44 protein-coding genes and 2 pseudogenes are annotated in these 44,851 nt (G+C 44.1%); 29 read left to right on the top strand and 17 right to left on the bottom strand.

The annotated features are described in order from the left end of the window. Nucleotides 1-89: 89 nt before the first annotated feature. The 7 genes from B7360_RS21465 to B7360_RS21435 all read right to left on the bottom strand — a co-directional run bounded on the left by B7360_RS21465 (nt 90) and on the right by B7360_RS21435 (nt 6,905). Entirely contained in the window at nt 90-497 is a 408-nt protein-coding gene (locus B7360_RS21465; RefSeq protein ID WP_254048145.1) for a DUF2955 domain-containing protein, read from the bottom strand. Beyond that, nucleotides 487-1,551 (bottom strand): HlyD family secretion protein, encoded by a 1,065-nt coding sequence (locus B7360_RS21460; RefSeq protein WP_046875202.1) that lies wholly within the window; start codon nt 1,549-1,551, stop codon nt 487-489. Before B7360_RS21460 ends, B7360_RS21465 begins: the two co-directional genes overlap by 11 nt. Before the next feature lie 259 nt (nt 1,552-1,810). Then, nucleotides 1,811-2,962 (bottom strand): ABC transporter permease, encoded by a 1,152-nt coding sequence (locus tag B7360_RS21455; protein ID WP_085344570.1) that lies wholly within the window; start codon nt 2,960-2,962, stop codon nt 1,811-1,813. After that, a complete protein-coding gene (locus B7360_RS21450) occupies nt 2,959-4,125 on the bottom strand; it encodes an ABC transporter permease (RefSeq protein WP_031780620.1) in 1,167 nt (388 codons plus the stop codon). The genes B7360_RS21455 and B7360_RS21450 overlap by 4 nt, the downstream gene beginning before the upstream one ends. Before the next feature lie 22 nt (nt 4,126-4,147). Continuing rightward, nucleotides 4,148-5,128 (bottom strand): HlyD family secretion protein, encoded by a 981-nt coding sequence (locus B7360_RS21445; protein ID WP_085344569.1) that lies wholly within the window; start codon nt 5,126-5,128, stop codon nt 4,148-4,150. Nucleotides 5,129-5,131: 3 nt separating this feature from the next. Further along, nucleotides 5,132-6,547 carry a TolC family protein gene (locus B7360_RS21440; RefSeq protein WP_046874906.1) on the bottom strand — a complete coding sequence of 472 codons (1,416 nt, stop codon included), beginning with the start codon at nt 6,545-6,547 and terminating at the stop codon, nt 5,132-5,134. A 130-nt stretch (nt 6,548-6,677) separates the two neighbouring features. Next, the gene (locus B7360_RS21435) at nt 6,678-6,905 is read right to left on the bottom strand and encodes a hypothetical protein (RefSeq protein ID WP_005377125.1); all 228 of its coding nucleotides are present in this window, start codon (nt 6,903-6,905) and stop codon (nt 6,678-6,680) included. A 477-nt stretch (nt 6,906-7,382) separates the two neighbouring features. Between B7360_RS21435 and B7360_RS21430 the strand changes: the two genes are divergently transcribed. Beyond that, on the top strand, nt 7,383-9,002 hold the full coding sequence (locus tag B7360_RS21430) for a sensor histidine kinase (protein ID WP_005397361.1): 1,620 nt from the start codon (nt 7,383-7,385) through the stop codon (nt 9,000-9,002). Beyond that, nucleotides 8,999-9,685 (top strand): response regulator, encoded by a 687-nt coding sequence (locus B7360_RS21425; protein ID WP_005397363.1) that lies wholly within the window; start codon nt 8,999-9,001, stop codon nt 9,683-9,685. Before B7360_RS21430 ends, B7360_RS21425 begins: the two co-directional genes overlap by 4 nt. Nucleotides 9,686-9,765: 80 nt before the next feature. Here B7360_RS21425 and B7360_RS21420 read toward each other — a convergent pair whose 3' ends face one another. After that, nucleotides 9,766-11,901 (bottom strand): TonB-dependent siderophore receptor, encoded by a 2,136-nt coding sequence (locus B7360_RS21420; protein WP_085344568.1) that lies wholly within the window; start codon nt 11,899-11,901, stop codon nt 9,766-9,768. Nucleotides 11,902-12,018: 117 nt separating this feature from the next. Beyond that, entirely contained in the window at nt 12,019-12,951 is a 933-nt protein-coding gene (locus tag B7360_RS21415; protein WP_085344567.1) for an AraC family transcriptional regulator, read from the bottom strand. A gap of 539 nt (nt 12,952-13,490) precedes the next feature. Between B7360_RS21415 and zwf the strand changes: the two genes are divergently transcribed. Genes zwf through gnd form a run of 3 tightly spaced genes read left to right on the top strand, consistent with a single transcriptional unit; the run spans nt 13,491 to nt 17,192 of the window. Beyond that, nucleotides 13,491-14,993 carry a glucose-6-phosphate dehydrogenase gene (gene zwf, locus B7360_RS21410; protein WP_005397367.1) on the top strand — a complete coding sequence of 501 codons (1,503 nt, stop codon included), beginning with the start codon at nt 13,491-13,493 and terminating at the stop codon, nt 14,991-14,993. After that, the gene (gene pgl / locus B7360_RS21405) at nt 14,990-15,706 is read left to right on the top strand and encodes a 6-phosphogluconolactonase (RefSeq protein ID WP_085344566.1); all 717 of its coding nucleotides are present in this window, start codon (nt 14,990-14,992) and stop codon (nt 15,704-15,706) included. The genes zwf and pgl overlap by 4 nt, the downstream gene beginning before the upstream one ends. A gap of 37 nt (nt 15,707-15,743) precedes the next feature. Beyond that, nucleotides 15,744-17,192: a decarboxylating NADP(+)-dependent phosphogluconate dehydrogenase gene (gene gnd / locus B7360_RS21400; RefSeq protein ID WP_085344565.1), complete on the top strand. Its 1,449-nt coding sequence runs from the start codon at nt 15,744-15,746 to the stop codon at nt 17,190-17,192. A gap of 85 nt (nt 17,193-17,277) precedes the next feature. Here the strand turns inward: gnd and B7360_RS21395 are convergent, their stop codons facing one another. Beyond that, a complete protein-coding gene (locus B7360_RS21395; RefSeq protein ID WP_005397371.1) occupies nt 17,278-17,481 on the bottom strand; it encodes a hypothetical protein in 204 nt (67 codons plus the stop codon). Nucleotides 17,482-18,056: 575 nt separating this feature from the next. On the opposite strand from B7360_RS21395, the gene B7360_RS25060 reads away from it, so the two are divergent. Further along, on the top strand, nt 18,057-18,194 hold the full coding sequence (locus tag B7360_RS25060) for a hypothetical protein (protein WP_012841759.1): 138 nt from the start codon (nt 18,057-18,059) through the stop codon (nt 18,192-18,194). Nucleotides 18,195-18,254: 60 nt separating this feature from the next. Here the strand turns inward: B7360_RS25060 and B7360_RS21385 are convergent, their stop codons facing one another. After that, nucleotides 18,255-20,015 carry a sigma-54-dependent Fis family transcriptional regulator gene (locus B7360_RS21385; RefSeq protein ID WP_085344563.1) on the bottom strand — a complete coding sequence of 587 codons (1,761 nt, stop codon included), beginning with the start codon at nt 20,013-20,015 and terminating at the stop codon, nt 18,255-18,257. Nucleotides 20,016-20,254: 239 nt separating this feature from the next. Between B7360_RS21385 and B7360_RS21380 the strand changes: the two genes are divergently transcribed. Next, nucleotides 20,255-21,775, top strand: a complete 1,521-nt coding sequence (locus B7360_RS21380; protein ID WP_085344562.1) for an aldehyde dehydrogenase family protein — start codon at nt 20,255-20,257, stop codon at nt 21,773-21,775. Nucleotides 21,776-21,908: 133 nt separating this feature from the next. On the opposite strand, the gene exsE2 is transcribed toward B7360_RS21380, so the two are convergent. Continuing rightward, complete coding sequence (gene exsE2, locus B7360_RS21375) at nt 21,909-22,214, bottom strand: T3SS regulon translocated regulator ExsE2 (protein WP_085344561.1); 306 nt, start codon at nt 22,212-22,214, stop codon at nt 21,909-21,911. Between the two features lie 8 nt (nt 22,215-22,222). Further along, nucleotides 22,223-22,669 (bottom strand): type III secretion system regulatory chaperone ExsC, encoded by a 447-nt coding sequence (gene exsC / locus B7360_RS21370; protein ID WP_005397386.1) that lies wholly within the window; start codon nt 22,667-22,669, stop codon nt 22,223-22,225. 387 nt (nt 22,670-23,056) lie between these two features. Between exsC and B7360_RS21365 the strand changes: the two genes are divergently transcribed. From B7360_RS21365 to B7360_RS21270, 20 genes and pseudogenes are all read left to right on the top strand, one after another. Beyond that, a complete protein-coding gene (locus tag B7360_RS21365) occupies nt 23,057-23,464 on the top strand; it encodes a YscW family type III secretion system pilotin (RefSeq protein WP_085344560.1) in 408 nt (135 codons plus the stop codon). A gap of 615 nt (nt 23,465-24,079) precedes the next feature. After that, nucleotides 24,080-24,940: a helix-turn-helix transcriptional regulator gene (locus B7360_RS21360; RefSeq protein ID WP_006741517.1), complete on the top strand. Its 861-nt coding sequence runs from the start codon at nt 24,080-24,082 to the stop codon at nt 24,938-24,940. A 148-nt stretch (nt 24,941-25,088) separates the two neighbouring features. After that, nucleotides 25,089-26,069: a T3SS regulon anti-activator ExsD domain-containing protein gene (locus tag B7360_RS21355; protein WP_085344559.1), complete on the top strand. Its 981-nt coding sequence runs from the start codon at nt 25,089-25,091 to the stop codon at nt 26,067-26,069. A 12-nt stretch (nt 26,070-26,081) separates the two neighbouring features. Then, complete coding sequence (locus tag B7360_RS21350; protein WP_074191269.1) at nt 26,082-26,510, top strand: YscB family type III secretion system chaperone; 429 nt, start codon at nt 26,082-26,084, stop codon at nt 26,508-26,510. Continuing rightward, entirely contained in the window at nt 26,507-28,381 is a 1,875-nt protein-coding gene (gene sctC, locus B7360_RS21345) for a type III secretion system outer membrane ring subunit SctC (RefSeq protein WP_047009833.1), read from the top strand. Before B7360_RS21350 ends, sctC begins: the two co-directional genes overlap by 4 nt. 5 nt (nt 28,382-28,386) lie before the next feature. After that, entirely contained in the window at nt 28,387-29,688 is a 1,302-nt protein-coding gene (sctD, locus tag B7360_RS21340) for a type III secretion system inner membrane ring subunit SctD (protein ID WP_012841765.1), read from the top strand. Next, nucleotides 29,675-29,878 (top strand): EscE/YscE/SsaE family type III secretion system needle protein co-chaperone, encoded by a 204-nt coding sequence (locus tag B7360_RS21335; protein ID WP_012841766.1) that lies wholly within the window; start codon nt 29,675-29,677, stop codon nt 29,876-29,878. The genes sctD and B7360_RS21335 overlap by 14 nt, the downstream gene beginning before the upstream one ends. A 17-nt stretch (nt 29,879-29,895) precedes the next feature. Beyond that, nucleotides 29,896-30,144, top strand: a complete 249-nt coding sequence (gene sctF, locus B7360_RS21330; RefSeq protein WP_047009831.1) for a type III secretion system needle filament subunit SctF — start codon at nt 29,896-29,898, stop codon at nt 30,142-30,144. A 3-nt stretch (nt 30,145-30,147) separates the two neighbouring features. Further along, nucleotides 30,148-30,507 (top strand): YscG family type III secretion system chaperone, encoded by a 360-nt coding sequence (locus B7360_RS21325; protein WP_005395153.1) that lies wholly within the window; start codon nt 30,148-30,150, stop codon nt 30,505-30,507. After that, nucleotides 30,504-31,139: a YopR family T3SS polymerization control protein gene (locus B7360_RS21320; protein WP_085344558.1), complete on the top strand. Its 636-nt coding sequence runs from the start codon at nt 30,504-30,506 to the stop codon at nt 31,137-31,139. Before B7360_RS21325 ends, B7360_RS21320 begins: the two co-directional genes overlap by 4 nt. A gap of 8 nt (nt 31,140-31,147) precedes the next feature. Then, nucleotides 31,148-31,492, top strand: coding sequence for a type III secretion system inner rod subunit SctI (sctI, locus tag B7360_RS21315; protein ID WP_085344557.1), 345 nt, complete (start codon nt 31,148-31,150; stop codon nt 31,490-31,492). Further along, nucleotides 31,492-32,238, top strand: a complete 747-nt coding sequence (gene sctJ / locus B7360_RS21310; protein ID WP_086015689.1) for a type III secretion system inner membrane ring lipoprotein SctJ — start codon at nt 31,492-31,494, stop codon at nt 32,236-32,238. Before sctI ends, sctJ begins: the two co-directional genes overlap by 1 nt. Next, entirely contained in the window at nt 32,231-32,896 is a 666-nt protein-coding gene (gene vscK / locus B7360_RS21305) for a SctK family type III secretion system sorting platform protein VscK (protein WP_005395150.1), read from the top strand. Before sctJ ends, vscK begins: the two co-directional genes overlap by 8 nt. Continuing rightward, nucleotides 32,875-33,513, top strand: coding sequence for an HrpE/YscL family type III secretion apparatus protein (locus B7360_RS21300; RefSeq protein ID WP_005395149.1), 639 nt, complete (start codon nt 32,875-32,877; stop codon nt 33,511-33,513). Before vscK ends, B7360_RS21300 begins: the two co-directional genes overlap by 22 nt. Nucleotides 33,514-33,645: 132 nt before the next feature. Further along, nucleotides 33,646-34,131: a CesT family type III secretion system chaperone gene (locus B7360_RS21295; RefSeq protein ID WP_254048144.1), complete on the top strand. Its 486-nt coding sequence runs from the start codon at nt 33,646-33,648 to the stop codon at nt 34,129-34,131. 3 nt (nt 34,132-34,134) lie between these two features. After that, nucleotides 34,135-35,298, top strand: a complete 1,164-nt coding sequence (locus B7360_RS21290; protein WP_085344556.1) for a VopS family T3SS effector adenosine monophosphate-protein transferase — start codon at nt 34,135-34,137, stop codon at nt 35,296-35,298. A gap of 264 nt (nt 35,299-35,562) precedes the next feature. Continuing rightward, nucleotides 35,563-36,009, top strand: coding sequence for a type III secretion system chaperone (locus B7360_RS21285; protein WP_031780449.1), 447 nt, complete (start codon nt 35,563-35,565; stop codon nt 36,007-36,009). A 10-nt stretch (nt 36,010-36,019) separates the two neighbouring features. Beyond that, a complete protein-coding gene (vopR, locus tag B7360_RS21280; protein WP_085344555.1) occupies nt 36,020-36,994 on the top strand; it encodes a type III secretion system effector VopR in 975 nt (324 codons plus the stop codon). A gap of 230 nt (nt 36,995-37,224) precedes the next feature. Next, nucleotides 37,225-37,683: a CesT family type III secretion system chaperone gene (locus B7360_RS21275; RefSeq protein WP_005395137.1), complete on the top strand. Its 459-nt coding sequence runs from the start codon at nt 37,225-37,227 to the stop codon at nt 37,681-37,683. A 9-nt stretch (nt 37,684-37,692) separates the two neighbouring features. Continuing rightward, nucleotides 37,693-39,171: pseudogene (locus B7360_RS21270) on the top strand (CesT family type III secretion system chaperone). Between the two features lie 75 nt (nt 39,172-39,246). On the opposite strand, the gene B7360_RS21265 reads toward B7360_RS21270, so the two are convergent. From B7360_RS21265 to B7360_RS21255, 3 genes are all read right to left on the bottom strand, one after another. After that, nucleotides 39,247-39,450, bottom strand: a complete 204-nt coding sequence (locus B7360_RS21265) for a hypothetical protein (RefSeq protein WP_005395134.1) — start codon at nt 39,448-39,450, stop codon at nt 39,247-39,249. A gap of 596 nt (nt 39,451-40,046) precedes the next feature. Continuing rightward, complete coding sequence (locus B7360_RS21260) at nt 40,047-40,790, bottom strand: SDR family NAD(P)-dependent oxidoreductase (RefSeq protein ID WP_085344554.1); 744 nt, start codon at nt 40,788-40,790, stop codon at nt 40,047-40,049. A 63-nt stretch (nt 40,791-40,853) separates the two neighbouring features. After that, nucleotides 40,854-41,306, bottom strand: a complete 453-nt coding sequence (locus B7360_RS21255) for a MarR family winged helix-turn-helix transcriptional regulator (RefSeq protein ID WP_053807481.1) — start codon at nt 41,304-41,306, stop codon at nt 40,854-40,856. Nucleotides 41,307-41,753: 447 nt separating this feature from the next. On the opposite strand from B7360_RS21255, the gene B7360_RS21250 reads away from it, so the two are divergent. Together B7360_RS21250 and B7360_RS21245 are read left to right on the top strand one after the other, a co-directional pair. Then, nucleotides 41,754-42,767 carry an HlyD family secretion protein gene (locus B7360_RS21250; RefSeq protein WP_085344553.1) on the top strand — a complete coding sequence of 338 codons (1,014 nt, stop codon included), beginning with the start codon at nt 41,754-41,756 and terminating at the stop codon, nt 42,765-42,767. Nucleotides 42,768-42,772: 5 nt separating this feature from the next. Next, a complete protein-coding gene (locus tag B7360_RS21245; protein WP_085344552.1) occupies nt 42,773-44,305 on the top strand; it encodes an MFS transporter in 1,533 nt (510 codons plus the stop codon). A 51-nt stretch (nt 44,306-44,356) separates the two neighbouring features. On the opposite strand, the pseudogene B7360_RS21240 reads toward B7360_RS21245, so the two are convergent. Further along, nucleotides 44,357-44,761: pseudogene (locus B7360_RS21240) on the bottom strand (TetR/AcrR family transcriptional regulator C-terminal domain-containing protein); the annotation flags it as partial. Nucleotides 44,762-44,851: the final 90 nt, after the last annotated feature.

Below are 44,851 nucleotides of genomic sequence, written 5' to 3'. Positions count from 1 at the left end.
CCCATCAATATAATGGTGGATTAACACCAAATGAATCAGAACGACAGTTCTGGTTTCCTCATAAAACCGTGGCCAATTTTACTTGACCACTACAATAAGACCCATGGCAACCCCTCAAGCGACAACCCCATTTGTTGGCTTGTGACCACGATAATCAATACAACAATCAAAGTGAGTGTCGAAACGATGTCTTTGGGATCGCGATGACTTCGGTAATAACTCCAACAGAGAAGTGACCAAGTAAACAGTAAGAAGCCACTAGGAGAGCTCATGAGCGCTCCTGCTAAAGTTACGATGCCAAAGCTGAGAAGTGAGAGTATTACCAGCAATTTCACCATCATGTTGAACGGGGGCTTAGATGGCATCAGAGTTAGAAAAATCACAACGAATATTGGCGCGATAAAGGGAGTAGGCGCACCTGAATACTGTAAGTAAAACAGTAAAAGAATCGGAGTGAAAACCAATCTAATGATTGGATTTGCTGAACTATGAAACATAAGTCCAGATACTCAACACTCTCATCCAGAAAGAGGCCAGCCACTCTCCAAAGGTGCTTTGCTCAGTTAAAAAAGCGACCGTTGCTTTCGAACCATAACGTACGTTTTCGGGAATATCTCCGCCTTCAAAAACAATATTTACAGGATAGCGCTGTGCATTTAAGGAGTTATTGTCTGCAACCAAAAAGCCAGTTGTCGGATCGACGTCGTTACTGCCACCAGTACCCCAACCAATGCTTTCTACTCGCCCTTCAAACACTCTGCCAGGTAAAGCATCCAACACAATCTTTGTTTTTTGTCCCGCACGAACATGCTCGAGTGAGTTTTCGCGAACAAGCGCTGATACCCACACGCCTCTCGGATCAATGAAAGTGACAAGAGGTGAGCCAGTCGTCGCTTTTTGCCCAACAGTGAGTTGTAAGTTAGAAACGATCCCCTTTGATGGAGCAATCACTTTCGTTCGTTGTAAGTCGAGTTGCGCTTTTTCAAGATTTGCTATAGCTGCGAGAATCTGGGGATTATCTTGCCCTTCGGGGCCAAGATTATGCTTGGCTTGAGCTAAGGACGCTTCTGCTGCCTCTAATGTGGCTTGAGCTCGTGCTTTGGCTTCGATGGCGTTGTCTAGCTCAGATTTACTCAATACCCCTTTTGCGGCGAGCTCGGTTACGCGAGCTGCTTGTTCTCTTGCGTTGTCACGAGCTGCGAGTGATTCAATGACCTTAGCTTGTGCCACTTCAACAGCCGCTGTGTTGGCTCCAATGTTTTGGCCAGCAATGGCTAAGTTTGCTTCGGCTGAACGCAGATTAATTTGATAATCTCTTGGATCAATTTCGAAAAGCACATCACCAGCATTAACGACTTGATTATTACGAACATGGATTTCAGTTAGGTTCCCCGAAACCTCTGGAGTGATACGGACAAGATAAGAATGAATCCGAGCGGTGCCAGTGATTGGTGTTACTCGATCAGCCCACAAGCTATATAGCCAAACCACAAAAACGAGGCCAATAATAATAAAGCTTAACTTTCTGGAAGATGATTCCGCTTTAGACATCCAATTCTCTCTTGTTACAATACGTTAGGTAAGCAATGTTACAACATGTGACATAAACAATGCTTCCAAAAAATCAACTATTTGTCGATAAGGTCATGGGATCGTTCCGAAGGTGCCATTTAGAGAGGCTGAAGCATGCTAAACGAACTTTCCAATCACGTTGGCTAACGTCGCCAATAAAAAAGGGGCGATACTTCGCCCCTCAGATCGTCCATCAGGTTTTTGATTTGTGATTATATCTTTGAGCTGTAGAGAGAAATCAACTTAGACTTTCTGTTACAACTGGCTTGTTATTGCGCTTAGCAATCCAGTACGCAACGCTACCCCAAAGCACGGTCAATGCCCAAAGTGCCGTCCAATGTTGTGCGACTTGTTGCCAGGTTGCCCCCATTTGGTTTAGCGCTAAGAAAGCTTTGATCGCCCAAGTACTTGGGCTTAAATCAGCAATCCTTAGTAGGGGAGCAGGAATAGCTTCAACTGGCCAAATAAAGCCAGCCAAGAAAATGAGCGGCATAGAGCTCACGAGGACGACTAAGGTGACCAGTTCACGCCTAGGTAGTAAGTAACCTAGCCAGAAGCCTAGTCCGCAACAACCTAAAAAGAACGGGAACAACATGGTCAGTAGTTCGCCCGCGTTGGCGATATGGTTTACGCTTAAACGTTCGAAGCTAAAACCAAAATAATAGGCGCCGAGTAAATAATAAATTGCCACAAATACTAACGTTCTCACAAGCAGCAGCGCTCCCGTTGATACTTGAGACCAGTAGCCACGACCATGACGCTGTGTTCCCGTTTGTAATCCAACCGCCATGATCAACGTTTGTTGTAAAATCAGAACAAATACTGCTGGCACTACGTATTCGATGTAACCCATGGTTGGGTTGAACGTCGGTTTCATATTAAGCTTAATAGCAGAGTAATTATGGCTAGCCATACTCATGGGCACACCACCTATCACCATTTTACTGACTTTCACTTGGGCCTCTAATGTGCTTCCCGCTTGGGCCAATCCCTCTACCACGGTTCCGTACACGAGAAAATACGAGGCGTCCGCAGCGTAGGCTAGAGTCGGGCTTTTACCTAACATGAGGTCTTTGTAAAAGTGTTCTGGTATGACTAAAAAACCGGTGATCTCTCGTTGTAAAAATGCTTGTTTTGCATCGGCAATCGTATGAAGTCGAGTAACTACGTTGACTTGTGGAGTGGCATCAACCATACGTTCCAGCTTTAAACTCGTCTGACTACCATCTAAATTAACAATCGCGATTGGTTGTTCACGAGGCGTTTGTTGTGCATAAGGCAAAGGGTATAAAAACGAGTAAAATACGACACCACCAAACACGGTCAACGTAACGACTGGATTGGTTAGAACGGCCTTCAGTTCCGCTTTAATCAGTTGCCACAATGTCATACCGCCTCCTTCGCTTGGCGTGTTGATGAAGCTGTTCGATGTTTACCCATCAAGGCTGCGGTAATGAGCAAGGGCACAACGTAGCCAACCATAGGCCATAGCGAGCTTAAAGATTGTGCGGCCGATGCTCCATAGCTTGCTTGACTCACTTGCACTTCAATGTAATGGGTAATCGGCAATAATGAACGCCATGCATAAGCGAGCGTGTTCATGTCAGAAACTGGGAATGTAATTCCCATGAACGCGAAACTTGGAGCCGTAAACGCGCCAGCAAAACTCATCGCACGTGCAGGATCCATCGACAAGAAGAAGAACAACGCCCCCATAATGATACAGGCGATAACCGTCGCCAATTGTGCTAATAGCATAACCAAAAAACTGCCTTCCATTGGCCAATCAAGCACGGAATAAAACCAGTATAAGAACAATGCACCTTGCGCCATAAAGACCGGAATGTACTGACTTAATAGGGAAGTGAGCTTGGCGTATGGCTTTTCGCCCAAAAACGCAAAGCCATTCTTTCCACCATAAATGCGAAAGTGCGCGGTAAGAATCAAAATAGTGCTTACTACAATACATATTTGCCAAATGGCTGGCACGATAGCCGTTACCAAAAATTGTGCGTAGTTATTGTTACGGTTAAATAATGCGGTTATTTGTGTTGACACGGGTACAGCCTGTCCAGCCGCTGCTAAAGTTGTGGTGTTACCCTTAGCCAAGTTGCTCATTACTTCAACCTGAGCATCGAAATAGCCTTGTGCTTGCGCAACGGCAGAGTTGATCAATTTCGCTACCAAAATGTACTGACTGTTGTAAAAGACAGAGAGTTGAGGTTGGCGGTGCTGGAGAATATCTTGATCGAACTTAGATGGGATGACCGCGTAAGCGTAGATATCGCCTTCAATCATCGCATTTTTTGCTTCGCTTGCACTGGTGTAGTGATAATTAACAGCCAGACTCGACGACGCATCCAAAGATTGAATGAGCTTTCGAGAAAGTTGGGAATGTTGTAGATCAACCACACCGATTGGCAGATCCCGGGCAATGCCCGCAGAGAACACTCCCCAAATCATCATTGCGAGCAAAATCGGTATCCAAGTAAGGCACGAAAGCAACCACTTATCTCGTCGTAAGATATGCCGCTGTGAAATCTTAATCGTCATAGCATTAACCTAGTGGTTGTGATTAAAGTTCAACGACAACACTCATTCCCATACGCAGTTCAGGTTCGGGTTGAACTGGACGAGCTTCTACTTCAAAGGTACGAAGATCAAAACCTTGAGAAGCATCGGTTGCTCTCCACGTTGCAAAGTCACCCATAACGGCAACATGCGTTACTTTGAACTCAACATTTTTATTTAAGGCAGGCAAATAGGCATCAAAGGTTGCTCCTTTATTAAAGTGTTGAAGGTAATCTTCACGCACATTAAGTGTCGCCCAGGCATCTTCTGTATCTATCACGGTAACAACCGGGAAGCCCTGAGGTGCTAATTCACCACTTTGAAGTAGAACTTGAGAGACTTCGCCGTCAAACCAGCTGTAGATCTGAGTATCTTTCGCATACGCTTCTACTTCGGCTACGGCACCTGATGCCATGCGCGCTTTTTCCGCCGCAGCCACTTTGGTTTCACTTCTAGCGCCTTCTTTTGCCATTTCATACATTTGAAACGCAGCACTTTCTGTGTATTTCGCTGCTTGCCATTGAGTTAAAGCTTCATCGCGTTTTTGTTCTGCAACCACGCCATCGTTATAAAGGTTATTCACACGATTGTAGGTTTTTTCCATTAAATTCGCAGCGGCTTTGGCTTTCATCCACTGATCTTTTGCTGCTTGGATTTGTTGCTCACGTGCGCCTTTCTCAGCTTCTTGAGCTAAGGCGTCCGCCGCTTTTTCACCTGCTTTTGCTTGTTCTAACTTCGCTTCAATTTCAGGACTATGAAGGGTAAAAATAAGCTGACCTTTCTCTACATCGTCGCCTTTACGTACCATGACCTCATCAATACGCCCTGGAACTTTTGAGGAAATACTGTATTGCTGGGCTTCAATTAATCCCTGTAAGCGGATCGGTTCCGGTTGATAGGCTTGGTAAAATTGATACCCAACCCAAGAGGCAACACCCAAAGCACAAAGTGAGAGTAAAACGGGTTTTAGTGATTTAGCTGCCATGATTTATTTCACCTCTTTGGATGTTGAAGCAGGGATATAAGCGGTATTTTGATATTGTTCGAAGCTGTTCATTTCACTGCTCAATGCGAGTAGCTTGGTTAAAGATATTAAATAGCGGAAACGCGCCGCTGAACGTTGTGTTTCTATACTAGCGACATAAAGTTGTGCATCCACAACATCCAGAGAAGACGACAGACCCTGAGTAAATGCCTTCTCACGTAAACGCAGGTTTTCGTTAGCAAGTTCAATGCTAGATTCGAGCCCTTGTACTTCATCAATGGCTTGCTGAGCCTCCAAGTATGTCTTTTGTACTAGCAGCGATAAATCTTGTTTGGCTTGGGATTTTAATGAGTCGACCTGTGAGACGACACTTTGAGCTGCTTTGACTTTTTCGCTTCGCCCTGTTGATTCAATCAGTGGAATGCTGACACCGACACCAACTAACCAGTCAGGCTTCATTTGGCTTGCGAGAGAGTCGTCTTCATACAAGCTGTAGTCTCCGTAAAGGTAAACTTCAGGATAGTATTTCCCTTTTTCTGCTTTGATTAAGCTAGAGGCTTGTTTGTGTTTAGCGCTCAGAAGGTCTAACCCCGGATAGGTAAGCAACGTTTGATCGACAAAAGCGGTAAGAGGGGGAAGACTGTCGTTGATAAACAAAGATTCAGCGGGCTCTACGGCATCATCTTGTGCGAGTAATTTACCTAATGCGGCCTGAGCGATACTCAAATCGCTAGCGGCTTTACGTGTTTCTACTGATGCTTTATCTAGAGAAGCCTCGGCTTGCAGGCGCTCAACGTGTGCGATTTGTCCTTGCTCTTCAAGCTTAATGGCAAAATCTCGATGCTTTTTTAGTCCAGCTTCAACCGCTTGCCGCGTTGCGAGTACTTCCTTTGCCAGCACGACAGAAAAGTAGTACTTCGACAAATCTTCAAAGCGCGCTTGTTGTTCCATTAGAAGCTGGCTTTTAGCCTCATCTGTTTTGCCTTCTGCTGCTGATTGAGCCGCAGAAATACGACCACCAGTAAAAATTGGCCAAATGGCACGAATAGACGAAGAGAAAATATCGCGTTCGGTTATGGTCGAAGTAGTATTAGCTAAGGCACCAAAAATAGGTTGAAAAGCAGGAGGTACGTTAATGTGTGTTCCTGTACTGTCTAGGATCTGTTTTCCCGACAGCGTGATATCGGTATCTAAACGCGTGTAATTCGCGCCAATGGTAACCTGAGGTAAGTTGAGATTGCTGGTGGCACTCTCTTGGTATTGGTAATTCTCGACGTTTGAGCGTTGAGCTTTAAGAGAATAGTTGTTTTCTAGCAATAGCTGCCATGCGGTATCAAAAGTGATCGGTGCCGCATGACAGGCAAGGGAAATCGAGCTGCTAAGTAAGCCCAGTATCCAAAACTTTCCTGTTTTTTTCATAATGGCTGCTTTGTCGTAGAGTATAAGCTCTAATATAAAGGATTCGTAACTTGGTGTTAAGTAGGAGGGGAAATTGGGTAGTAGTATGCGCCCAGTTATGTTTGTGCTGGGCGCGGGAGATGTTACAAGTTTATTTCGTATATGGACAGTGAAACTCCGCTCTCCACTCAAGCTGACGAGAACCTCGCATCGTATTCAATAGGTCTTTTCCACTCATTTGAGGGAACGATAACAGGACCTTGAGATCAGAAGTACCGCCTCCGTTTTTTTCATAAGCCCTGACGTGTGTAAACGTTGAATACATATTCTCTGACAGCATGGCCTTATTCAGGCATATTCCAAAGGTATCGCGTTCCATGTTTGGTGTTCCTTCTAACTATAAATGCACCTCTGTTTATAGTTTTCCAGTTTTCAGATGGTGTCTAAGTGTTTGTCATATAGTCAGTATTTGTGTTTTGTTTTATTTGTGTCCAAATCACTGACATCAATGTTGAGCTTTTAATAGACTTCCAGCTTCACTGCTTTCTAACCGAAACTCTCAATGGTTTCGTTGATTAAAAATTATACGTTGGAAAGTCTAAAAACGCCTCAAAAACCGCTAAAATCGATGTGATCACGATCATGTTTTAAAGGGCAATTTATGTATGGAATTGAGTATCAGAGAGGAATGCTAAATTTGGTGAATGGTTGTAATTTTATGTTTCAGCTCGTCGATTAATTAACCGTAAACTCTGCGGTTTGCTTGCCTTCCTCACAGATTTATCACCGCAACAAAGCCATGCTGTTAACTGAGTGTTAACGTAATCGCTTGGGAGTGAATCATAAGGATGTATCAATGAGTTGGAAAACGATCAGCTTTCGTAAGCGAATGCTCATTATTATGACGCTGTCGGGGTTGATAGAACTTCTATTACTTGTCGCTGCAGGATTCACTTATCTCAAAATCAATCAAGAGCAAGAAATGGGAGAAAAAGCACTGGGTGTTGCCCGTTTTTTAGCAGACTCCGCCGTTGTTCGCGAAATGGTCGCAACCCAAAATCCTCAGCCATACCAACTCCGTTTCCGAGAATTAACCGAAGCCATCGGTGCTGCATTCATCGTTATTGGCGACCATAAGGGAGTGCGCTTAATTCACCCCGTTGATGAGCGGTTGGGTAAACCAATGAGAGGTGGTGACAATCGTCGAGCGCTAGAGCAGGGATTGTCTTATATTTCGACGGCACAGGGCTCGTTAGGTTATTCAGTTCGTGGTAAAGCTGCGATTTTTGACGAGCAAGGGAACATCATTGGTGTGGTTTCGGTTGGCTATTTGCTCGACCGGCTGCAAGACCGCATCGAACCATTTTTGGCCTTTTTGATTTTAATGGTCATCGTAGTTGTTGTCGCTAATGCCATTGTATCCAATTATGCGTCGAGAAAGTTTCAGCGCGCCATTTTGGGGTTCGAGCCTGAAGAGATAGGGCGGTTGTACGGCGAATTAGAAGTGACGATGAGTACCATTAAAGAAGGCGTGTTAAGTATTGATGCCCAAGGGATACTTCGCTCGATCAATCGTAGCGCCTGTCAGATTCTCGGTATTGATAGAGAGGCAGCTCTTAATAAACCGTTGACTGAGACGTTACGCGATAGTGACTTATATACGGTGCTAGAAACCGGACAGGAAGATCATGATATTGAGATATTCCTTAATCATAAACGTCTGATCGCAAACCGTTCGCCAATTTATGTGGATGGAAAAATAGTGGGGGCAGTATCGAGTTTCCGTTTAAGGGATGAAATCAATGACCTAACCGAGCAGTTATCACAAACCAAAGAATATGCAGATTTATTACGTTCGCAAACCCATGAGCATCGAAATAAGCTAAACACCATTAGCGGGTTAGTTCAGATGGGGGAGCTGGATGCCGTACAAAAGTTAATTGGGCAAGAAACCGCACACTATCAAGCGATGATCGAATTTTTAAGAGACACCGTTAAAGACCCGTTAATTGCAGGTATGTTGCTTGGAAAAACTGAACGTGCTCGCGAGTTAGGCTTACAGCTGGTGGTTGAAGAAGGCAGCCGTTTGGAGCCTCTGCCTGAGTGGCTAAATTCGGAAGACCTTGTCACCATTCTGGGCAACTTAATTGATAATGCTTTCGATGCAACGTTAACCTCGATTCGTGATGAATCGAATGTCGCATCGGAGCGCAGAAATATCGATGTGTCAGTGAGCGATTACGGAAATGAAGTGATACTTGAGGTGATAGATCAAGGCTGTGGTTTACCAAGCGATATAGAGCCGCAGGCGCTATTTAAAAAAGGGGTGTCGACGAAATCTCGTCAAAATCGGGGGGTAGGATTGCATCTTGTCAACCAGTTGGCTACTCGATATCACGGCCATGTTGAGATGATGCCCAACACAAATTATGGAACAAGAATAACGGTGTATTTACCCAAGGAAGAACAATTATGAGTATGGCGACTCGCGTAATGATCATTGAAGATGATCTGGCTATTGCTGAGCTGCACCACAAATACTTAAGCCAATTGGCAGGTTTGGAAGTGGTCGGCATTGCGACCACGAGAATGGAAGCGGAAATGCAACTCGATATTCTTAAGCCAGACCTCTTGTTGATGGATGTATACCTTCCTGATGGAACAGGGCTTGAGATACTCAATACATTACGTGCGAACAACCAAACGTGTGATGTCATTTTGATTACCGCGGCAAGGGATGTCGATACGCTACAACAGGCAATGAGAGGTGGCGTTGTCGATTACCTGTTAAAACCAGTGATGTTTCCACGCTTAGATGCCGCACTGAAAAAGTATGTGTCCCAACGCCAACAACTAGACATCGCAGAGAGTTTGGATCAGAACCTCGTTGATAAAATGCTGCAGTCTCACGCCAATCAAGACAACTTGCCGAACCGATTACCGAAAGGGATTGATGGTGTAACCTTGGATAAGATCAGAGAGTTGTTCCCAAATGGTAGTGTGCTGACCGCTGATGAGGCAGGCGAAAAGATTGGTGCGAGCCGAACAACGGCAAGGCGCTATTTGGAGTATCTGATCAGCACTGGTGAACTAGAGGCTGATTTAAACTATGGGTCGGTAGGTAGGCCGGAAAGGTGCTATAAAAAAGTGACGCGGTAGCGTTTATATTGATGCTCTATGCAAAATAAAAAGCGATGGCTTATTGTAGAAACCATCGCTTTACAAATTATTGCAAGAGACTAGAAGTTGTATTCTAACTTCGCTTCAATAGAGCGCTCAGCGCCAAACCAACAGTTATTTTTGTCGTAACAAGAATAATATTCTTTATCGAATAGATTGCTTGCAGAAAGGGTGACGCTAGCCCCTTTCATTGATTCAGATACTGTTGAGAAATCGTAACTTGCTGCAAAATCAAACAAGGTGTAGTCAGGCACTTTTTCGCTGTTTTGAGCATCAATTTGTGCTTCTCCGACATAGCGAACGCCAGCACTGGTACGAAGGCCTGAAAGATTTCCTTCAAAGAAGTAATTGGCCCATAAAGAGGCCGTTTGCTCAGGTACCCAAACTGGCGTTTTACCTTCTTGGTTGTAATAACTGTCCTCGGTAATCTCCATATCGGTATACGTGTAGCCTAGAGTGAAATCAGCTTGTGCTGTGGCTTGCCACTTTGCCTCTAGTTCAACACCCTGTGATACCACTTCGCCCGCTTGATAGTTCGGTGCATATGGATTATTCGGATCGGTCAAGATCGCGTTTTTCTTCGTAATATGGAAGAACGCTAAATTACCCGAAATATCGCCAGACAATGGCGCGTACTTAAAACCGAGTTCCCACTGATGCCCGGTTGATGGTTCAAACGCTTTGCCTGTGGCATCTGCACCCGCAATCGGCTCAAAACTCTCGGAGTAAGTAAGGTATGGGGATAGGCCGAAGTCGAGTTCATACAAACCGCCGACTCGGAAAGATACGTTGGTATCGTCTAACTCTTCCTTGCTGTTAGATATTGCTCCTAGGTAATCGCTCACGGCGTCTGTATTTGAATCGTATTTATCCCAACGAAGACCCGCAATCATTACAAGTTGGTTGTAACGAACTTGATCTTGCAAATAAACGCCAATCTGCTTCGTTTTGATATCTAAGTTTTGTTTGTATTGGAAATTCAGTGCATTACGATCAATGCTGTTGTGGTCAGGATTAAAAATGTCCTGAGTTAGCGAATACCCAAGCGTGTCTTTGTATTTTACATCTGAATCTAGATACTGATAATCAAGCCCGAACAATAAGTTATGTTCAAAATTTCCTGTTTTAACGTAGCCAGATAGTTGGTTGTCAATCACAAAGGATTTGGACTTTTCATCGGTTAAATAAGCATTTCGACCAACGGTACGGTTATCCGCTTCAAGTGCACCGTTATATGTGTTTTCCTGATAGGCATCGGCGGTCATGTAGCGGGCATTCTGTAGAAATTGCCAATTGTTGTTAAAGTCGTGTTGGACTTTGTAACCCATCATCAGAACTTCGCGTTCGTAAGTGTTCCAGTCCTCATCCCCCAAATAAGTGCTTGGTGACATCGAGCCAAGTGGGTTGTCAATCACTGAGCCAGACGCTGGCACGGTCGTGTAGATACCTGCTGATGGATCATTTTGATAGTAAACATTCACGTTGACTAAGGTGCTTTCTGTCGCTTGCCAATTGAAAGATGGAGCGAGGACATAACGTTCGTCTTCAGACGTATCGGCTTGACCATCTCGCTGTTTTACGAGGCCGATAATACGGTAATCAACATTAGAATCACCAATTTGTCCTGTGGTGTCGAACGTCAGTTTTTTTAGGCTGTTAGTCCCAGTACTAATCGAGACAGAGTGCGAAGGTGTTGACTGAGGCGCCTTGGCGATAATATTGACCATGCCTCCTGGTGGAATATTGCCGTAAAGAACAGACGTTGGCCCTTTAAAAACCTCGATTTGTTCAAGGGCAACGGAATCGACCTGAGGTTGAAGGTTCCAGCCGTTGTACAGCAAAGGAAGACCATCATAAAAGTTGGTGTAGTTAATAAAACCACGAATATTGAATAGGTCAAGTCGGGAAACGGCACCGCCACGCAGCTCTGTATTTACGCCAGGCGCGTAACGTAATGCTTCGCTCACCGAGTTTACGCCGCGCAGGTCCATGTCATCTTTAGTGATTACCGTGATCGCTTGCGGCGTTTCTTCCGGTTCTAAAACGGTTTTAGTTGCGGTGTTTCGGTATGTTTCGCCAAGTACTGTGATAGTTTCGTGCTGAGAAGTGCTCTCAGTGGCACTGGCGTGACCAGCAATAAGCGCGGATACCACGACTGCAACCGCAGAACGATGAAATCGATTCGGACTTTCCATATTTATTAATTCCACTACTTTTATTTGTTGATAATGATTGTTGTTTGCATTCTATAGCGAAAGAAATAGGAAAAGTTAACAATTTGGTGCAAAGCCAGAACCTAAGTGCTTAGGCTTCTATCTAATGGGAGTGGCTTCGTTCGGTTTGACAGGTATCCAGTAATGCATTTGGGCATTCTCGCTCTCAACATCATAGTCTTCTGGATAAACTTCTAACTCGTAGCCATCAATACCGTGATAATTGGAATAGGGGAGCCAGTGCAAAATGAACCACTCAAGCGTCGCCGCTAGATTTGATGCTTTACCTATGTGCGTAATCACTGCGTAGGTTTGCTTAGGAACAACCAGAAGATCTGGTTCTTGCGTAGAGACTTTGGATATTGAAGTTTTTGACGCTGAGTTGTACTCATAACCTGCCCAATACTCGAGTTGCTGGTTGCTTGAATACGCTTTTGTTACGTCAATCACACCAAGATAGTTTCTTTCCAGATGAGTATGGTTTTCTGATGAATAGAGCTGTGACCACAGCGAGGGCACCTTGGATTGGAAGTTGGGCGTTGCGGAAAACAATCCATAAATAGGTTCATGATAACCAGCAAGCACAAAAGCAGGTTTTGTTTCTATTCGAACTTCGATAAAGCACTTATGTCTATTTTCGTCTTCTGGTGTATCGCGCAATGTTAAAGGTTGCCTCAAGCCCGTTAGTTGCTGAGCTTTACGATAATCCCGAGGACTCTTTGAAAACATATTTTTGAACGCTCGACTAAATGCATGTTCAGACGCAAACCCCATTTCTATCGCAATATCTAACGAGCGATCTGATGTATGGATTAAGCGTTCAGCCGCAAGGCTTAGTTTTAGCTCTCTAATATAGTGAGCGACGGATACGCCAGTGTGTTGCTGGAAAACGCGTTGCAGTTGCCAACGTGACCAGCAGCTTGCTTTCGAGATTTCATCCACACTAAGTGCGATATCTAGATTGTTGTGAATGTAATCAAGCACAGAGTGTATTCGGTTTATCGGGTGCAGATTCTTTGTGCCTGGTTTCATGGCGTTCTACTTTCGCATTAATAGTATCCTCATTATCTTTAATTGAGTATCATTATCAATAGAGTGAGAGGATAAAATTCAGGCTACATAGATCACAATAAAATTGTAATGGATTGCAAGGGTGGGTAAGGATTGTCCATATTAGAGTTTTTGCTTAATTTTTGTCTTACGTTAGTGCAACTTTTTTTATCCATAAAATACAAATATTTATGATGTTTTGTGTAACTTATTTAAACGTTTGCACTGGCAAGTGTTGATGTAAATCAAATAGTCGTAGACAATACTGCACCGTGTCGGACTCTCCTCCAGCGAGTACAGTGTGTACTTTTGAGACATAAGTGACCTAAATGACCTTAATACGTCGTGTTTCCAACAGATTTGGGAGTGCTACTTCTTGAGGTTCTTTGGGCCTATAGACTTTACCTATCAACGTAATAGGTAAGACCAATTTTCTATTTTGAGGTGCCATTGATAGGGTTGGCTCATCCTTTAGCCGTATCCGGGCACACAATAAGTACCTCGTTTTTAAGGGAAAGATGATGGTAATACCAGAAAACAGCAGCATCGTTATTTTTGGTGCTTCAGGTGACCTTACATACCGTAAGCTCATTCCTGCTTTATACCACCTCTATGCGAACAAGCAGCTTCCAGAAAATTTTGCCATTCTGGGTGTAAGTCGCACTGAATACAGTGATGAGTCTTACCGCGCGAAGCTGAAAAAATCGCTTCAGGAAATGGAAAAGACTGAGCCAGAAACGCTTGATGCATTTATTAACCATCTGCACTACCAAGCTATCAATACTTCTGACACACAAGATTACAGTAAGCTATCTTCTCGTTTAGACCAACTTGCTGACGAATATCGTTTCGATCAGCGCAATACGCTTTTCTACTTAGCAACCCCACCAAGTTTATACAGTGTGATTCCTGCAAGTCTTGCAGCACACGGCCTAAACAAAGAAGAAGATGGTTGGAAACGCCTGATTATTGAGAAACCATTCGGTTATGACCTTGAATCAGCGCGTATTCTGGATAAAGAAATTCACGAGCACTTCCAAGAGCATCAAATTTACCGAATTGACCATTACTTAGGTAAAGAGACGGTACAAAACCTTCTTGTACTTCGTTTTTCAAACGCGATGTTTGAGCCGCTTTGGAACCGTAACTTCATTGATTATGTTGAAATCACGGGAGCAGAATTCCTCGGCGTAGAGGAGCGTGGTGGTTACTACGACAACTCGGGTGCCGTGCGCGATATGTTCCAAAACCACCTGCTACAAGTATTGGCGATGGTGGGTATGGAGCCACCTGCACAGATCAATGCAGATTCGATGCGTGATGAAGTCGTTAAAGTACTCCAGTGTTTAAAACCTTTGGACGAAAACGCTCTGCGTAACGATCTAGTATTAGGTCAATACACCGCTTCTGAAGTTCGTGGACAAAGTCTACGTGGCTACCGTGAAGAGCCGGGGGTTGCAGATGATTCTCGTACCGAAACGTACATCGGTTTGAAAGCATACATTAACAACTGGCGTTGGAATGGCGTGCCATTCTACGTGCGTACTGGTAAGCGTCTTCCAACACGCGTGACTGAAGTGGTTATCCACTTTAAACAAACACCGCACCCAGTGTTTGGTCAAAACGCACCAGAAAACAAGCTGATCATTCGCATTCAGCCAGACGAAGGCATTCAAATGAGCTTTGGCTTGAAAGAGCCAGGCGCAGGTTTTGAAGCGAAAGAAGTGAAAATGAACTTCCATTACGCTGACCTACAAGAAACGCAAATGCTAACTGCGTATGAGCGTCTTCTACTTGATGCTTTGAATGGTGATGCTACGCTATTTGCACGTAGTGATGCGGTGGAAGCGTGTTGGCAGTACGTACAGCCAATTTTAGATTTTAAACAAGATCCACAATCCCTCTTCGGGTACGCATGCGGCACATGGGGTCCTAAAGAGTCAGACGACCTGCTACAGCGTGATGGTCGCGCTTGGCGCTTCCCATGTAAAAACTTAACAGATACGGATTACTGTGAACTATGATCAACCATAAGATCTACCAAACAGCAGAGCAGGTAGTTGAAAGCCTAGCTAACGACATGAAAGCGTTCAGCGAAATGGGCCGACCTGTTCACATCTCTCTTTCTGGCGGCAGCACTCCTAAAATGCTGTTCAAACTGTTGGCTTCAGAGGCTTACGCAACCTCTATTCAGTGGCAAAACCTCCACTTCTGGTGGGGTGACGAACGTTGTGTCGCACCTGACGATGCGGAAAGCAACTACGGAGAAGCGAACGCGCTACTGTTTAGCCAAGTAAACATTCCAACAGAAAACATCCACCGTATTCGCGGTGAAGATGACCCTAAAGTGGAAGCGGAACGCTTTGCGAAAGAGATGTCAGAGGTGATTCCGACTGAAAACGGAACCCCTGTGTTTGACTGGATCTTATTAGGTGTTGGTGCAGATGGTCACACAGCTTCTCTGTTCCCTGGCCAAACGAATTATGATGATGCGAACCTAGCTCTTGTGGCGTCTCATCCTGAGTCGGGCCAGCTTCGTGTGTCAAAAACGGCACGCGTTTTAGAAGCAGCAAAACGCATCAGTTACTTAGTGCTTGGTGCAGGAAAAGCGGACATCGTTGAAGAGATCAACAGTTCACCTGCACACGCACTGCCATACCCAGCGGCTAAGATTCAAGCGAAATCTGGTCTGACGGAATGGTATTTAGATTTGGACGCAGCAGCAAAAATTGCTTAAACGCTGCTCGTCAATGAAACAAAATTGGAGAGAAACAATGAAAGGTGATATCGGTGTAATTGGCCTAGCGGTAATGGGTCAAAACCTTATCCTAAACATGAACGATCACGGTTTTAAAGTGGTCGCTCACAACCGTACTGCTGCTAAAGTAGACGAGTTCCTGGAAGGTCCAGCGAAAGGCACGAACATCATCGGTGCATACTCTCTAGAAGAACTAGTAGAGAAGCTAGAAACGCCACGTAAAGTGATGCTAATGGTTCGCGCAGGTGATGTGGTAGACAAATTCATCGACGCGCTAGTCCCTCTACTAGATAAGGGCGACATCATCATCGACGGTGGTAACACAAACTACCCAGATACAAACCGTCGTGTTGCTGCATTACGCGAAAAAGGCATCCACTTCATCGGTACTGGCGTATCTGGTGGTGAAGAAGGTGCACGTTTTGGCCCATCTATCATGCCTGGCGGCGCTCCAGAAGCTTGGGAAGCGGTTAAGCCAATTTTCCAAGGTATCTCTGCAAAAACTGATGCAGGTGAGCCTTGTTGTGACTGGGTTGGTAACGACGGTGCGGGCCACTTCGTTAAGATGGTACACAATGGCATCGAATACGGCGACATGCAGCTGATCACAGAAGCTTACCAGTTCATGAAAGACGGTCTTGGTATGTCTGCAGACGAGATGCAAGCGGTATTCGCTGAGTGGAACAACACTGAGCTAAACAGCTACCTTGTTGAAATTACGGCTGACATCCTTGGCTACAAAGACGAAGACGGTGAGCCTCTAGTTGAGAAAATCCTAGACACTGCTGGCCAAAAAGGTACAGGTAAATGGACGGGTATCAACGCTCTAGACCTAGGTATTCCTCTAACGCTAATCTCTGAGTCCGTATTCTCTCGTTGCCTATCTGCACTAAAAGATCAACGTGTTGAAGCTGAGAAACTGTTCGGCAAGACAATCACGCCAGTAGAAGGTGACAAGCAAGAGTGGGTTGACGCACTACGTCAAGCGCTTCTAGCGTCTAAGATCATCTCTTACGCTCAAGGCTTTATGCTAATGCGCGAAGCATCAAACGAGAATGGCTGGGACCTAAACTACGGTAACGTTGCTCTTATGTGGCGTGGTGGTTGTATCATCCGTTCTGCGTTCCTAGGCAACATCCGTGATGCATACGAAGCGGATCCAGAACTAGCATTCCTAGGCTCTGATGATTACTTCAAAGGTATCCTACAAAGCAGCCTAGTAGCATGGCGTAAAGTAGCAGCTAAGTCTCTAGAAGCAGGTATCCCAATGCCATGTACGACTTCTGCACTAACGTTCCTAGACGGTTACACAACAGCTCGTCTACCTGCGAACCTACTGCAAGCTCAACGTGACTACTTCGGTGCTCACACTTACGAGCGTATCGACCGTGAGCGTGGTGAATTCTTCCACACGAACTGGACTGGTACAGGCGGCGACACAGCGTCTACAACTTACGACGTGTAATCCGCAGTCAGTAAACGGATAAAAGCAAAAGGGTGCCAAATTGGCATCCTTTTTTGTGTCTGGCTTTATGAAACTCAAAGAGCGCCTAGGCGCTCTTTTCTGTGGTCGTTTTCTTGTTTTGATAAAACCTGTCTTTGAGGTAGAGAATTGCGCTGACCACAAGAGCCACTACAGAAACAGTGAATAGGGCATACATGCTGAGAATCCATGCGAATGTAGCCGTCAAAAACGCAATGAAGGAAAACATTCTGCTGAAAGACATCACATGGCCAAGTTTGCTACTTTTCATAAACGCCTCCCAAAGCGGAGTGGGGATAGACAAGTGTGGCCATATACCACACTTTGATTGTCTGTTCTTTTTGGGCGTTTCACACAAAAAAGCGGCTAAAGATTTCTCAAAAAAGGTGAAATATTGAACTGGTAGACAAATCCATAAACGGCTTTACAAATATATGAATGCATTTGTCTATCACTTCAAAGTTTTTGCTGTGCGGATTAAGGCCTTTTAACGCTATTATTGCAGCCTTCAAGTTTACTAGGCGTAATTTCAAGTCAATAATTCCGGGAAGCTCATCCTCATTATCAGTCACGATGAAAATCACTTTTCTTTGTTTAACAGTACTTTATTGAATATGTGTGATTGCATCAGGTTTGAGAATGAAACTAAGGTTGCAAGAAAGGCGAAAAAGAGTGCTAGGTAAGCCTTTGAACTACGCCTATAATTAGCGCCCACATGGAGGATGTTTAATAAATGAACATCCTCTATTTTTTGAAATCAGCAACAAGGATCCAGTAAAACGTGTTTTTCTGGTGTTGTTTACGTTGACCAAGAAGGTGATTAACACAACAAATTGAGGTTCTAAGATGATTCTTAACAAGTACTTTGTTTTCATTCCGGCAGAATTGGATCAGGAAATACACAAGGACAACCAAGTGATCTCTGAGAAGGAAACTCAACGTCAGGCATTAGTAAAACAGGCGCAACAACAAGGCGGCCTGTAAGCTAGGTTTCAAATAGAAAGAGCACCGAAAAGGTGCTCTTTTTGTATCTGAGGTTATGGATTAACCCAATATGCCGAGGCTTTTCAGCTTTCTATAAATCGTATTTCGACTGACGCCAAGCATACGAGATGTTTTGCTTATGTTCCCCTGATTGGCTTGATATGTTTTGAGCAGTTTGTCTTCGACGGTTGCACGCAGTTCTAACGTGGGTTCGGCAGCGGTTGTTACGTCTTGAGCTTGGCTGAGTTTCTTACTCAAGTGAGTCGGTACGTGAGCGAGCTCCAACGTTTCTTCACCTTGCGCCATTAATGCGGATACTTTGATTAAACTATCGAGTTCACGCAAGTTTCCTGGCCAAGAGTAAGAAAGCAGCAGAGAAAGTAGGTGAGGGCAAAATTGTTGTTCAGATTCAGCATGACGTCGATGGATATTTGCGATCAGTTGTTGCTTATCATCTCGTTCTTCAAAGCGAGGCAATTCGATGATCAAACCATTGAGGCGATAGTATAAATCTTGACGGAACAATCCTTCGCTAACCAAGTTCTCGAGATCTTTGTGCGTGGCCGCGATGATTTGCGTATCGACTTGAACACTTTGGTTTGAACCAACGGGAAGGACGGTTTTATCTTGCAATACATGCAGCAAGCGGCTTTGAGCTTCCAAGGGTAAATCTGCGATTTCATCCAGAAACAAAATCCCCTTGTGCGCTTGGCGAATTTTTCCCTGATAGCCTTTGCTGTTTGCGCCAGTAAATGCACCAGCTACGTAGCCAAACAATTCGGACTCAACCAAATCTTTCGGTAGTGCGCCACAGTTGACGGAAACCAACGGCCCCGTTTTTCTCTGACTGTTTTTATGTAGTGCTTTCACAAACTCATTTTTACCAACCCCAGTTTCTCCGAGAATCAGTAAGCTGATGTCTTTATCGATAACGCGATTGGCTTGTTGCCAGCAATGTTCGACAGTAGAATCGCCGTAATGCAGATCATTCGAAGCGGTAACGGAACGAGACTTCACTTTTTTGTCGGTCAACGGCTTTGTTTTGAACACGAAAGGATGGTCGGCATTTTGGATAGAAAGAATGTCGTCGAGCGATTGCCCGATGACGTTTTGTTGCGCGAGGAGCTGAGAAGCAACTTGGTTGTGCGCGAGAATCTGTCCATCTTCATTAGCGATGATAATGCCTTGCCATCCACTGTTTAGTAAGCCTTTTTCACACGCCAAATCCACACGAATATGCCCTTGTGGAATCAAGTTAAGCAATTGATTTTCAACTTGCTGAACCATGTTCTGTACCAGCACTTGCGTTGAGAAATCATGTTTCTTTTGTTCGCTGGTGATATCTAGCACGCCAATCAAATGACCAAGATGATCGAAAATAGGATTGGCCGAGCAGCTAATAAAACGATGATGTTGGATGAAGTGTTGATCGCCGATGACTGAGACCGGTTTTGCTTCAACTATCGCAGTCCCAATCGCGTTGGTGCCTTTGACCTTTTCTTGCCAGCACGCACCAGAGCTTAGCGCAATTTCGGTCAACTTCTCGCGGAACTTAGGTTGTCCCCAACTGCCGATGATGACGCCGTCGGCATCCGTCAGAATTAAGCGGCTGTCACTATGAGCAAAAAGCTGATTAAACAGCGGGAGAGCAAACTGGGTGACGGTTTCCAATAAGAAGTTGAGTTGGTGACGCCTATCTTGAAGTGTCGCTGGTGTCACTCGAATATCTTCAGGGCGTCGACGCTGTTTTAAACCCGCCTGTTCACTTCGGATCCATGAAGTTGAAAGCCAATTGTTATCGCTAATGTGTTGAAGTTCCATGACTGTACCATTTTGTCACAGTGAGGGTGTGCCATTTTGGAACACTTGAACATTGGTGTTCACACCATACATCCGCTCAAACATCGCTCACTTGGTTTGTTATCGCTTGGTAATCATAGTTTTACATTTAATTAACAACAAGTGTGGTGTAGTTGGCGTGTGACTTGCGTAATGCTCTTTGTGAACAGTGCGATACGACACTGCAATAACACATTGAACGAGAAACAAAAGGAAGAGTTATGATCTATGCACAGCCAGGTAGTGAAAATGCCATCGTTAATTTCAAATCGCATTACGATAACTTTATCGGTGGGGAATGGGTAAAACCAACGGGCGGTGAGTACTTTGATAATATCTCACCAATCAACGGACAAGCGTATTGTAAAGTTGCTCGTTCTGGCGAGGTGGATATCAACTTAGCATTGGATGCGGCACACAACATCAAAGCAAAATGGGCGAAAACCAGTGTGACTGAACGCTCTAACATCTTGCTGAAAATCGCTGATCGTATCGAACAGCATTTAGAAGAACTTGCAGTTGCAGAAACATGGGAAAACGGCAAACCAGTTCGTGAAACCTTGGCTGCGGATTTACCTTTGGTGGTGGATCATTTCCGTTACTTTGCTGGCTGTATTCGCGCACAAGAAGGCAGTGCGGCGGAGCTGGATGAGCACACAGCAAGCTACCACTTCCCGGAGCCGATTGGCGTGGTTGGTCAAATTATCCCGTGGAACTTCCCAATGTTGATGGCGGCTTGGAAGCTGGCACCGGCACTTGCGGCAGGTTGTTGTGTGGTATTGAAGCCAGCAGAACAAACGCCAACGTCGATTCTAGTTTTGATGGAAAAAATCGGTGATCTACTGCCACCGGGCGTCATTAACGTTGTTAATGGTTTTGGTTCAGAAGCGGGCCAAGCGCTTGCAACCAGCAACCGCATTGCGAAGTTAGCGTTTACCGGTTCAACACAAGTTGGCAATCACATTCTAAAATGTGCAGCAGACAACTTGATCCCATCGACAGTGGAGCTAGGTGGTAAATCTCCAAACATCTACTTCTCAGATGTTTTCGATTACGAAGATGAGTACCTCGACAAGTGTATCGAAGGTACGCTACTTGGCTTCTTCAACCAAGGCGAAGTTTGTACCTGTCCATCTCGCGTATTAGTTCATGAAGCGATTTACGATAAGTTTGTAGAGAAATTGACGGAACGTGCGCAGTTAATCAAGCAAGGTAACCCGCTCGATACCGATACTCAAGTAGGCGCCCAAGCTTCTCAAGAACAGTTTGATAAGATTTTAAGTTACCTAGAAATCGGCCGTGAAGAAGGTGCAAAAGTGGTCTTTGGTGGTGGTGTCTCTGAACAGCCAGAGTCAATCAATCAGGGTTACTACATTCAACCAACAATGTTGGAAGGCCACAATAAGATGCGTATTTTCCAAGAAGAAATCTTTGGCCCCGTCATTGCCATCACTAAGTTTAAAGATGAAGCGGAAGCATTAGAAATTGCGAACGACACCGAATATGGCTTAGGCGCAGGTGTTTGGACGCGTGATGCGAACGTCGCATATCGTATGGGCCGTAATATCGAAGCTGGTCGAATCTGGATTAACTGTTACCACGCTTACCCTGCACACGCAGCGTTCGGTGGTTACAAAAAGTCGGGTATCGGCCGAGAAACACATAAGATGATGCTGGATCACTACCAAAATACGAAAAACCTATTGATTAGCTACAGTGTTGATCCACTAGGCTTCTTCTAAATGAAGTAGTTAACAAAGAAAAAGCAGTACTAACCAAAACCCCGAGCCTTCGGGGTTTTTTATTGCATGGGCTTGCGGGTGGGAGGGTGTATATCCGTGAAATTTATATTTTGAACCCGTCTATATTGCGTGCTCAGAAACGTTGAATTACGGTCACTTTTCGTTCAAGTAGTTTTTCGACCGCGGTGTTTTGCTTTTCAAGACTAAACTGCTGATCAAAATCCAAGACGCGATTACAAGACTCAAGACTCGCAAACTGGTTTAAACACTCGCTAAGTTCTCTTTTAGAGCTCATTCGATCCAAACTGCTTTCTGATGAAGAGAGTAGGGTCACTTTGCGGCCATGAAACGTTCCTTGTGGCAGAGCATCACTTTGCTGCGCTTGCTTTACTTCATGAATCGGTGAGTTAGTGTATGTAGATTGGATGTCGTTGGACATAGAGACACCTAAACTCTTAAGTCTAAAGTTTGTGGCATCGGAGCTACCTCAGCAGTGGCGACATGAGCAGACAATAACGACTCCCACGACTCACTTTGCGTCAATAATTCCGCCAAAGCAGTTTCAAAATACTCATAATCCAGTCGCTTAATGTTAATGAGTCGGTTTAAACAGAGTACATGTCGATGATTATCTAAACTAAAGAATAATTGATGCTCAGGCCAGTGATAATTAAAGGCTAGGAAAGAACGATAGAGATCGGAATTAACGATTTGAAGACCAACAATCTCAGCTTCGAGCTGGAGGGTTGTCGATTCAGGATGAAAGATGATATGCACTCTTAGATTATCATCAAACGCTAAGCTTACTTCATTTTCCGTTAGATGCAGTGCAGGCAAGCCTATTTGATGAGCAAACTTTAGCAAAATCTCATCGATAGTTTGGCGTGCTGACATAGGAATAGTCCCTTTTGAAATTTTATCAAGGAAAATATTAGATGTATCTCTTCGTGTTTATCAATATTGGTCGGTTGTTATTATATTTTGGTTTTTAATTTCGGTGAGATAAATAAAACAGCGATAACAAATGTGCTCTGATGCATATTGTGGTGCTTCTTAGATATTTAAATATCTTTGTTCTCTAATATACCCGCCTAATTGAAAGTGTATTAAGGTGCAGTCACGATGAGTTAAATTAAATCTAATGTTAAATATGTGTTGTTGAAGAATGCGATTTATTGTCCGCTTGTAGTATAAATATAAGTTGATCTTTTATATTTTTACATAAAGAATTGTGTGAAATTAAAATGAACTAAGTCTATAAAATAAGTTTATGGTGTCATAATGAACAATTCTATGTGGGCTGGTTTTATCGGACTATTCCTACTAAGTGGGTGTAGTCAATCTGTGCCGATTGTAAGGGAAGGTAGCTTTGACACAAAGAGTCAGGCGACACTCTATGGTTGGGTTTCTGTCGATGGATACTTTCCACCTTCGATTACGTCTCTTGATGTGGAGATATGCAAAGTGATTGAAAATCAGTGCCTTAGGTCTGCATCGCAGCACTACCAAGGCGTTCAATTACCCGTACAGTATTCATTTTTAATTGCACCGATTCAAGCTGGTGACGGAAACATGAAGATAATTGGAAAGCTATACTCGAATGGGGAACGTGTAGCGGAAAAAGAAAAGAACTATTTATTTTCAGTGGAGGGAAAGCAGGAAAATTTGATGCTCGTGCCAAAAAAATAACCAGATGAAAAGTAATCGGTTACATTTAATTAGATCTTACTAAATTATTAAAAATAAAGATTTGCTCTTTCCTGTTGTGAAAGTTTTGTTGTTTTTTACAAACATTAATCACATGGTTTAAGTCATCGGGTCAGTTGTTTTTTAGACTTATACTTGTTGCAAAAATAGCATTCTTTATGATTATATCTCGCTCCTTGAACACGTTGGCTTGGCGTTTTAGGCTATAAAACATACAATTTTAAGATTTTGGAAATTTCAGTTTGTTCGATAAACGATACCATAATCTATTTAATTTTATTCTAATGTATAACAAAAATCCTAAACTTTAATAACGAAATGATATTTAAGTTTTGGCTAATAATAAACGCTATCTGATAAAAATAATAAAGACGGACAGCAGAGTTTACTAAGATAAACTTTTACCTTTAGGTAAGGGTAATGCTTAGGATATTCGCTAATTATTCGGGGGGTATGGTAAGTGATATGAACTTCTATGCTCTTTTCTTTGCTTCTTTAATTGATATAGCAGTACTTAGAAATAACAACAATCAAAGTATTGCTTTGAAAGTTTCTCAACACTCGTACTGAGAAACTCAAAATAATGAAGGGTAGAAAATGGATGTGTCAGGCCAACTAAACACAGAAAAGGTCGGCTCGAGCTCGCGAAAAATTCGTAGTTTTTCCCGCTATGAAAAATCTGACGAAGTATTTCACTCAGACCAATCTCACATTGTTGTCGTTCACAATGGTCAGCTTCGAGTTCAAACAGGTGATTGCACAATCGATGTTGCGGCAGAAAACGGGGTGTTTCTATCCCAAGGGGATTACTTATTCGAGTACTCGCCCTTAGACGGGGCATACAAAGCGTCGATTATAACCTACGACAACGAACTCGTTAGCCAGCTATTACAAAAGCACAGTGATCTTTTGATGATGCTGCCCAAGGTAGATAAAGTTTGTTCTGGCTTGTTTACTTTTGGTTTGAACATACTCGTAGAGCAAGTGCTTTCCAGCATGCAGACGCTTGAGCAACAGGCGTATCCAGATGCGATCATGTGCCTAAAATATGAAGAGTTACTCATTCTTTTGCTGCACGGCAAAGGAGGAGAATCACTCTATGCGTTGTTGTCACAACAAACTAACCGAACATCGGAACGGTTACGTCGATTTATGGAACAACACTATCTCAAAGAGTGGAAGTTGACTGACTATGCGCAAGAGTTTGGTGCTAGCTTAACGACTTTTAAAGAGCTATTTAATGAGCACTATGGTATTTCTCCAAGAGCTTGGATCAGTGAGCGCCGATTGTTGCACGCTCATAAACTCCTGTTGACGAGCAAGATGAGCATCGTGGATGTGGCGATGGAGGCTGGGTTTTCTAGTCAGTCTTACTTTACGCAGAGTTACCGCCGTCGTTTTGGAACGACGCCAAGCCGTGTACGTTCGGGAGACGATCAAGTAGCTATCGCGAAATGAAATGACTTGGGACTAAAATTTTCTGACTAATTTTGAAAGTCACTCATCAGCGTAAATTCTATTATGCGTCATGTAACAACGAACGATTAAAAATTATTACACCTCTTTCTTTCTGGATCGTTCGAGAGGGGTGCGGAGACGAACATAAATGAAAAAGCAGCATTGGCGACGCCGTTCGCTTTTTCCAGACAGCATTGTGACACAACGGAAAGTGACTGTTTTGCAGAGAGGAGCTCGATATGAAAGTGCTTCTAAATCAACGCAGGATTTCAATGTTGTGCACGTCAATCACCGACAATTGTTGAGTGAAGGCGTCATTAATTATGAACAGTTATCTTTACTTCAGCGCTTGTTGGATAGAAGCGTCGTCGATAGCCTGTGCGCAAGCCAGTTGGTGAAAACGTATCAAAAGCTCGGTGCGTCGCTTGACCGATTCGCCATGCGTTTATTTTTGGAAATTGGGTCGCAGCTCAGTGATAGCCGCACACTCGTGACTTTTGAACAAAGACTGGAATACATCAACGCGCGTCTTGGTTTTCGCTTCAATTTAGCGGTGCCAAAAACGTTGATGCTTTGTTTTCATTTATCGCTAAACGAGTGGATTAACCGTCAAGTTGACCAAAGCGCTTTGCATGCCTCCATTAAAGTGGAACAGCTTATCAATCAGCTCGATATTCAAAAGGAATATTGGTCGAAACTATCTGGAGAGGACACCAGTGCGGTGTTTGTACAACAGCAACTCGATTTAATTGAGCGCCAACAACACCAGTTGAAAGATCAACTCGGGACGTTGAGCGAACAACAGATGCAAGTGATTGAATGTCATCGTTCGTTAATTGAGAAGTGGCAACCGTCCCTAGACGAGCTTAAAGGGTTCGCAGAGTACACTTCTACGACTGCTCAGTTTATCTCTGAGTGGAAAAAGTGGTGTTCGGAAGTTCGACTTGAAGCTCCTGAGCTGAACGAAGTCTGGGATGCATGCGATGTGGTTTACAACGACCAAAATGCGGTTGCGAAAGTATGGCAGTGGTTCAAGAGCATGCAAATTGTTGGCGACATCGATCACTACTATTTTGACACTCAAAGCGGCCAGTGCGGCCAGGCTTGCAATCACCTCAACCAGATTTAAATAGGGCGTTAAATGTTAGATAAGATGATGAAATCTTTAGCGGAAACGCTAAAGGTAGGGGATTTTATTGCCTCAGAAAATGGCTCTTACAACATCGAGGTTGATCAGTTGTCACTGACCATCAAACAACACGCATCATGGTTTTTATGGGAAGCAGCTTTACCCTTCCAGTTTAAAGAGCATCTAGATTATCAACAAGAACAAGCGTTACAACGTTGCATGCAGCTCTCATTAAAAACAATCCGTGAAGATGGCTGCGTACTAACAGCGAACGATGATCAGCAGCTGATTTTACAAAGCAAAGTGAGGATCGAGGACTGTTCGATTGAGCTGTTCTCTTCTTTGCTTTCTAAGCACGTTAATCTATGTGAGCGTTATATGGCATTATTGGAGCAAGAGCGCGTGAACCACACGATTAATCATAATGTGTGGTTGCCATGATGCGAAAAGTCTTTCCGAACATCAGACGTGCTGCCACAAAGATACTGTTGTGTGCTGTGAGCTTTGCTCCGTTGGGATTCGCACAAGCAACAGACTTACACTGGCCCGAACAACCATTCCGATACTATGCAGATAACGACTCATTAAAAGAGTTGTTGAATAACTTTGGCGCAAACTATCGCGTTTCGGTTTCTGTGAGTGACAAAGTTAATGATCGAGTGAGTGGACGTTTTACTCCTGATGATCCGGCTGAGTTCCTCGACTACTTATCGCAAGTCTATAACTTGATGTGGTATTTCGATGGTGCCGTCTTGCATGTCTATAAGGCGACAGAAACGCGCTCACGTTTACTCCAATTAGAATTATTGACCGCCAGAGAGCTACGAAGCACGTTAATTTCCACTGGAGTGTGGGATTCGCGCTATGGGTGGAGAGCCGCTGAGAGTAAAGGGTTGGTTTATCTTGCAGGTCCTCCACGTTATGTCGACTTAGTTGTACAAACGGCCGAAGCATTAGAAACGCGCCTGCTGCAGAAATCGAATTCAACCGACGAGTTATTCGTTGAAATAATTCCTTTGAAGTACGCTTCTGCAACGGATAGAGAAATTGCATATCGAGATCAGACCATTACGGTTCCGGGTATCGCATCGGTTTTAAAGCGAGTCGTGTCTGGTGTTCAAACTCAAGTGACGAGTGCGTCGAACAAAGAAGTTACCAGTTCAGATAAGCCTGTAAAAAGCAATAAAACCGCCTCAGTTCATGGCGGAGCAACGGTTGAAGCAGAGCCGGGCCTTAATGCGATTATTGTTCGTGATACTCAAGCGCGATTACCGCTCTATCGCAAACTGGTCGCTCAATTGGACCAACCGCAATCAAGAATTGAAGTTGCATTATCGATTGTCGACATCAGTGCCAACGATTTAAGTCAGTTAGGTGTGGATTGGCGAGCGGGAGTATCTGTCGGAAATAATCGAATTGTTGATATCAAAACAACAGGGGATGTGAGTTCGGGTGATGTGACTCTCGGTAGCGGACAAAATTTTAAGTCTTTGCTTGATTCAACCAATCTGAATTACCTGTTGGCTCAAATCCGTTTATTGGAATCTCAAGGCAGTGCTCAAGTGGTTTCAAGACCAACACTGCTAACCCAAGAAAATGTCGAAGCTGTACTGAACAACAGCAGCACGTTTTACGTCAAGCTGGTTGGTAAAGAGACCGCAGCACTGGAAGAGGTCACGTATGGCACGTTACTGAGAATTGTCCCGCGTATCGTTGGTGACAGGTTTGCTGCACGACCAGAAATCAATCTGAGCCTTCATCTCGAAGACGGGGCAAAGATTACCGATGGTGGTGTCGACGACCTTCCTTCCGTTCGTAAAACTGAAATCAGTACGTTGGCGACGGTGAAGCAAGGACAGAGCTTGCTCATCGGTGGTGTTTATAGAGATGAAGTGAGTCATCAGTTACGTAAAGTACCACTGTTGGGAGACATCCCATATTTAGGTGCGTTGTTTAGAAGTAATACCAACACTAAACGCCGCACGGTGCGCATGTTTATTCTAGAACCGCGAATCGTTGTGGATGGTATTGGCGATAGTGTGTTGATTGGTAATGAGTACGATCTGCGACCAAGCATTGGCAAGCTCAACAACATTTCCAACAACAGTGCTGAATTTAAATCGGTCGTCGAAGTGTATAGCTGCACATCAAAGACTCAAGCAGAGCGCTATCAGCAAGACTTATTGTCACAGCAACAGTCGTCTCAATTGACGCAGTGCCAATTGCCGACAGGGCAAAAGGGTTGGCGTGTAAAAGTATTGGAATGCGATGACTCACAAAGTGAGTGTGTGCGTCCATCAGAGGAGCCTTAACCGCGATGCAGCAATGGAAAATTCGTATTTTATCAGGCGTGCATTCCGGAGTTGAAGTCACCTTACCTGAGGGCGCTCTTGTGCTTGGCAGTGACGACTTTATCGCAGATCTCGTGCTGTCTGATGCTGGGGTCGAAGCTAACCATTTCACGTTGGTTTGCCAGCAAGACTCGGTCATTTTACGAGGCTGCAAAGAGGCAAATATTAACGGTGAAAACATCTCTGTTGAAGATGATGGGATCGAGTTGTCACGCCATGCCGTTGTCTCTGTAGGCGTTGTGAAGTTCGCACTGGGGTACGCAGAAGATGCGTTAATCGTGAGTAACGTCAGCGACGAATCTAGCGAACAGGATACACCTGTTGTTGCTGTACAACGCTCTAGCTGGAAAAAAACAACGCTCATCGCCTTGCTTTGTAGTTTTGTCCCGAGTGTCATTTTTGCTGGTATGTGGTACAGCCAAGCTAACGGAAACAATAATGAGACTGTCACAGAAGCAGAACCCATTGTTTTGGTGCGCAATATCTTAGGCGAGCTCAAACTTAGCGACGTTCGTGTGGAATGGAATGCCGCCGCACGCCAAGCGGTTTTGGAAGGCTATGTTGAAGATCGAACTCAGAAACTCGATCTGCTTGGTCGAATTGATGTACTAGGTATCAATTACAAAAGTGACTTAAGAACGATGGAAGAAATCCGTCGCGGGGTTCGATTTATTTTGCGAAACCTCGGCTATCACCAGGTGAAAGTCGAAAATGGGGATGAGACGGGCACACTGTTACTGACGGGTTATATCGATGATGCAAGCCGCTGGAACCAAGTTGAGCAAATTTTAGAGCGAGACGTACCGGGCCTCGTAGCGTGGAAGGTCGAACTGCAAAGAGCGGGTGCCTACATGGATACGCTAAAAGCCTTATTGACGGATGCGGAGCTACTGAAAAAAGTCCAGTTGGTTACCAGCGGTGATCGCATCGAAGTACGCGGGGAACTTGATGATATCGAAACGACTCGATTTTACGGTGTGACTCGAGACTTCCGAGAACAATATGGTGAAAAACCGTATTTAGTTTTGAAATCCATACCTAAGGTGAGTAAAGGCACCAACATCGATTTCCCGTTTCGTAGCGTTAACTTTGGTCAGGTTCCATATGTGATTCTGACTGATAACGTTCGTTACATGGTTGGTGCAAGAACGCCTCAAGGCTACCGCATATCCAGTGTTACGCCTGCTGGCATTGAGCTGGTCAAAGGCGGGCGGGTGATAACAATAGAACTCGGATACGAGGGCGAGACGAACAATGACAAATCTTGAACAAATTTTAAATAACGACAAAAACGGTGCGGAAGTGCACAAGATTAAGAGCAAGCTCTTAGAAGCACAAGCGGTGGTGAAACGTCAGTTGGATTTAGGGTGCTCACCACAGCAGTACCAATTGCTACTCAAACAGTATGAAGCTTACACCGCCGCACATGCAGTCGTTGAATCATACGAAGCGAACTAAAAATACGAGGAAGTCTTATGTCATTTTACGATGCTAGTAACAGTGTAAACCTTGATGATGTTAAAACTAAGTTAGAAAAACAAGCGAAAGATGCTAACACAGAAGTGACGACTGCCATCAAGAACCTAGAAACAAACGCCGATGATCCATCTAAGCTGGCTGAACTTCAGCACGCGATCAACAAATGGTCTGTTGTTTACAACATCAATGCGACCACCACTCGTGCGATTAAAGATGTGATGCAGTCGATTCTCCAGAAGGTATAAAGCATGGAACGAGAAATGCGCCAATTGCTGGCTGAAATTGCGCTGATGGCAACCGGTATGCATCGTCATCAAGAAGCTAATACGATAGCGGACGGCCTTGAAGCAAGCTCTGGTTCTGAAGAGACCGTGGTGATGATTCGTACAATGAGCCTTATGAATAAAGGCTTGTACGAAGAGGCTCATCAATTGCTCGAACCACTTTGCAACGCCTATCCAGATCTGATCAGTTTAGCGGCCCTTGCTTCCGCCAAAGCTGGTTTATTGAGCAAAGCGGAAAGTTGGGTAGAACTCGCATCACAGGGAAGCGAAGAAAGCCAAGCATTTGCTGCAAGCTTTTCTCAGGACATTAGGAACCTTGGATGATCGTTGATTCAAGTAATCTAACTCTTCAGCCTCAACCTCTGCGCCAATCGGAGTCGCGCCATTATGAGCGGAGCGATGAAGATAAGATGAATGTGCTCATGGAGCGTAATGCCAAGCAAGCGGAAGCCTCACACGCCTCTCCAAAAGAGACGTTAGAGAAAACAGAAGCGAAACTGGCGGACATCAAAGCGTGGTATGAATCACTAAAAGAGGCAGATGTTGTCAGTAAACAAAGCGTCTTATTGTCGTTGAATGAAGCGTTCTCCGATCCTCAAGTTAAACGAGAGGCAATGTGGTACGCCTTTTATGAGGCGAAGAGTGCAAAGGGCACCGAACACCCGCAAGCCGATTTATTAAAGGTGTTGAAGCAGGAGTTGCTAGGGTATTTTTCGGGCCAGCTTATTGCTGAGCCACCTGTCGATAAAGCAGCACTTAAAGAAATGTTGGCGCAGCATTTTCCACTTGGTGCCCAGAAAGAACAAGCCTTGTGGCACTGTTGGGCTGAGTTGAAGTCGTTACCTGATATGGCATCAACACTGGACATGGTTCGTGATGAGCTTAGCTTCATGATTCAAAAAAATGCGATGGTGAAAAACATCGTGACTCATAGTCACAAGTTAGATTTGTCTTAGGAGTACATATGATAAACACGCAGTACACCGAGGTGATGCAAACCAACATTGATAAGTTGCAGGATGCACAAATCGAGGACGGTTTAAGTGAACGTTTCGAACAAGCTATGTCGGTTCCCGAGGCGAATAATGGCTTGGAGGGCGGTTTGCTCGAAAACATCAGCGAGTTAAAAAATACTATCGATAACGCGAAAAGTAACCTGCAAGACAACATGAAGATGGTGGGTGATGATCCGGCGCAATTACTGCAAATGCAGTGGGCACTGACGCGCATTACTTTTCAAGAAGAGCTGATCGCGAAAACCGTGGGTAAAACCACACAAAATGTAGAAACCTTATTGAAGGCACAATAGTGATGATGAATAAAATGAGAGCGGTTTTCATCATGCTCACGTTGTTTCTGGTGGGGTGTCAGACCGAGCTGTACACCAACGTAACTCAGAAAGAGGGGAATGAGATGTTGTCGATCTTATTATCCGAAGGTGTCGTTGCAACAAAAGAACCTGACAAAGACAACACCGTCAAGTTAATGGTAGACAGTTCTCAAATCGCCTTCGCGGTAGACGCGCTGAAGCGAAAAGGGTATCCAAGAGAGCAGTTTTCTACATTGAAAGAGGTGTTTCCCAAAGATGATTTGATCTCGTCGCCATTAGCAGAACGAGCACGTTTGGTGTACGCGAAATCTCAAGAACTTTCTTCAACCTTATCTCAGATTGATGGCGTGCTGGTGGCACGTGTTCATGTTGTTTTGGAAGATCAAGATCTACGTCCAGGAGAGCGTCCAACGCCTGCATCTGCCTCTGTGTTTATTAAACATGCGGCGGATATTGCGCTTGACTCGTATGTTCCGCAGATCAAATTATTGGTGAACAACAGTATTGAGGGGTTGAATTACGATCGAATCAGCGTAGTGATGGTACCCTCATCAGAGGTACGAGTTGCTACTCAAAACAATCAATTTAAAAGCATTTTGTCGGTTCAGGTCACCAAAGAGACGGCGAATAATTTTGTCGCCATCCTGGTGTTCTTGGTAGCTGCGCTTATCGGTTCAAATATCGCTACTTTTACTTGGTGCCGCAGGAACACAAAGCGTGGTTAAACCAGAAACACCACTCGCGCAGGTACAACATCAATTTAACTACGCGCCTTGCCAATACATCCATAAAAGTTGGATAGAACAGAAACAGCCTTGGTTATTAAATATTGAAGGTTGGAGAGATAACCCCATGTTTAACCAATGGTGCATAAATGAGTGGGCGTTATCTCCAGTTCCAGAGACGGCTTTTAACAAACCTTGCCATAGCTTGGCGTTGCTCCCAGCGGATGCGTTGAATCAACTCGTATTGATGGTGGGCGGAGCTTTACATTGTGTGGCAATGCGAGGCGTTGTTTTAAAACATCCGAAACAGGTTCTGAACAACGTCTTTGGATTGGAAGGCGCTCGGTTCTTGATTCAAAACGGGCCGATGTTGTTATCCAGTTGGCCGCAAGGTTGGCAACATCCGTTGCCAGAACCATTGGATGAGCGGTCTGTTGAAGCAAAAATGCAAGCGCTTGGGTACTCCTGGATAAGGTTTGTTTTAGTTAACTCGCCAGAAGACATTGTCCTGCGTTGGCAATTCAAACTAGAACAGCAGCTCAGCGAGAGTACGGAAATGGCTAGCTGGTTGGCAAAAGATCAGCGAGATCTGGCGTATCGACTCACAAAAAAAATCGCAAAACAGGTTATTCCCCAATGGTTTCATTTGTTGAAATAAAAACAGACAACTTGCAGCTGGCACCTGGCTTAAAGGTGCTGAAAGCGAAAGATTATGCCAGTTATCTTGATTCGCAACACTTAGTTGAAGCCGCGAACTCCAAAGCTGAAAGCATAATTGCTAATGCCCAACAAGCCTACGAAACTGAAAAACAACGTGGTTATCAAGATGGTCTCGCACAAGCCAAGATTGAAAATGCGCAAACGATGATTGAAACCCTAGCGCGTTGTAATGATTACTATCAGCAAGTCGAAGAAAAAATGACAGGCGTGGTGTTAGAAGCGGTACGTAAGATCATCGATACCTTTGATGATGTCGATACCACGGTGAGCGTCGTGCGAGAAGCGTTGCAATTGGTGAGCAACCAAAAGCAGGTCATTTTACATGTCCATCCAGAGCAGGTTGTTGATGTGAGGGAAAAGGTGGCTGGTGTATTGAGTGATTACCCTGAAGTCGGTTACGTTGACGTGGTAGCAGACGCTCGCTTGAAAAATGGAGGCTGCATTCTGGAAACTGAAGTCGGGATCATCGACGCCAGTATTGATGGACAGCTGCATGCATTAAAGCAAGCGATGGTGAAGCAACTCAGCGAGCGTAAAATTACGATTCATGAATAAATCTTAAAAAACTCAGTACTTGCTGAGTTTTTTCATTTTAATGCCTTTAAACAAAAAAAATCCGACCATTTCTAAAATATTCACTGCCATAAATCCTTAAGAATACACCTAAGAAAGCTGCTTAGGTGATAAGTGTTGCAACCAAGCAGCGCCTCTAAAACAACAAAAATAGGATTATTTAGTCGAATGGCTAATGGATTTATAACTTCTTTACTGACAGATTTTGCCAGCCGCTGCCAACTGGAGTCGCTGGTTTTTGATGAGGATGATTGTTGTCATCTACTCATTGACCAAAACACAGCAATCACAATTCGCGCACAAGAAGATCGCCTGACACTTATTGGGCTGATTTCAGGCGATAAGCCGAGTGATGATGTTTTGCATCAACATATGAAAGATGCCTTAACGCAAGGCTCTCCAGCGGTATTCTGGGAGGCAGAAACGGGATACATCGGTTTCATACACCTGCACCAGCAACTGTTAACTGCTTCTTTTCTTGATGAATCATTGGCGAATTTCATCGAATGGTTAAAAAGTGCGAACACGCAAAAAGTAACCAATAAAACAACCGAAGTACCGGTAACGAGTACTACTCATTTTTCCACATTAAGGGTTTAAAACATGATCAGTTTTGGAAGTGTTAGCGCATTGCAGGCTGCCATGCCGCCAGCTCGCAACGAGATACTAAACGAAGGCAAGCTGAGTATTGGTGGCAAAGAATACCAAATCAACGCAGCGACCCAAGAATTTACTCGCACCAATCCTACTAATGGTGCGGTAGCGCGATTTTTTGAAGCGACAGGAAAATTGTTTCGCGAAGGCAGCTCACAATCGGTTGCGAAAGCCCTTACAAAAGCCGTATTTGATAATGAGCAAGGCCAAGCTCAGCGTTTACGAGCTGCATCTTCTGTTGAGCATGGACAAATGTTCTTCAAAGATGGAAACATAAAAACCGCATCAGATGTATTAAATGCATTCGCAAAATTGGATAGCAAAACGGTCCAATCGCACTCTGCTGAGCTAAACCAGTTAGCGGAGCGAGCAATGACAGAATCAATGCTAGAAACCGATTCTGGTAAAAACCTCACATCACTGATTGGCGAAAGTGCAGCGAAGTCGCTTGCTGGACGTGTAGTAAAAGACTATGGCGGTGGTGTGTCTGCAGCGCAAAAAAATCCAGCAGGTAGCATCACTCAAATGCAAGCGGTGTTTGATATGGAGGTGATGCATCTTAAATCGGCGCAACGCCATATCGAAGGTCTAGCAAGCACCGATCTAAGCCAAGGTGTATACGCTGAAGGACTGGCAGAGGACGCGTTTAACAAAAGTGGCGTCACCGATAATGTCGAACGAGCTGCGGCGTGGATCATTAATGCTTCTAACTCTAAAGGAAACGATGCAGAAAACATTACGTCTTTACTTAAAGAGTACGCGTCTAATGGTAAAGACTTATTGAATATGGACAACTTAAAAGAGCTACACGCTCGATTGGTACCTGATGTTGAACGTGACTACCGAGGGCCAAATATTTCGGGTGGTACTTTGCCTTCAAGTATTGGCGGTGAGGGGATGCTAAAGCAGCACATTGAAGGGTTTTTGAAAGAAAAACCAGTGGCGGATAAAGATCTGGGTAAACACTTGTTTGCAGGAGTCATTGGGTATCACGGGTTCACCGATGGAAACGGTCGCATGGGACGCATGCTATACGCGATAGCAGAACTTCGTAACGACTCATTCAATCCTTTGGCTATGAGCGCAGAGAACAGCCTTCACGGCATCAAGTGATTTTTCTCTTCTATTCCAATTTTAGAGCGGCGATTGCCGCTCTTTTCTTATTTCTTTATCCAACTTATTCTTCATTTTTCTACCTCGCTAAAACGGCTAATAGCAATAAAATTGAGACGTTTAAATAAAGCTCTTGTGTCTATCACGCCATAAAATCGCTCTTATCCTTATGAGCTTATTTAAATAAGCCGTTATACCCAAGTCGTCTCGCTGCATCAGATATTTCGAGGCTACTTAGGTATATTAAATTAGACAGGACACAACATGGATACAGGAAAGATTAATATGCTTCTCTCTGAACTGGGAGAAGTGCTGAACCTTGAGCGCGTGACAGCGTATGACGATCAAATGTGGTCACTGCATTTTGCTGAAAATAACAGTGTCGATGTTCTGCTCGTGGAGGAAAAAGGCGAGTTGTTGATTTCTAAAAACCTGCACATAGAACAAGAGGATATTACGTTAGACAAACTTCAAGTTTTACTTGAATACAACTTCTTATATCGAGAAACCGGCGGTGTGCAGTTTTGCGTTAATCCAACCACTAAAGATGTGGTTCTTCAGGTTGCCATCGCGGCCGAGAGTGAACTCACCAATATTGCTAACTTGATGATTCAACTGAATGAGCTAGTGGATACTTGGGCTCAGCTATTTCAGAACAATACGGTTGTAGATTTTAGCCAAACAGACGTACACGCATTTATTCAGGTTTAAGGCATTACACATGGTCAATATTAATACATCGCACATGCACTCGTTGAGTCAGTTAACATCCCATTTGGCGACACAAAATCAATCTGACGATAAAGAGGTTCGAGCACACAACGGCAAAGATATTTTTGTTAAAGAGGGTGCACCAAAAAATAAAAGTATCAGCGCGCGTATTAGCCACCAGAATAAAGCGAAAGACATTGTGGTGAATCTGCTCACGAAGCATGGCATTCCTAAAGACGTTGCGAAGCTGATGCTGCAAAATGTGTTGAACGGTGAAAACAAGTTAACGCTCGGTAGTCTGAAAAATCTTGAGAGATTGTCGTCTGGTCCTAGCTCACATTGGCCAGCCGCACAAACGGCCTCTTCTTCTAAAGCGAATAAAACCTCATCGAGTGTAGCGCTGATCAACGAACATAAAACTAACCTTCAAAAGCTTGGTGATTTTGCCTGTACAGACTTAAATACATTTGGTGTAAAAGGTTCGCAGTTTTATGAAACCAAAGGAAAGCCTAGATTAGAAGCGCTTCACGCGAATCAAGCGCGAATCATGCAAGATCAACGAGCGACTATGTCTGCAAACGGAGTTCAAGCTGCAGCACAAAGAGGAACCGCACCGCAATTAAGCACCCTACAGAACATTGCTAAGGCAGTACAAAACGGGAAAGCCGGCTGCTGTACTACATTTGCCTTTGCTGCCGCGGCTGAGATGATTCAAGGCATGTCAGGCACACCTGAAGGTGAGCCTAAAGTAGAAGTGGTTGCGTTTAAAAAGGGTCATTCAGGTACACACCTTTATGTACTGGTTGGTCGACAAGAGGGGAGTGATATTAAAGATCCCTCAACATGGAGTAAGGATGTGAAAATTGTTGATCCTTGGGCCACATCCGCATTCGGTGCACCAATGTTTGGAGATGCGCAACGACCACCTGTTTCGAATATGTTCCCGCCAACAGAAGTCATTTTTGATAGCCATAAACTGGGTTAGTCGCTCTGCAAAAGAAGTGAGCAAACACATAATACTAATCTTCTAACCTTTATTGAAAGAGCAGCCTTGAGCTGCTCTTTTTTATTACTCTGGCAACTCATTTTTAGAGCGAGATTTCTGCGGAAAACCTCACAATGAAGACGAGAAAGTGACAAAAATAAAGCCATTACCGACATCGTTCAATCTGCAATCGTTGTTCAATAGAGTTATTGAAACAAAAGGAAAAAGTTATGAACACGATTCAACAACTGCTCTTGGAGTTTTGCCAACTCAATGAGTTACCCGAACTGAATTTTGAAGACAATGAACGTTGTCAGCTACTGGTCGACGACCGCTACATGCTGTATTTCATCGCGACAGATACGGATGACTTAATGTTGTCCGTGACGTTCGGAGGATTAGAAAAGTCGGGCGAACAAAGACTAAAAGGTTTAGAGCTGCTTGCTCATGCTAATTATCAGGGCATCGGTAGTGGCAGTCTTGCACTTGCTTTAGCCCCAAATGGTCGACAGCTTGTCTTAGCGGGACGTAAACCCGTTGAGCACCTAAACACGACGAATCTTACTGCTTGGTTTCATGAGGTTATTGAACAGACTGAATTGTGGCAAGCGCGTTTTGCAATGTTGGATCAAGCGATTCCAACCACCCCTAATCATGAACAAGCACATGTTCAATCACTTCGTGTGTAGGAGAGAAAAATGGTCAATACAACGCAAAAAATCAGCCAAAGCCCAGTACCTAATCTAGAACAGTTTCGTGCAGTCGCTGCGCAAAAAGATGACCGAGTGATCAGTAAAAGAGGTGAGGTAAAAGAACCTTCAACGTTCCACAAAGGTCACAAGTTTGCTTCTATCCACGAAGGCGTGTTGAGAAGCAAATACACTAAGTTTTTCCAAGAAAACATCAAAACTCACCTTGATTTAAAGCAGGCGCTACTTAAGCAAGAAAAACCTGAGGTTGCGCTGTTGGCTTACTCCCTAGTGAGTCCTTCTGGTTATCGCGGTGAGCCGCTTACTGAGCGCAAAATCTTAGAAGTTGTCAGCTTGTTGGATGAAGTCAAGGTGAGCAGCGATACGTACCAGCAGCTTAAAAATACGTTTGACGCGATCAGCAAAGATCCGCGTATGCAGGTGAGTTTAGAGGCTCAGTACCCGGGGAAAATGGATGGTTTTGGTGCCGAACTGTTACAGATGGGCAAAGAAAAACTGAAAGGTTCTGGCGTTAATGCTGTCATCAACCTAGCTTTGCCTGGCGTAGGGCTATTAATTTCAACAGGACGTGAGCTGCACAAAGCGGCAGTCAATGGCGATGCTGAAGCTTACCACCATCAGCTGGAGCAAATTTCGCAGCTTCCAGGGCGAGACCAACGTCTCTCTATGCCGATGCAACAAACATTGGCTCAAGGTCATGCAATGTTATCAGCTGAAGGTGCAGTTGGGGCAACATTGGGCATGGCGACAGGGAGCTTGGGTACTTTTGGTGTGAGCTCTGTAGCGACAGCGGGTGTTACGCCGATAGCAAAAGAAGCCATTGGTTCGGCTGCCACGACTGGCATCATCAGTGGTGGTGGTTTTGTTGCGAACCAAGCTGGAGCATACGGGTTAAATACGGAAGTCAAAGAGCAACTCATGCAAGGTGAGATGTCTGGTGTTTTACCAAGGCTTGAAGTTTCTAATGCCAAAGGAGACTTTACCTTCAGCATGCAAGATCCAGCTTCTGTACGCGCATTGATGGCGTACCTTGGACCTAAAGAGAACACGGCGATGACATCACCTCAAGCGCCTAAAGAAGCACAAGAGATGGAAGCTGCTCGCTTAACGTTGAAAAAGATGTTGGGATCAGAGCCAGGTGAACACTTAGTCCCTGACGTTGATTCTATCTTGAAGCTAAGTCCAGAAGATGCGCCAAGTAAAACTGAGGCAACTGCTCATAGTGCGTTTAAAAAGCTGTTGGACGAAGATTGGGATTGGCTCATGCCTGCAGTTCGAGCGATCGATAAAGGTTAGGCGAGTCAAATCAATGAAAAGCTGACTTACAAACTGCCACTTGATGCCGAAAATGGACGAGTATACCTTGATAAATGCCCAAACCTGAGTGACGCTCAGTTGGATGCATTAGATAAACTGGGCTCACCAAGTCAATTGCGACTGATGTACTTAGCGGAAGGTTGGGTTTAATTGAAAGTAAGGGAGCAGATGCTCCCTTACCGTATATGGTGTTTTGCTGGATGTTTATCTAGGCGTTAAACTGGCCTACTGATTTCGCTTAAAAAAGCGCTCGGCATTAGCAAATAGAGATTCACAGTGCTTTTTCTGCTTGTCGTAGTCAGCCGAACCTTCTGGCATTGCGTCTAATACTTCTTTTGCGCTGTGGTATTCTTTTACCATCAACTCAAATTTATCTTCATAATTGCTTTTTTTATTCTTTTTTTGAAAGCTATCTCGTTTTTTTCTCATTTTTATTCCTCTAGATCGTGTTTATTAAAGGTCAATCTAATTAACCTCTACTTTTATAGGAATAACGAAGTCAAAATGGTTTAAATTAAGTCTAAATATTCCATTGTCATCGCGCTGATTAATATATTTCACCGCTAATGACTATTCCTAAATAGTGGTGATATATACACGACGTGGCTATGCGCGTTATGTCTTATTTTGACGCTTACTGATTGTTTTTATAAGGTTAAATTCCTTATAAACCTATCGATGTAAAGACAGCGCGTTGTGATAACCATGCTAAGAGAACTAACTCTCGTTCGTATTTAAATCAAAACTGAGGCTATTTAATGGAAGATAAAGAATAAGTTGCTACAGGAGTTGAGTAACGAAATGACTCGAAAGAAAACTAAGAAGAGACTCGAACTAAATATTTCATCAATAGCTCACGGTTAGGAGCTGAGCTCACTATACACCGATTATAAGAAATAGATAGGACTTTCTATTTTTCTTCAGACAAAACTGCCCATGAAGGAAGCTTGCGCGTTGCAAAGCAATACCTAAAGATACAAAGGCATGCGTACATGCCTTTGTATTTGTGCCTAGCACACTTGGCGCTATGGTAGGTAGGTGCCGCCACATACTGGATTGTATGTGCCCGTGATATGTCCGCTTTTTTCACTTGCCAAGTAGCTCACGGTGTTTGCTACGTCTTCAGGTGTGGCAATTTTCTGCGTTGGTGTGAACATTCGAATGGTTTCTTTAAACTCTTCAGGAGCACCTTTTGTTGCGTCTGTTTCTACAAGACCCGGAGCAACGACATTAGACGTAATCCCGAAGGGACCAAGTTCTTGGGCGAGGTATTTACTAAAGCTATCAAGTGCACCTTTTGCACTACCATGAGCAATAAAGCTTGGTGCAGGGGCTTCTGATAAGGTGCTAGAGATAAAAATTAAGCGACCAAACTGGCTGGCTTTCATGTTTTCTACCGCCAATTTTGCCGTTTGATATGCAGCGTGCATTTCGTCATTTAGCTTTTGTGCAAACTCTTCCCACGACTGCTCAGTGAAAGGTTTAGCGGTAAAGCTCATGTTTGCGTTTGAGACAAGAACATCAACGCCACCATGTTCATTTGCGATGCTTTCGAACATCCCTTGTATTTGTGCGTCATCTCGAACGTCAGCTTTTAAAGTGTACGCCTCACCACCGGCGTTTTGAATTTCTTGAGCTAACGCTTCCGCGACCGCAGCACTATTTACGTAGTTGATAAAAACTCGGTAACCATCTGCAGCGAGTGCTTTTGCTGTTGCTGCACCAATTCCGCGAGCGCCACCTGTAATTAAAGCATTGCGTTTTGTCATCGTATTTCTCCAAGGTTGAGCCTGACTGTTAAACCAGCTTCTGTCGCAACGTACGCTGATAAGTTAAATTTGTCCGTTAAGCTTGCGTAAGTTCGCTACCACGCTAGAAAGTTGCTGTTTGCTGTTGTCTAGGTCGGCCTCAGCAAGGTTCTGTTGGGCTTCTTGCAGTACTAGCGAAGCGATATTTGCACATGTATCAACGGTGTCTAAAGATTTTTCTGTTAGCACGACTAACTTACTTCGACTATCCGTTGGCGAAGGTTTCCTCTCTGTCCAACCGCGCTTTTCAAGTCCATCAATTGAGCGACTGACGCTCGATTTTTCTAAGTACAACAGTTCACAAATCTGACTTTGAGAAAGGGCACCGTTGTTTCGTAACAGCAACACGACACCCCATTGTTCTGCTGTCATATCAATACCAGCATCTTTGAAACGGGTAGTGAGTAATCGGTTAAACAGACGACTAGCAAGCCCCGTAAGGTGACCGAGAGACTGATGATGGTTGTATTGGGACATGGAAAATTTCACCAAATAACATGAACGAACAATATGGTTGTACACACAACTATATTGGGCGATGTCAAATTCGTTTGAAGAAAATGCTACTAGCTTGTGCTTATCGTTGGGTTGATGTGTCAGATTGAGGTGCTAATGAAAATTGGTGAGGTAGCTTCGAAAACTTCGGCCAGTTAAATGTTTGCGACTGATGCGCCGAGTTGGGGAGCAAGCTTCAATAAAGGTAGGGAAGTTGCAATCCTCTCTTTATTTATTCAGTTTAAATGTGTTTTTTTATTTATATTACAAATAGTTAGATTTTAATTCTTTTCATTCGAAACACTCTTCTCAAGAAGTTCATGATAAATCAATGAGATTGATCTTTTTGATTGGCAATGATCAAATGTACCTTTGCTAAAACTGTACGGTACAGTGCAGTTTGTGAAAATCATAAAATGGGTTTCAAACATGAAGAAGAAAGTTATCGCCTTGTCGCTTGTTGTTGGTTCGTTATTTGCTGCTGGCTGTGCCTTATACCAGCCGAATACTGTAATGACGGATAACGCATATGTTCATTCAGACGTTACGGCCATTTCACCTGAGGTTGGGGGGCAAGTAAGCGAAATCTTTGTCAAAGATAACCAGTGGGTAAGAGAAGGAACTCCTTTGTTTGTCATTGATGATGAAGACTTTATTGCCAACCAAGAAATTGCTCGAGCAGCACTAGATGTTGCGAAATCTGAGCTTACTGCAAATCAAATCAAAACGCATATGCAGTTAATGAAAATTGAGCAGGCGAAGCAAGGTATTCGCCGCGCGAGTGCAAATGCCGAACACCAAGCGGCGGAGTTTCAAAGTCTTTCTCGTTTGGTACAAAAGCAATCTGTAAGCAAAAATCAGTTTGAAGCACAAAAAACGCGATCTATTGAAGCAAGCAGTAATCTTGAAACCGCTAAATTGGGCTTAGCTGCTGAGCAAAAACAGCTCGACACATTGATGACTGAGAAGTTGCAACTGACAGCACAGCGTAAAAAAGCAGAAGCAAACTTACGACTGGCTAATATTTCACTGGAAAGAACCACGGTGCGTGCGCCATTCGATGGCTATGTGGCAGATAGACAAGTGCAAGTCGGCAAGTTTGTACAACCAGGAATGGGGCTCATCGTGATGGTGCCAGATTATGTTTGGATAGAGGCAAACTTTAAAGAAACACAACTTGAGAACGTTGTGCCTGGGCAAGAGGTTGAAGTGGTATTGGATATGTTTCCAAACCATCCATTGCATGGCCGTGTTTCTTCGATCACCCCGGCGACTGGTGCACAGTTTAGTTTATTGCCACCTCAAAATGCGACAGGCAATTTCGTAAAAGTAGTACAACGTGTACCAGTACGTATTGAGCTAGAGATCCCTCAAGAGTTGAGTCAACGAGTCTATCCGGGGTTGTCTGCAGAAGTATCGATCGAGACCGCGGCACAAGGTTAACTGCAATGGAAAAACGTTCACCGCTGCTGATTTTGACGCTTTTTGCGATTGCTGCTTTTGGTATTAACTCCGTGATGTTTACCGAGTTATCGTATGAGATGGCGGCAACGTCAGGCTTATCTGTCGATGAAGTTGCTCTGGTTAAAGTCGGCTTTATGATTACCCAGGTATTAGGTTTTATATTCACACCAATATTGGTGCGTAGATTGGGTACGTTAATTCTCTTACATGCCATTTTATTGGTAGGTCTAGCGAGCAATCTTGTACTTTACTGGGGCGGACAGCAAGAACTGGTGTTCACTCTGACTTGGCTCTCGAGTGGCTTTTTTATGAGCATGTTAATGGTGGTATTAAACCTTTACTTGCTCCACTTCTTTGAACAGCGTTGGCTACCAGCCATTATTGCTTTAACGCTAGTATTCTCAACCTTGCTACCGATCGGCGCTTACCCTTGGGTAGTGGCCAATATTGTCGAAATCTTTGATTGGTCACTGTTGTGTGTTGTGTCGGCTTGGCTGTACTTCTCTGCCTTGGTAATTGCATGCATCTACAATCCTAAGTCGATTCAAATCGAGGCCGAACCCAAATCTGGCTGTTGGCTTTATTTAGTTTTTGCCCTGACAATAAGCCTCGTTGTATTTCTATTGATGAGAGGCAGTTATTACAACTGGTTTGACTCGGAATGGTTTGTTAAAGCCTCTTCGATAGCCGCGGCTCTGACTTTATTAGTGGTGTATTACTTTGTGAAAACCAGTCCTTTAAATACAGCATCAATACAGCTGCATAGTAAGTTGAAAACTAATGTTTTTATGTACAACGCTTTTTTGGCAGGTTTTGCTGTTATGGCGAGCAATGTGTTGTTTACTAGCTTTTTGAAAATGGCGTTGCAGTACAACAACCTTAATGCTGGATATGCCCAATTGCCGGCATTTTATGCCATGCTAGGTGGTATGCTAGTCAGTGTGCTGGTGTATTACTTCCGCCGGCCATTAGCGGATGCAGTCGTCCCGTTTGGTGTGGTGATGATTATACTTTCGGTACATAAGTTTAGTCAGTTACCTAGCTTTGCTGGTACGGAATCTTTGTCCGTTCCGATGATGTTGCGAGGGTTTGGTGTCGGCTTATTGAATGTGTCTGTGACCATTGCAGTATTGATGTACTTCCAGGTCGGGCAGCGTTTAGAAGGCATCGCCAATTTCTACCTCTTTCGTACCATTGGCGGTGTGATCGCTGGTGCCGTGTTCTCACGGGTAATGCAAAGCCATAGTGCACAAGCTGCTGGAGAGATTGGCCGAACGCTAGATGATGTGAATCATGCTTTTGGTGCTTATAAAAATGCGTTGAGCAGTACGATTCTGACTCATGGACACTTGCCAAATTCGGCATTAGGAATGAGCCAAATTAGTTCTGTTGTCAAAGAGCAGGCGACCACTCTCGCACTGAGTAATTCATTATTGATGTTTATTATCTCGGTCTTTGCTCTCGCGCCAATCTTAATAATCGGTAAAAAGCTGGCGGCGAAGCGAGAGATTCACTAAGCCATAGAAACAAGAAGGGAGCGATGATGCTCCCTTTTATATTCAGTGAGTTTATCTTTGGTATAGATTTAGGAAGGCGGTGACCGCTTTTTTCGTATGTGCATCTAACTCTTCATCTGTCGGAAAATCGAAGCCAATTAGTGCCATGTTCTGGTAATCAAGTTTAATTAATGCAAGTAGTTGCTCACAAGCGAGGTCGGCATTTTCAACATCGAGTTGTGAGCTGACAGTTTCACTCTTTAAAAAGTCGATGAGGTATTGATGAATGCGATGCGGCCCTGTCTGCCAGAATTGATTTGGTACGGAATCATGTTTGTTGAAGTCAGCCGAAACGATCCGATAAATTGATAGCATAGGATTGGAGCATACACCTTTTAGGTACTTCTTGGCGAAGTCATTCAATGTTTCTTGTAAAGGCTCCGATTGCTTGTCGGCAAGCTGGAAGACGGACTCTAAGAACCTATCTCAATAGGTGTTGTCTGAGTAAATCAACACCTATTGAAAATACTGTAAATGAATTCGACACAATACCTAATCTCTGACGCC

Origin of the sequence: Vibrio sp. ArtGut-C1, from assembly GCF_002105475.1 — a bacterium.
In the GTDB taxonomy this organism is placed as follows: Bacteria; Pseudomonadota; Gammaproteobacteria; order Enterobacterales; family Vibrionaceae; genus Vibrio; species Vibrio diabolicus.
The sequence above is the reverse complement of the archived record's forward strand: the minus strand, read 5'-3'. Positions and strand labels throughout refer to the sequence as shown.

What these genes read in the sequence shown, in the direction of transcription:
- B7360_RS21465 (WP_254048145.1), bottom strand. Translation starts at nt 497, where the DNA reads ATGTTTCATAGTTCAGCAAATCCAATCATTAGATTGGTTTTCACTCCG.
- B7360_RS21460 (WP_046875202.1), bottom strand. Translation starts at nt 1,551, where the DNA reads ATGTCTAAAGCGGAATCATCTTCCAGAAAGTTAAGCTTTATTATTATT.
- B7360_RS21455 (WP_085344570.1), bottom strand. Translation starts at nt 2,962, where the DNA reads ATGACATTGTGGCAACTGATTAAAGCGGAACTGAAGGCCGTTCTAACC.
- B7360_RS21450 (WP_031780620.1), bottom strand. Translation starts at nt 4,125, where the DNA reads ATGACGATTAAGATTTCACAGCGGCATATCTTACGACGAGATAAGTGG.
- B7360_RS21445 (WP_085344569.1), bottom strand. Translation starts at nt 5,128, where the DNA reads ATGGCAGCTAAATCACTAAAACCCGTTTTACTCTCACTTTGTGCTTTG.
- B7360_RS21440 (WP_046874906.1), bottom strand. Translation starts at nt 6,547, where the DNA reads ATGAAAAAAACAGGAAAGTTTTGGATACTGGGCTTACTTAGCAGCTCG.
- B7360_RS21435 (WP_005377125.1), bottom strand. Translation starts at nt 6,905, where the DNA reads ATGGAACGCGATACCTTTGGAATATGCCTGAATAAGGCCATGCTGTCA.
- B7360_RS21430 (WP_005397361.1), top strand. Translation starts at nt 7,383, where the DNA reads ATGAGTTGGAAAACGATCAGCTTTCGTAAGCGAATGCTCATTATTATG.
- B7360_RS21425 (WP_005397363.1), top strand. Translation starts at nt 8,999, where the DNA reads ATGAGTATGGCGACTCGCGTAATGATCATTGAAGATGATCTGGCTATT.
- B7360_RS21420 (WP_085344568.1), bottom strand. Translation starts at nt 11,901, where the DNA reads ATGGAAAGTCCGAATCGATTTCATCGTTCTGCGGTTGCAGTCGTGGTA.
- B7360_RS21415 (WP_085344567.1), bottom strand. Translation starts at nt 12,951, where the DNA reads ATGAAACCAGGCACAAAGAATCTGCACCCGATAAACCGAATACACTCT.
- zwf (WP_005397367.1), top strand. Translation starts at nt 13,491, where the DNA reads ATGGTAATACCAGAAAACAGCAGCATCGTTATTTTTGGTGCTTCAGGT.
- pgl (WP_085344566.1), top strand. Translation starts at nt 14,990, where the DNA reads ATGATCAACCATAAGATCTACCAAACAGCAGAGCAGGTAGTTGAAAGC.
- gnd (WP_085344565.1), top strand. Translation starts at nt 15,744, where the DNA reads ATGAAAGGTGATATCGGTGTAATTGGCCTAGCGGTAATGGGTCAAAAC.
- B7360_RS21395 (WP_005397371.1), bottom strand. Translation starts at nt 17,481, where the DNA reads ATGAAAAGTAGCAAACTTGGCCATGTGATGTCTTTCAGCAGAATGTTT.
- B7360_RS25060 (WP_012841759.1), top strand. Translation starts at nt 18,057, where the DNA reads ATGATTCTTAACAAGTACTTTGTTTTCATTCCGGCAGAATTGGATCAG.
- B7360_RS21385 (WP_085344563.1), bottom strand. Translation starts at nt 20,015, where the DNA reads ATGGAACTTCAACACATTAGCGATAACAATTGGCTTTCAACTTCATGG.
- B7360_RS21380 (WP_085344562.1), top strand. Translation starts at nt 20,255, where the DNA reads ATGATCTATGCACAGCCAGGTAGTGAAAATGCCATCGTTAATTTCAAA.
- exsE2 (WP_085344561.1), bottom strand. Translation starts at nt 22,214, where the DNA reads ATGTCCAACGACATCCAATCTACATACACTAACTCACCGATTCATGAA.
- exsC (WP_005397386.1), bottom strand. Translation starts at nt 22,669, where the DNA reads ATGTCAGCACGCCAAACTATCGATGAGATTTTGCTAAAGTTTGCTCAT.
- B7360_RS21365 (WP_085344560.1), top strand. Translation starts at nt 23,057, where the DNA reads ATGAACAATTCTATGTGGGCTGGTTTTATCGGACTATTCCTACTAAGT.
- B7360_RS21360 (WP_006741517.1), top strand. Translation starts at nt 24,080, where the DNA reads ATGGATGTGTCAGGCCAACTAAACACAGAAAAGGTCGGCTCGAGCTCG.
- B7360_RS21355 (WP_085344559.1), top strand. Translation starts at nt 25,089, where the DNA reads ATGAAAAAGCAGCATTGGCGACGCCGTTCGCTTTTTCCAGACAGCATT.
- B7360_RS21350 (WP_074191269.1), top strand. Translation starts at nt 26,082, where the DNA reads ATGTTAGATAAGATGATGAAATCTTTAGCGGAAACGCTAAAGGTAGGG.
- sctC (WP_047009833.1), top strand. Translation starts at nt 26,507, where the DNA reads ATGATGCGAAAAGTCTTTCCGAACATCAGACGTGCTGCCACAAAGATA.
- sctD (WP_012841765.1), top strand. Translation starts at nt 28,387, where the DNA reads ATGCAGCAATGGAAAATTCGTATTTTATCAGGCGTGCATTCCGGAGTT.
- B7360_RS21335 (WP_012841766.1), top strand. Translation starts at nt 29,675, where the DNA reads ATGACAAATCTTGAACAAATTTTAAATAACGACAAAAACGGTGCGGAA.
- sctF (WP_047009831.1), top strand. Translation starts at nt 29,896, where the DNA reads ATGTCATTTTACGATGCTAGTAACAGTGTAAACCTTGATGATGTTAAA.
- B7360_RS21325 (WP_005395153.1), top strand. Translation starts at nt 30,148, where the DNA reads ATGGAACGAGAAATGCGCCAATTGCTGGCTGAAATTGCGCTGATGGCA.
- B7360_RS21320 (WP_085344558.1), top strand. Translation starts at nt 30,504, where the DNA reads ATGATCGTTGATTCAAGTAATCTAACTCTTCAGCCTCAACCTCTGCGC.
- sctI (WP_085344557.1), top strand. Translation starts at nt 31,148, where the DNA reads ATGATAAACACGCAGTACACCGAGGTGATGCAAACCAACATTGATAAG.
- B7360_RS21300 (WP_005395149.1), top strand. Translation starts at nt 32,875, where the DNA reads ATGGTTTCATTTGTTGAAATAAAAACAGACAACTTGCAGCTGGCACCT.
- B7360_RS21290 (WP_085344556.1), top strand. Translation starts at nt 34,135, where the DNA reads ATGATCAGTTTTGGAAGTGTTAGCGCATTGCAGGCTGCCATGCCGCCA.
- B7360_RS21285 (WP_031780449.1), top strand. Translation starts at nt 35,563, where the DNA reads ATGGATACAGGAAAGATTAATATGCTTCTCTCTGAACTGGGAGAAGTG.
- vopR (WP_085344555.1), top strand. Translation starts at nt 36,020, where the DNA reads ATGGTCAATATTAATACATCGCACATGCACTCGTTGAGTCAGTTAACA.
- B7360_RS21275 (WP_005395137.1), top strand. Translation starts at nt 37,225, where the DNA reads ATGAACACGATTCAACAACTGCTCTTGGAGTTTTGCCAACTCAATGAG.
- B7360_RS21265 (WP_005395134.1), bottom strand. Translation starts at nt 39,450, where the DNA reads ATGAGAAAAAAACGAGATAGCTTTCAAAAAAAGAATAAAAAAAGCAAT.
- B7360_RS21260 (WP_085344554.1), bottom strand. Translation starts at nt 40,790, where the DNA reads ATGACAAAACGCAATGCTTTAATTACAGGTGGCGCTCGCGGAATTGGT.
- B7360_RS21255 (WP_053807481.1), bottom strand. Translation starts at nt 41,306, where the DNA reads ATGTCCCAATACAACCATCATCAGTCTCTCGGTCACCTTACGGGGCTT.
- B7360_RS21250 (WP_085344553.1), top strand. Translation starts at nt 41,754, where the DNA reads ATGAAGAAGAAAGTTATCGCCTTGTCGCTTGTTGTTGGTTCGTTATTT.
- B7360_RS21245 (WP_085344552.1), top strand. Translation starts at nt 42,773, where the DNA reads ATGGAAAAACGTTCACCGCTGCTGATTTTGACGCTTTTTGCGATTGCT.